General features: G+C 40.7%; 55 protein-coding genes and 3 riboswitches (2 of these 58 cut by a window edge). Of the genes, 18 read left to right on the top strand and 37 right to left on the bottom strand.

Annotated features, from left to right (window positions below; all coding sequences use genetic code 11):
* Positions 1-232 carry the 3' portion of a catalase gene (locus FILTAD_RS08810; protein ID WP_124070206.1) on the top strand. It extends 1,247 nt beyond the left edge of the window, so only the last 232 of its 1,479 coding nucleotides appear in the window; its start codon lies off the left edge, out of view; its stop codon occupies positions 230-232.
* A gap of 53 nt (positions 233-285) precedes the next feature.
* Here FILTAD_RS08810 and FILTAD_RS16200 read toward each other — a convergent pair whose 3' ends face one another.
* From FILTAD_RS16200 to FILTAD_RS08825, 4 genes are all read right to left on the bottom strand, one after another.
* Positions 286-411: a hypothetical protein gene (locus FILTAD_RS16200; protein ID WP_282432578.1), complete on the bottom strand. Its 126-nt coding sequence runs from the start codon at positions 409-411 to the stop codon at positions 286-288.
* The gene (gene mnmH, locus FILTAD_RS08815; RefSeq protein WP_124070208.1) at positions 395-1,444 is read right to left on the bottom strand and encodes a tRNA 2-selenouridine(34) synthase MnmH; all 1,050 of its coding nucleotides are present in this window, start codon (positions 1,442-1,444) and stop codon (positions 395-397) included. Before mnmH ends, FILTAD_RS16200 begins: the two co-directional genes overlap by 17 nt.
* Before the next feature lie 30 nt (positions 1,445-1,474).
* Positions 1,475-2,524: a selenide, water dikinase SelD gene (gene selD / locus FILTAD_RS08820; RefSeq protein WP_124070210.1), complete on the bottom strand. Its 1,050-nt coding sequence runs from the start codon at positions 2,522-2,524 to the stop codon at positions 1,475-1,477.
* A 299-nt stretch (positions 2,525-2,823) separates the two neighbouring features.
* Complete coding sequence (locus FILTAD_RS08825; RefSeq protein WP_124070212.1) at positions 2,824-3,312, bottom strand: DinB family protein; 489 nt, start codon at positions 3,310-3,312, stop codon at positions 2,824-2,826.
* Positions 3,313-3,973: 661 nt separating this feature from the next.
* On the opposite strand from FILTAD_RS08825, the gene FILTAD_RS08830 reads away from it, so the two are divergent.
* Positions 3,974-5,140, top strand: coding sequence for a TraB/GumN family protein (locus FILTAD_RS08830; protein WP_124070214.1), 1,167 nt, complete (start codon positions 3,974-3,976; stop codon positions 5,138-5,140).
* A 188-nt stretch (positions 5,141-5,328) separates the two neighbouring features.
* Here FILTAD_RS08830 and FILTAD_RS15815 read toward each other — a convergent pair whose 3' ends face one another.
* Together FILTAD_RS15815 and FILTAD_RS08835 are read right to left on the bottom strand one after the other, a co-directional pair.
* The gene (locus tag FILTAD_RS15815; protein WP_160117590.1) at positions 5,329-5,466 is read right to left on the bottom strand and encodes a hypothetical protein; all 138 of its coding nucleotides are present in this window, start codon (positions 5,464-5,466) and stop codon (positions 5,329-5,331) included.
* A gap of 183 nt (positions 5,467-5,649) precedes the next feature.
* Complete coding sequence (locus tag FILTAD_RS08835; RefSeq protein ID WP_124070216.1) at positions 5,650-5,991, bottom strand: zinc ribbon domain-containing protein YjdM; 342 nt, start codon at positions 5,989-5,991, stop codon at positions 5,650-5,652.
* Between the two features lie 417 nt (positions 5,992-6,408).
* On the opposite strand from FILTAD_RS08835, the gene hutP reads away from it, so the two are divergent.
* Complete coding sequence (hutP, locus tag FILTAD_RS08840) at positions 6,409-6,846, top strand: histidine utilization transcription antiterminator HutP (RefSeq protein WP_124070218.1); 438 nt, start codon at positions 6,409-6,411, stop codon at positions 6,844-6,846.
* Positions 6,847-7,055: 209 nt separating this feature from the next.
* Positions 7,056-8,537, top strand: coding sequence for a histidine ammonia-lyase (gene hutH / locus FILTAD_RS08845; RefSeq protein WP_124070220.1), 1,482 nt, complete (start codon positions 7,056-7,058; stop codon positions 8,535-8,537).
* A 212-nt stretch (positions 8,538-8,749) separates the two neighbouring features.
* On the opposite strand, the gene FILTAD_RS08850 is transcribed toward hutH, so the two are convergent.
* The 4 genes from FILTAD_RS08850 to FILTAD_RS08870 form a co-directional block, all read right to left on the bottom strand.
* The gene (locus tag FILTAD_RS08850; protein WP_124070222.1) at positions 8,750-9,862 is read right to left on the bottom strand and encodes a GerAB/ArcD/ProY family transporter; all 1,113 of its coding nucleotides are present in this window, start codon (positions 9,860-9,862) and stop codon (positions 8,750-8,752) included.
* A gap of 268 nt (positions 9,863-10,130) precedes the next feature.
* Positions 10,131-11,318, bottom strand: a complete 1,188-nt coding sequence (locus FILTAD_RS08860; RefSeq protein ID WP_124070223.1) for a Ger(x)C family spore germination protein — start codon at positions 11,316-11,318, stop codon at positions 10,131-10,133.
* A gap of 3 nt (positions 11,319-11,321) precedes the next feature.
* On the bottom strand, positions 11,322-12,941 hold the full coding sequence (locus FILTAD_RS08865) for a spore germination protein (protein WP_124070225.1): 1,620 nt from the start codon (positions 12,939-12,941) through the stop codon (positions 11,322-11,324).
* 257 nt (positions 12,942-13,198) lie between these two features.
* Positions 13,199-13,474, bottom strand: a complete 276-nt coding sequence (locus FILTAD_RS08870) for a YqhV family protein (protein ID WP_238988199.1) — start codon at positions 13,472-13,474, stop codon at positions 13,199-13,201.
* Positions 13,475-13,688: 214 nt separating this feature from the next.
* On the opposite strand from FILTAD_RS08870, the gene FILTAD_RS08875 reads away from it, so the two are divergent.
* Positions 13,689-14,315 carry a LysE family transporter gene (locus FILTAD_RS08875; RefSeq protein ID WP_124070229.1) on the top strand — a complete coding sequence of 209 codons (627 nt, stop codon included), beginning with the start codon at positions 13,689-13,691 and terminating at the stop codon, positions 14,313-14,315.
* On the opposite strand, the gene FILTAD_RS08880 is transcribed toward FILTAD_RS08875, so the two are convergent.
* Entirely contained in the window at positions 14,300-15,655 is a 1,356-nt protein-coding gene (locus FILTAD_RS08880) for an amino acid permease (protein ID WP_124070231.1), read from the bottom strand. The two genes, FILTAD_RS08875 and FILTAD_RS08880, sit on opposite strands and share 16 nt — an antisense overlap.
* A gap of 273 nt (positions 15,656-15,928) precedes the next feature.
* On the opposite strand from FILTAD_RS08880, the gene FILTAD_RS08885 reads away from it, so the two are divergent.
* The 3 genes from FILTAD_RS08885 to guaC all read left to right on the top strand — a co-directional run bounded on the left by FILTAD_RS08885 (position 15,929) and on the right by guaC (position 18,147).
* Positions 15,929-16,069 carry a YjcZ family sporulation protein gene (locus FILTAD_RS08885; RefSeq protein WP_124070233.1) on the top strand — a complete coding sequence of 47 codons (141 nt, stop codon included), beginning with the start codon at positions 15,929-15,931 and terminating at the stop codon, positions 16,067-16,069.
* A gap of 280 nt (positions 16,070-16,349) precedes the next feature.
* Positions 16,350-17,006 (top strand): ribonuclease H family protein, encoded by a 657-nt coding sequence (locus FILTAD_RS08890; RefSeq protein WP_124070235.1) that lies wholly within the window; start codon positions 16,350-16,352, stop codon positions 17,004-17,006.
* 157 nt (positions 17,007-17,163) lie between these two features.
* A complete protein-coding gene (guaC, locus tag FILTAD_RS08895) occupies positions 17,164-18,147 on the top strand; it encodes a GMP reductase (RefSeq protein ID WP_124070237.1) in 984 nt (327 codons plus the stop codon).
* 124 nt (positions 18,148-18,271) lie between these two features.
* On the opposite strand, the gene FILTAD_RS08900 is transcribed toward guaC, so the two are convergent.
* Entirely contained in the window at positions 18,272-18,778 is a 507-nt protein-coding gene (locus FILTAD_RS08900; RefSeq protein WP_238988200.1) for a GNAT family N-acetyltransferase, read from the bottom strand.
* Between the two features lie 298 nt (positions 18,779-19,076).
* On the opposite strand from FILTAD_RS08900, the gene FILTAD_RS08905 reads away from it, so the two are divergent.
* Positions 19,077-20,246: a lactate 2-monooxygenase gene (locus FILTAD_RS08905; protein ID WP_124070238.1), complete on the top strand. Its 1,170-nt coding sequence runs from the start codon at positions 19,077-19,079 to the stop codon at positions 20,244-20,246.
* A 223-nt stretch (positions 20,247-20,469) separates the two neighbouring features.
* Here FILTAD_RS08905 and FILTAD_RS08910 read toward each other — a convergent pair whose 3' ends face one another.
* The 4 genes from FILTAD_RS08910 to FILTAD_RS16290 all read right to left on the bottom strand — a co-directional run bounded on the left by FILTAD_RS08910 (position 20,470) and on the right by FILTAD_RS16290 (position 22,036).
* Positions 20,470-20,985, bottom strand: coding sequence for a hypothetical protein (locus FILTAD_RS08910; RefSeq protein ID WP_124070240.1), 516 nt, complete (start codon positions 20,983-20,985; stop codon positions 20,470-20,472).
* Between the two features lie 285 nt (positions 20,986-21,270).
* The gene (locus FILTAD_RS16230; protein WP_345788892.1) at positions 21,271-21,363 is read right to left on the bottom strand and encodes a putative holin-like toxin; all 93 of its coding nucleotides are present in this window, start codon (positions 21,361-21,363) and stop codon (positions 21,271-21,273) included.
* A gap of 164 nt (positions 21,364-21,527) precedes the next feature.
* On the bottom strand, positions 21,528-21,821 hold the full coding sequence (locus FILTAD_RS08915) for a nucleotidyltransferase family protein (protein ID WP_238988201.1): 294 nt from the start codon (positions 21,819-21,821) through the stop codon (positions 21,528-21,530).
* Entirely contained in the window at positions 21,809-22,036 is a 228-nt protein-coding gene (locus tag FILTAD_RS16290) for a nucleotidyltransferase substrate binding protein (protein WP_415579303.1), read from the bottom strand. The genes FILTAD_RS08915 and FILTAD_RS16290 overlap by 13 nt, the downstream gene beginning before the upstream one ends.
* A gap of 355 nt (positions 22,037-22,391) precedes the next feature.
* On the opposite strand from FILTAD_RS16290, the gene FILTAD_RS08925 reads away from it, so the two are divergent.
* The gene (locus FILTAD_RS08925) at positions 22,392-23,213 is read left to right on the top strand and encodes an EcsC family protein (protein ID WP_124070245.1); all 822 of its coding nucleotides are present in this window, start codon (positions 22,392-22,394) and stop codon (positions 23,211-23,213) included.
* Between the two features lie 186 nt (positions 23,214-23,399).
* Here FILTAD_RS08925 and FILTAD_RS08930 read toward each other — a convergent pair whose 3' ends face one another.
* Positions 23,400-23,777 carry a PH domain-containing protein gene (locus FILTAD_RS08930; RefSeq protein WP_124070247.1) on the bottom strand — a complete coding sequence of 126 codons (378 nt, stop codon included), beginning with the start codon at positions 23,775-23,777 and terminating at the stop codon, positions 23,400-23,402.
* Positions 23,778-23,900: 123 nt separating this feature from the next.
* Complete coding sequence (locus tag FILTAD_RS08935; RefSeq protein WP_124070250.1) at positions 23,901-24,446, bottom strand: DUF6155 family protein; 546 nt, start codon at positions 24,444-24,446, stop codon at positions 23,901-23,903.
* Positions 24,447-24,864: 418 nt separating this feature from the next.
* Here FILTAD_RS08935 and FILTAD_RS08940 point away from each other — a divergent pair, with 418 nt between their 5' ends.
* The 3 genes from FILTAD_RS08940 (at position 24,865) to FILTAD_RS08950 (ending at position 28,426) form a co-directional block, all read left to right on the top strand.
* Positions 24,865-26,235 carry an amino acid permease gene (locus FILTAD_RS08940; protein ID WP_124070382.1) on the top strand — a complete coding sequence of 457 codons (1,371 nt, stop codon included), beginning with the start codon at positions 24,865-24,867 and terminating at the stop codon, positions 26,233-26,235.
* 316 nt (positions 26,236-26,551) lie between these two features.
* Complete coding sequence (locus tag FILTAD_RS08945; protein WP_124070252.1) at positions 26,552-26,863, top strand: DUF485 domain-containing protein; 312 nt, start codon at positions 26,552-26,554, stop codon at positions 26,861-26,863.
* A gap of 15 nt (positions 26,864-26,878) precedes the next feature.
* Complete coding sequence (locus tag FILTAD_RS08950) at positions 26,879-28,426, top strand: solute symporter family protein (RefSeq protein WP_124070253.1); 1,548 nt, start codon at positions 26,879-26,881, stop codon at positions 28,424-28,426.
* Positions 28,427-28,601: 175 nt separating this feature from the next.
* On the opposite strand, the gene FILTAD_RS08955 is transcribed toward FILTAD_RS08950, so the two are convergent.
* The 8 genes from FILTAD_RS08955 to FILTAD_RS08990 form a co-directional block, all read right to left on the bottom strand.
* Positions 28,602-30,056: an aldehyde dehydrogenase family protein gene (locus tag FILTAD_RS08955; protein ID WP_124070255.1), complete on the bottom strand. Its 1,455-nt coding sequence runs from the start codon at positions 30,054-30,056 to the stop codon at positions 28,602-28,604.
* Positions 30,057-30,209: 153 nt separating this feature from the next.
* Complete coding sequence (locus tag FILTAD_RS08960; RefSeq protein WP_124070256.1) at positions 30,210-30,992, bottom strand: YqhG family protein; 783 nt, start codon at positions 30,990-30,992, stop codon at positions 30,210-30,212.
* Positions 30,993-31,018: 26 nt separating this feature from the next.
* Positions 31,019-32,551, bottom strand: coding sequence for a DEAD/DEAH box helicase (locus FILTAD_RS08965; protein WP_124070257.1), 1,533 nt, complete (start codon positions 32,549-32,551; stop codon positions 31,019-31,021).
* Between the two features lie 142 nt (positions 32,552-32,693).
* The gene (locus FILTAD_RS08970; protein ID WP_124070258.1) at positions 32,694-34,250 is read right to left on the bottom strand and encodes an ABC-F family ATP-binding cassette domain-containing protein; all 1,557 of its coding nucleotides are present in this window, start codon (positions 34,248-34,250) and stop codon (positions 32,694-32,696) included.
* A gap of 361 nt (positions 34,251-34,611) precedes the next feature.
* A complete protein-coding gene (locus FILTAD_RS08975; RefSeq protein WP_345788893.1) occupies positions 34,612-35,130 on the bottom strand; it encodes a class I SAM-dependent methyltransferase in 519 nt (172 codons plus the stop codon).
* Positions 35,131-35,355: 225 nt separating this feature from the next.
* On the bottom strand, positions 35,356-35,889 hold the full coding sequence (locus tag FILTAD_RS08980; RefSeq protein WP_124070260.1) for a hypothetical protein: 534 nt from the start codon (positions 35,887-35,889) through the stop codon (positions 35,356-35,358).
* A gap of 9 nt (positions 35,890-35,898) precedes the next feature.
* Positions 35,899-36,354 carry a tetratricopeptide repeat protein gene (locus FILTAD_RS08985; protein ID WP_124070262.1) on the bottom strand — a complete coding sequence of 152 codons (456 nt, stop codon included), beginning with the start codon at positions 36,352-36,354 and terminating at the stop codon, positions 35,899-35,901.
* A gap of 155 nt (positions 36,355-36,509) precedes the next feature.
* Positions 36,510-37,148 (bottom strand): 2OG-Fe(II) oxygenase, encoded by a 639-nt coding sequence (locus FILTAD_RS08990; protein ID WP_124070264.1) that lies wholly within the window; start codon positions 37,146-37,148, stop codon positions 36,510-36,512.
* Positions 37,149-37,620: 472 nt separating this feature from the next.
* A riboswitch (purine riboswitch) is annotated at positions 37,621-37,720 on the top strand.
* Between the two features lie 98 nt (positions 37,721-37,818).
* Here FILTAD_RS08990 and FILTAD_RS08995 point away from each other — a divergent pair.
* The 3 genes from FILTAD_RS08995 to FILTAD_RS09005 all read left to right on the top strand — a co-directional run bounded on the left by FILTAD_RS08995 (position 37,819) and on the right by FILTAD_RS09005 (position 41,675).
* Positions 37,819-39,003: an MFS transporter gene (locus tag FILTAD_RS08995; RefSeq protein ID WP_124070266.1), complete on the top strand. Its 1,185-nt coding sequence runs from the start codon at positions 37,819-37,821 to the stop codon at positions 39,001-39,003.
* A 209-nt stretch (positions 39,004-39,212) separates the two neighbouring features.
* Positions 39,213-39,319, top strand: a riboswitch (SAM riboswitch).
* Positions 39,320-39,396: 77 nt separating this feature from the next.
* Positions 39,397-40,524: a methionine biosynthesis PLP-dependent protein gene (locus FILTAD_RS09000; RefSeq protein ID WP_124070268.1), complete on the top strand. Its 1,128-nt coding sequence runs from the start codon at positions 39,397-39,399 to the stop codon at positions 40,522-40,524.
* A 32-nt stretch (positions 40,525-40,556) separates the two neighbouring features.
* Complete coding sequence (locus FILTAD_RS09005; protein ID WP_124070270.1) at positions 40,557-41,675, top strand: 5-methyltetrahydropteroyltriglutamate--homocysteine S-methyltransferase; 1,119 nt, start codon at positions 40,557-40,559, stop codon at positions 41,673-41,675.
* Between the two features lie 64 nt (positions 41,676-41,739).
* On the opposite strand, the gene metE is transcribed toward FILTAD_RS09005, so the two are convergent.
* The 3 genes from metE to FILTAD_RS09020 form a co-directional block, all read right to left on the bottom strand.
* Positions 41,740-44,034 carry a 5-methyltetrahydropteroyltriglutamate--homocysteine S-methyltransferase gene (metE, locus tag FILTAD_RS09010; RefSeq protein WP_124070272.1) on the bottom strand — a complete coding sequence of 765 codons (2,295 nt, stop codon included), beginning with the start codon at positions 44,032-44,034 and terminating at the stop codon, positions 41,740-41,742.
* Between the two features lie 54 nt (positions 44,035-44,088).
* Positions 44,089-45,945 (bottom strand): bifunctional homocysteine S-methyltransferase/methylenetetrahydrofolate reductase, encoded by a 1,857-nt coding sequence (locus tag FILTAD_RS09015; protein ID WP_124070384.1) that lies wholly within the window; start codon positions 45,943-45,945, stop codon positions 44,089-44,091.
* 166 nt (positions 45,946-46,111) lie between these two features.
* Positions 46,112-46,219: riboswitch (SAM riboswitch) on the bottom strand.
* A gap of 232 nt (positions 46,220-46,451) precedes the next feature.
* The gene (locus FILTAD_RS09020; RefSeq protein WP_124070274.1) at positions 46,452-47,768 is read right to left on the bottom strand and encodes a PQQ-dependent sugar dehydrogenase; all 1,317 of its coding nucleotides are present in this window, start codon (positions 47,766-47,768) and stop codon (positions 46,452-46,454) included.
* A 146-nt stretch (positions 47,769-47,914) separates the two neighbouring features.
* Here FILTAD_RS09020 and FILTAD_RS09025 point away from each other — a divergent pair, with 146 nt between their 5' ends.
* Complete coding sequence (locus FILTAD_RS09025; protein ID WP_124070275.1) at positions 47,915-48,481, top strand: YybS family protein; 567 nt, start codon at positions 47,915-47,917, stop codon at positions 48,479-48,481.
* Between the two features lie 60 nt (positions 48,482-48,541).
* On the opposite strand, the gene gnd is transcribed toward FILTAD_RS09025, so the two are convergent.
* The 8 genes from gnd to FILTAD_RS09065 all read right to left on the bottom strand — a co-directional run bounded on the left by gnd (position 48,542) and on the right by FILTAD_RS09065 (position 57,243).
* Positions 48,542-49,945, bottom strand: a complete 1,404-nt coding sequence (gene gnd / locus FILTAD_RS09030; RefSeq protein ID WP_124070277.1) for a decarboxylating NADP(+)-dependent phosphogluconate dehydrogenase — start codon at positions 49,943-49,945, stop codon at positions 48,542-48,544.
* Positions 49,946-49,963: 18 nt separating this feature from the next.
* Positions 49,964-51,310, bottom strand: a complete 1,347-nt coding sequence (locus FILTAD_RS09035) for a GntP family permease (protein ID WP_124070279.1) — start codon at positions 51,308-51,310, stop codon at positions 49,964-49,966.
* 22 nt (positions 51,311-51,332) lie between these two features.
* A complete protein-coding gene (gene gntK / locus FILTAD_RS09040) occupies positions 51,333-52,880 on the bottom strand; it encodes a gluconokinase (protein ID WP_124070281.1) in 1,548 nt (515 codons plus the stop codon).
* 2 nt (positions 52,881-52,882) lie between these two features.
* On the bottom strand, positions 52,883-53,605 hold the full coding sequence (locus FILTAD_RS09045; protein ID WP_124070283.1) for a GntR family transcriptional regulator: 723 nt from the start codon (positions 53,603-53,605) through the stop codon (positions 52,883-52,885).
* A 197-nt stretch (positions 53,606-53,802) separates the two neighbouring features.
* Positions 53,803-54,651, bottom strand: a complete 849-nt coding sequence (locus tag FILTAD_RS09050) for an aminopeptidase (protein WP_415579292.1) — start codon at positions 54,649-54,651, stop codon at positions 53,803-53,805.
* 336 nt (positions 54,652-54,987) lie between these two features.
* Positions 54,988-55,401, bottom strand: a complete 414-nt coding sequence (locus tag FILTAD_RS09055) for a VOC family protein (protein WP_124070287.1) — start codon at positions 55,399-55,401, stop codon at positions 54,988-54,990.
* Between the two features lie 86 nt (positions 55,402-55,487).
* Positions 55,488-56,465: a 2-hydroxyacid dehydrogenase gene (locus tag FILTAD_RS09060; RefSeq protein ID WP_238988202.1), complete on the bottom strand. Its 978-nt coding sequence runs from the start codon at positions 56,463-56,465 to the stop codon at positions 55,488-55,490.
* Between the two features lie 70 nt (positions 56,466-56,535).
* Complete coding sequence (locus FILTAD_RS09065; protein WP_124070388.1) at positions 56,536-57,243, bottom strand: DNA alkylation repair protein; 708 nt, start codon at positions 57,241-57,243, stop codon at positions 56,536-56,538.
* Between the two features lie 296 nt (positions 57,244-57,539).
* On the opposite strand from FILTAD_RS09065, the gene FILTAD_RS09070 reads away from it, so the two are divergent.
* Positions 57,540-57,671, top strand: partial view of a hexameric tyrosine-coordinated heme protein gene (locus tag FILTAD_RS09070; RefSeq protein ID WP_124070289.1) — the 5' portion only. Its footprint extends 93 nt past the window's final position; 132 of the gene's 225 nt are visible here — the first part of the coding sequence; its start codon is at positions 57,540-57,542; the stop codon falls past the right edge of the window.

Raw genomic sequence — 57,671 nt, forward strand, 5'->3', positions numbered from 1 at the left:
GAGTTTCCGTGACGACGATGATGATTACTTCACACAGCCTGGTAAACTCTTTAACTTAATGGATGACTGCCAGAAGAAAGCATTATTCGAAAATACCGGACGTGCAATGGAAGGCGTACCAGATCCAATCAAAATCAAACATATCGTTCACTGCTACAAAGCAGATCCCGCTTATGGTGAAGGTGTAGCTAAAGCTACTGGCATTTCAATGAGCGATGTGTTTGTCAACTAAATTTCTCCACACAAAAAAGCGATAACCCAATCGGGCTATCGCTTTTTGTATGATTATTTTACTCTAATGCGGTTGCTGCGTTTCCCATCGATTTCCGTGGAGTTAATATACTTCCCCATTTCCAGCATCACTTTAACCGCTCCAGATGCTAGCTCATCATACTTAATTTGCTGTTCCATCATTGAAGCCCCCAATTAGTTGGCGTACTTGTTGAAATGCATCCTCATTATCAATTGCATTGATATCGATTTTCTGGTCTTCATTGTACTGATTGCTTGAATGTTCATATTTCGGATCGTAGTAGTATTCAAGTAAAAGTTTTGTGACAGAAAGGAAATCACCACTTTCAAAACCATTTTCAATTTGCCTACTTATTGGTGTATGGATATGTTTCTTGATGAGCTGAAAAGCTTCTTTAAAACGTTCGGGGTAGTTCGATGGCTGGTAATCATCCAGAATGTTTTGGGCTCTTGCTTCAAGAGGTAGGTGAATAAACAACTGCAATCCTTGTTCTTTTTTATCATTTAGAAATTGCGGCATGCTGACTTTACCAATCCGTCTACTTTCCCCTTCCATAACAACAAAGGGTTCTGCTTGAAACCTTGACAGTTCATGGATCAGTATTGAATCGAACTTCTTCTGATTGCTTGGTTCAAGTCCAATCTGTCCGAAGATGGACCCCCGATGCCCCGCCATCCCTTCAAGATCAAGAATCGGGTAACCTCCTTGCGCCAATCTTTTCAAAATAAGCGTTTTGCCGGATCCCGTATAGCCATTTAGTACATAGAGTTTCGGTTTGAATTCTTCTTTTTCAAGTTCATGTACGACCCATTGGCGATAAGATCTGACGCCGCCTGTAAGACGTTTTGCATGAATGCCCATCAAGTCGAGAACCGTTGCCGCTGTTTTACTGCGCATGCCGCCGCGCCAACAAAAAACAGTTATCGGTGTTTCGATTTGTTTAAAGGCTGCTATGAAGGCCGGTAACTTTTCTGAGAATATTTCCAAGCCTCTTTCTTTCGCCTCTTCTGCACCGACTTGTTTATAAATCGTTCCCACTTCGGCTCGTTCTTCGTCGTTGAAAACAGGTATATTGATGCTACCAGGCATTGTGGCTTCTTTAAACTCTTGAGGAGAGCGAACGTCAACCAATGTATGTGCTTTCTTTTTTTTCAATTCAACTAAATCAGCCAATGCTATATCACGAAACAAAGATTTCACCTTCTACTTTTCCAGAAATTTTCACAGTACTTGAATGCGTCCTTCATCTTCCTTCGTCACTTCGCCGATAATCCGTGCATCGACGCCTTTACTTTGCAGCTCGTCCACGAACGCTTCCGCTTCATCATCCCCAATGGAAATTAACAACCCACCTGAAGTGACCGCATCACAAAGAATCCATCGATCGATTTGGTCCAACGATTCGGGATATGTAACAATACCCGCGATATGTGCAAAGTTGTTTTTCGTTCCACCCGGCACGGATCCCGCTTCAGCCAGCTCTTTGACACGCGGTAGAATTGGCACTTGGTTGTAATGTATGCGAAGACCTACGCCACTTCCCTTCGCCATTTCTGAAGCATGGCCGAGAAGTCCAAAGCCCGTTACATCCGTTGCGGAGTGAACGGCGTAATTCCCCATTACTTCAGCGGCTGTCTTATTAAGTGTCGTCATCACTTTTGTAACAGCTGAGATTTCTTCTTCAGAAAGTAAACCGTTTTTAAGTGATGTCGTGCATATTCCTACACCAATCGGCTTGGTCAATACCAATTTATCACCCGGTTTCGCACCCGAATTTGTTCTGATTTTATCTGGATGAATAACACCTGTTACCGCCAGACCGAATTTCGGCTCCTTATCATCTATTGAATGGCCACCGACTAACGTAACGCCCGCTTCATTTAACTTATCCCCAGCACCGCGTAAAATGGCTGCCAAAATCTCTTTATCTAAAGTTGCGATTGGAAACGCTACGATATTAAGTGCAGTAATCGGCGTTCCACCCATTGCATATACATCGCTGATCGCATTCGTTGCCGCAATTTGCCCGAAATCGTATGGATCATCGACAATCGGTGTAAAGAAATCAACGGTTTGAACGATGGCTGTCGTATCATTTATACGGAAGACCCCCGCATCATCGCTTGTATCGAGTCCCACGAGCAAGTTCGGGTTAGAAGCGGCAGGAGGAAGCGTTCGTAATACCACCTCAAGATCTGCAGGACCTATTTTACAACCACATCCTCCTTTTGAGGAAAGAGATGTGAGTTTTATGGAATTGGAATTAGTCAAATTAAATCATCCTTTCTTTTACATATCTACAGTTTATTTTAACACAGAAAGTTCTACAGCCTGCTATAAGCGATACCGCTAAGTACCTAAGCATTGCCTGATTGGATCCAGATTGTTATCCAATCCGACAAATGGAAGGGGATGATGGGGATTTCTCCTTGTAAAAATTGCTTTATAAAAGCACAAAAGCACCTCATCATCAAACAGCGATGCGAGCTGTTGATGATGAGGTGCTTTTTTATAGTACGAAATGAAAATCCTACATACGTATGAAGATTCCACGTATAAAATACAGAATTTCAATCCATTTCTATTGTGTTTTTCAATTGTTTTATATGACGTTTTTCATGAAGACCGACAAATGGAAACCATTGCGTTAGTGGAATCTGACCAAAAAGTGGATGCTTGGATGATTTTTCTCGGAATTGTTCTTTGGTGCCTGACTCATAGACATCCATTAAAAATAGGCGTGATTCGTGCAACGCTTCTTTCATCATCTCTACCGTTTTAAAATCATCAGTTGGTAAAGTATGACTCGGGGCTTCCACTTTAATAACACGATTCGTAGAGATGACAATCGGCTTTTTCATCACTTTAAGGCTTTCAGAACTTTTCAATTCCCTTGCAATGCTTTTTGCAATGACTGTTTCCATGAGCACGAGATGTTCTAAAATTTGTTTGGGAGACCATCCGCCATTTGAAGGTTTCTTATTAAATTTCTCATCTGTTAATCCTTCGATTGCTTTATATAGCTCTTTGCGGATTTTTGTATTTTCTTTTAAAAACATCTTAATCTCTCCTTTGTATAGCTCGTGACTTGGAGTCTATGTCCCGCAAGTTGGTCGTATGACCTTAACCTGCTGTCAATTTGCGTACGCTTATGATTTTTCCTACCACATTGTATCACGATTGTCGCATTAACTATATGCTTCCCGTTAATATGTAAAAGTAACTTTCTTTGAAATAGTGACATAGTTTGCACTTGGATGGATGGGGGTGATTATTTAGTGGCCGCGGGCGCTCATTCTCACGCGACAAGCGCTCATTCGAACGGCTTTCGCGATCATTCCTGCGCGGCTGGCGCTCATTCGAACGGCTTTCGCGATCATTCCCACGCGGCTGGCGCTCATTCGAACGGCTTTCGCGATCATTCCCACGCGACAGGCGCTCATTCGGACGGCTTTTGCGATCATTCGCCCTCGAAAATCCTATTTAGTATGGTCAATTCTCTTTTTACTCCCGCCTAATCCCTTCATTCATAGAGCTCTAGTTTAATTTTTTACTGATGTCTAGATTAATTCATGGTAGTATTAAAGATGGAGTATTTAGACATTAGGACCCACCCGGTTTCCAAGACTCCTATTCAATCGTTCTAATTGAAATTCCGCTCATAATAGCTCATTATTAGCACTAGTGAAATGAAACTACATTAGTTGAAGGAAGTCGTTTATGTCTGAGGAAAATGTTACGAAACTCATTGTTGGCGATAAGGAAATCATCTTAATCGGCACAGCGCATGTGTCAAAACAAAGTGCAGAACAAGTAAAAGCTGTCATTGAAGCAGAACGACCTGATTCCGTATGTATCGAGCTTGACGAACAAAGATATCAATCAATTATGGACGGCAGCAAATGGAAAGAAACAGATATATTCGTCGTTATAAAGGAGAAAAAAGCCTCCTTATTATTAATGAATCTAGCCATTTCTTCTTTCCAAAACCGCTTGGCAAAACAATTCGATATCAAACCTGGACAAGAGATGATTCAGGGTATTGAATCCGCAAAAGATGCGGGTGCAGAATTGATACTAGCAGATCGTAATATTCAAACTACGTTTTCCCGGATTTGGCATAATCTTGGTTTCGTGGGGAAATCACAAATACTCATGTCCGTCATCTTCAGCATCTTCGATAAAGAAGAAGTAACAGAAGAAGATTTGGAAAAAATGAAATCAAAAGACATGCTGAATTCAGTTCTCGCTGATTTCACAGAGTCATTTCCAAAACTAAAAACACCATTGATCGATGAACGGGATCAGTACCTTGCTCAGAAAATTAAAGATGCACCTGGGAAAAAAGTAGTCGCCGTTTTAGGCGCTGCACATGTGCCTGGTATATCAAAAGAAATCCATAACGAGCATGATTTAGAAAAGCTATCCGAAAAGCCACCTAAATCAAAATGGCCCACTATAATCGGTTGGATGATTCCATTATTAATTGTCGGGCTAATCGTATTTACATTCTTTATGAATCCGTCTGCCGGTCTAGATCAGACCATTAGCTGGTTTTTATGGACAGGATCGTTGGGTGCTATTGGAACAATCTTCGCTTTAGGTCATCCACTTGCAGTCCTTACGTCATTTGTTGCCGCACCTTTTACGGCTTTGCATCCATTACTTGCAGTCGGCTGGTTTTCGGGAATTGTTCAGGCGTATTTCCGCAGACCGCACGTAAGTGATTTCGAAAAATTATCTGAAGATGTTTTTTCCATAAAAGGATTTTGGAACAATAAGGTTACACGTGTCTTGCTAGTCGTCGTATTGGCCAACTTGGGTGCTTCAATAGGTACTTTCATCGGCGGTGCAGACGTCATTCGTATCTTCTTTAAAAATCTATAAGAAAAGCGTCAGGTGCACATCACCCGAAAGTTAAGGGTGTATGCGTGACTTGGCGCTTTTTTATGACCTAGTCTCCCTTTTTCAAATAAGATAAGTACTATTTCACATATTGAAAGAAAGCGTTTTGGATAGTCAATCCGGAAAGGATATATATGGGCCTAAGCACAAAAAACAATAAAAAACGACTATCAGGCTTTTTGCCCGTTTAGTCGCTTTTCTTCTCTTTGCAGAGAAACCACTCGTTTCTCTCCGCTTGCCACTCTTTTCGGCTTCGTTTTCCTTTGATGATCATCTAACAACGCTTGTAAATTCACAATATCAATCATTTATTTCCCCTCCGTTTCATCCACACTCACGTAGTATATGGAATGAAAAGGGAAAGGATACACTAACTCAATATGTTATATTCTTCTGAAAACACAAACAAGGATAACCATATGATTAACGACTATGCTGGTATTCGCGAGGTTCTCGTACTCTTACTTCTAAATGACATCAAGTTGAATAGTTCAAGCCTTTTTGACAAATTCAGATTTTAGTTTCATAGCCCCGAAGCCATCAATTTTACAATCAATATCATGATCGCCGTCGACCAAACGTATACTTTTTACTTTTGTACCCACCTTCACGACAGACGAACTTCCTTTTACTTTAAGGTCTTTGATGACTGTTACAGCATCACCATCATTCAAAATATTTCCATTCGCGTCTTTAACGACCTTTTTCTCTTCACTAGTTTCAGCTGCCGATTCCAAAGACCACTCATGCGCACATTCAGGGCAAATCAAAAGATCCCCATCTTCGTATGTGTATTCGGAATTACATTTCGGGCAATTAGGCAAATCAATCATCTTTCATTTCCTCCATTCAGTGAATCTGGTACACAATCCATTCAGTATAAGCGAACATAAGTGATTGGACAACTTTCTCTAAACCTATTTAAGTTGAACAATTAAGTATCTATACAAACTAAGTGTAGGCGCCTTAAAAGGGGTAGCCGAAGCCGCAAGACTGTCAGCGAAGCTGTCTGGCTTGTGGCGGGAGGCATCCCCTAGCGCCGTAGCGGCTTCAATGGAATTCTATAATTCAACCTATATATGGAGGGATTTTTGTAGAATAAAAAAGATTTACGTTTGAAAGGAATACAAGCCGACAGTTCAGTATATTAATACAAATTTGATAACAATGTTGACAATGCCACTTTAAAGCGCTTACAATAGTAGATAGCTAGTAGTAAATAGGCATTATGAAAAAGAAGGTATTCAACCATGAGTCAAGAAATTCTTATCGGAAAGGTTGCTATACTGCTAGCAACCTTGGAAGAAAGTGAAACCGCCCCTTTTCAGCCTTTACTAAAAGGCGTTCATTACTGCCGGGGTAAGGTCGGCGCGATGAATATGGAAAAGGTGATTGCGGCCGTTGAAACCGCAGCTACACGTGAAAACTTAATCACTGAAAATCTGTATAGGGAAAATCACGCACTCTACCATGCAATCTTAGAAGCACTAGAAGGTGTGACTAGGGGGCAGTTTGCAATCGGGGATATGAAACGTACAGTTGGACTTCGTTTTGCAGTTGTAAGAGGCAGACCATATACGGATAAAAGAGAAGGCGAATGGATAGCCGTTGCCTTCTACGGTACGATTGGTGCCCCAGTAAAAGGACTAGAGCATGAAGCAATGGGACTCGGTGTTAATCATATTTAATCCAATATGATTGAATGACAATTAAATACAAGTATCATTGCCTATAGTGACTAGTTATCAGGAGGCGATGATGGCATTTTCGTATGCCATCATCGCCTCTTTCTGTTCGAAAAGAAGGTTTTTCAATTTGGGTTGTTGCTTTACTAAAGCATCTAGCACTTTAAGTGGAGTAGAATATCTTTTACACAACAAAACAGGAGGTCTTTATAATGATTGAGTTAACAGGAAGTACACTAACATTGGAACAAATTCGCCGGGTATGCTATGAAATGGAAACGATTCAAATCGCCCGCTCAAGTATGGAAAAGGTTCGTTCAAGCAGAGCTGCCGTTGAAAGAATTGTAAAAGAAAAAAAAGAAGTATATGGAATTAATACCGGCTTCGGTAAATTTAGCGATGTAACAATTGCCGAGGAAGACGTTGCCCCTTTACAACTTAATCTTATTCGTTCACATGCGTGCGGTGTAGGAGAACCATTCCCTGAAATTGTGTCCCGTGCAATGATTTTATTACGATTAAATGCATTATTAAAAGGTTTTTCTGGTGTGCGACCAATTGTAGTAGAGACACTTGCGGAACTAGTAAATAAGCAGGTACATCCGGTTATTCCCCAACAAGGCTCGCTTGGTGCTTCAGGAGATTTAGCGCCTTTATCGCATTTGGCACTCGTCTTGGTTGGTGAAGGTGAAGTATTTGATAAGGGTCAAATCTGTGCAGCAGGCGAAGTGTTAACTAGAGAGGAAATAGAGCCGATTGTGTTACAAGCTAAAGAAGGTCTTGCTTTGATCAACGGAACGCAAGCAATGACCGCAATGGGCGTTATCAATTACTTAGAAGCCGAAAAAATCGCTTATCAAAGCGAATGGATTTCCGCAATGACGCTTGAGGGGCTTGAAGGAATAATTGACGCATTTCATCCTGCTATTCAGGAAGTTCGCGGTTATCCACAGCAGATTGAAGTTGCTGCACGTATGCGCGGTCTTCTTCAGGATAGTCAACTTACTACTCGTCAAGGTGAGAAAAGAGTGCAGGATGCTTATTCGCTTCGCTGTATTCCGCAAGTACATGGTGCAACATGGCAGGCACTTGATTATGTAAAAGAAAAATTAGAGATTGAGGCAAATGCGGCAACGGATAATCCGTTAATCTTTGATGATGGTGAAACTGTCATTTCCGGCGGTAACTTCCATGGTCAACCAATTGCTTTTGCGATGGATTTCATGAAAATAGCGGTAGCGGAGCTAGCAAATATTTCTGAACGACGAATTGAACGATTGGTAAATCCTCAATTAAGCGATTTACCGCCATTTTTAAGCCCAGAGCCTGGTCTCCAATCAGGAGCAATGATCATGCAATATGCGGCAGCATCGCTTGTCTCTGAAAACAAGACATTGGCACATCCGGCAAGTGTCGACTCGATTCCCTCGTCCGCAAATCAGGAAGATCACGTTAGCATGGGGACAATCGGCTCCCGTCATGCGTCGATGATTATTCAAAACGTACGGAATGTCTTAGCTATCGAATGCATCTGTGCACTTCAGGCTGTCGAATTCCGTGGCATTGACAAAATGGCTTCACGTACACGGGAAAAATGTGTACAATTACGATCGTTCGTACCATCAATTACAGAAGATCGGATCTTCTCGCAGGATATCAAACAAATTTCAGAATGGCTGAAAGTTAATTCTTAACTACTGACTCTTGCATGGTATTACTCGGGGTTATTGCAGCAATGGTATTGTGAGACAAGTGTGTGGTATGCACCAGCGAAGGCGCCTTAAAAGGGGTAGCCGAAGCAATAAGCCGGGCAGGCGAACTTCTGCCCGGCTTATTGCGGGAGGCATCCCCGAAGCGCCGAAGCGGTAGACAACGGAAGTCTTTATTTCATGAACCCTGTTGTTCATCAAGAACTACCCGAATCCTTCTTCAAAGACTTTTTCCTTACCCCATATACAACAGCAAGCAATAGAGGAAGAACAACACCAACAAACAGCGAAAAGTAAGTACCTGTCGTCTCATCCCAATTTACTTGATACGAAATAGAAGGATAGATAATAATAGAAAGAAATACCGCAATCATTCCTAAAGGCAATGTCAACGGGCGGTAGTCTTTAATATTTAAAAGTTGTGCAATCCCCAAAACAGAAGCATAAAAATAAAGAACCGCTTTAAAATAAACGGAAATAATCCAAAGAGTAGACGATACTGCCTCAATCCGCTGTATGAAGTCTCCAACATTTATCCTTTTGGTCAGTTCATAGCTCGCATAGATTTCCCTTGCCGTTTTCTCCGGACCAAGAACAGAAATACATAGAAATGTAACGATGATGATGACAATCCCGCCTATTAAATTCCCAATAATAAATGACTTTTTCGCATGCTTTACCTTGTTAATAAACGCAGGGAAAACCATTAATAATACAACAGCGTTGGAAGATGCTACCGCTACGTAAAATATGGACGATTTAATAATTTTTTTTGCTTCCGCTTCAAATACCGGTTGAATATTTTCAATTTGGATTCCAGGCGCTATTAAAACGACTAACGACAAAAATAGAATAAGAAAAACAAAAAATAAGATTTCCGCAGATCGTGCAATCGTTTCCAATCCAAGCCGGACGCCCATCACTATAATTCCCATCATAAGAATATTAAGAGCAACAAGGGGCGTATTAGGCATTACATGTATGTTCAAGAATGTACCAGAATAATATAAAAGACTTGCTGTATAAAGGAATGCCATGATTATAACTAAAAGAGAAAGGACCTTGCCCACCCATTTCCCAAAAACCTTTTCATTCAACTGAACATAAGTGAGGCTTGGAAACCAAAGAGCTATCGTTGTATATAGCCAAATGACTAATAATCCAATTCCTGTACCAATAATAACGGTAATCCAAGCATCCTGATCCGTATCGGCAGCCAAAGCCGATGGAATCGTTAAAATACTCGTACCAACCGTAAATAGTATTACTAAAATTAAAAATTGACTGGAATTAATTTTAACATTTTGCATCTTTGATTTTCACACCCCACTTATCCTGTTAGTTCAACAATCGACTCATTGTATCTACTATTGGTTTGAAAATGAATGAAAGTAGCTCCAGTGGATTCGGAATCGTTTTCCCTAATCCTAGAGCAATACCCAATACAACCCCAATTAAAAGAAAAGTTGCAAATGCTACTAACTCTTTTTTTCGCTTTTTTTCTAAGAGAGGGGGAACTTCAATCTTGGCAATGATAGCTGCGATTAAGAGGATTCCTGCACCTTTTAGTATGATTATTCATTCCTTTACTCTTTTTAAGAATGAATTGCTTAACGTACCGGTATTATGAAGTTTCATATTCACCTCAATATTCACGGTTAGCTCGGAAAACTCCTCATTCCACTGTTCCTTAATCTTTTTCCACTCTTTAGGATTTGATCGATGAATCGCTTTACCAAATCCGAAAATATCTGATTCATATTTGTTTTGTAACGTATCAATGGTCTCATTAATAATTCCTTTCAATTCTTTTTCATAAATTTTTTCTAGTGTATCAATTGTTTCTGTTTCTTTAAGATCAATTTTACATTCCACTGCCCCTACATTTCCTTCCGCCTCAATGGTGAGATCCACTTCGGGACTTCCGTTTTTAAACTTGCCTTTCATATCTGTATTGAAGTCAATTACTTCAATACTGGCTTCCCCCTCACCAGGACAAGATATAGGCATTACGGTAGACTTTACCGAATTGGTAATATCGTTATACCCTCTGCTTTCACGTTCAGTCAGCCATCCAATTAGTTTATTTCCTTTAAAAACCGCCAAATAATCATAGGTAATTGTGGCGGAAGGAGTTATTGTTTCTACATTTTGTTTGCTTGGTCCTACTTCTTGATCTCCTTTTACCTCAATTCCCGTTAACACGGCGTTCTTTCCTTCACTTGTAAGATCTGCTATCAACTCATCCAATGTAATGCCCTTTGTCGAGGCTAAGCTGGATTCAGACGTTTTAAGTGTGTTGAACATTTTATTGGCAGGTATGTTTTCAATCGTTGTTGAAACATTTAATATTTCTGTAGCTGTTTTATCTTTCGCGATAACAACATAGAAATCAGATCGAAGCTCCCAATCCCTTGCCAGTAAATCAAGGGATTCACTAATCCCTTCTTTGGCTAATTCTTCACCAAGTACAAGCATCCGAAGATGTCCAGGATATATTTTTCTAGGTGATTCATTCGTCATTTTTCGAAGTGCTTCATACACCGTTTCGCCTTTCGCGCGAAAGAGCGTTACCGGTGAGCTTCCCGTACTAGATTTCGGGGAGACTTCCGAGGGTACGACTACTTGTGCAGATACTTCGTATTCGCCTTCAATTTTATCAATTCCTAACGCCAATGTAATGGCTAGCTCATTTAATTCCCTTCTGTCCCAACACCCCGTAAGAAATAAACTGAAAATCAAAAGGACAAACACATATCTTTTCATCAATTAATCTCCTTCTAACTCATTTCTGTTTGTTGGGTCTGGTTTTGCATCAGCTGGACTTTGTTGTCTAACCACATCTTTTTGATTGATCAGACGAGGACGTGTGAACATTTTCCATCTTGGCAAACGAATCAATGTATCTTTTTGATTGGACATATTGAATGGAGCTAATGGAGACATATAAGGAACGCCAAAAGAACGTAAGCTGCATAAATGCAGAATTAGTGCGATAAAACCAACCGTAATGCCAAACAAGCCAAATGAGGCAGCTGCAATCATAAATGCAAACCGTAAAAGCCTAACAGCAATCGCTATGTCATAAGTAGGCGAAACAAAACTCGCAATAGCGGTCAATGAAACAACGATTACCATTGCGGCGGAGATTATTCCTGCCTCTACCGCTGCCGTACCAACTACAAATGCTCCCACAATAGACATGGCCGACCCGATAGACCTTGGCATTCTAACCCCAGCTTCACGTAAAAGTTCAAAGGTCAATTCCATAAGCATCGCCTCTACAAATGCTGGAAATGGAACCCCTTCTCGTTGGGCGGTGAGACTCATAAGAAGGGCCGGCGGTAGCATTGCCTGATGAAAAGTTGTAATGGCGATAAAAAGTGAAGGTGCAAACAAAGCAATTGATAATGCAAAAAAACGAAGAAGGCGAATGAAACTCGCAATATCAGCACGTTGGTAATAGTCTTCTGAGGCTTGAAAAAATTGAACGAATAATGCAGGGACGATTAGCACAAATGGGGTCCCGTCAACCAAAATAGCAACGCGTCCTTCCAAAAGTGCAGCAGCTACGATATCGGGACGTTCCGTATTGTAAATGGTGGGAAATGGCGAATACGGTGAGTCCTCAATTAGTTCCTCAATATAACCACTCTCGAGAATGCCATCAATGTCAATCTGATCTAAACGTAAACGTACCTCTTCGACTACCTTGTCATTTGCAACGCCATTTAAATACATCATGGCAATGCTTGTTTTCGTTTTCCTCCCAATCACTTTTGACTCGGTCCATAGATTCGGATCTTTCAACCTTCGGCGTACTAAGGCAGTATTTATACGAATATTTTCAGAAAACCCTTCGCGTGGCCCCCTCACAACGGTCTGGGCTGACGGTTCCGTTACTCCCCGCTCGGCCCATTGCTTATTGGAAATGATCAACCCTTGAGCATATCCATCGATTAAAATAATTGTATCTCCTGATAAAAGACCGGTATAAAGTACATCGAAACTTGTGAGATCTTCTATTTCTCCGACTGTCATAGCGTAGTCTTTTAACACATTAATAAGATCTTTTCCTGCGGACATCTTTTTTTGTAATTCGTTTCCTTTGTTATCTATCATAAGCGTTTCTAAAATAAAGTTTTGTAAGGAAGGGGTGTCAGTTAATCCATCTGTAAAAATAATGCCTGCCTTGATTGTTCCTTCTTTCCCAATTCGAATTTCTCGAAAGATAATATCTGAGCTTTCGCCAAGTGAATCTTTTAAAATTTTTATATTTGCTTGAAGATCAGTTTTTAAAGCATTCTTTTGATCGGGATTTTGCTTTTGACTCGGTAAAGGAGTAGAGGATTTTAACCCATCACTATTTTTCTTTCTAAAAAAACGCATAATCTCCCTCTTTTACTGGCACAATTTTGTGTGGCTTTTCTACTTTCCATATTTTTCAGCATGAGCGATTTCTTTTGTTTTTATACGTTTGGATGGCCATCTGTTCTGACTATTTTATAAGGTAGCATTTGAGGTACCTAAGCTTTCATCTATCTTGAAAATTTCGTGCATGGGTATCCGTTATTATCACTTCGAATTTTTTCAAAGAAAAAAACACCCATTCAATATGGATGTTCATCTATACTTTGCTTACATACTCATTCGGATTTCAAACTAAAAAGTATAAGAAAAATTCCAGCAAACAGACAAACCATTCTTGTTAATGAAATCTTATCAGCCAGACCGAGTAATGCTATCCCCGTTGTAACAATTAAAATAACGGGGCCCACTAAGGCAAGTAGCGTATTAATATAAAAGGCTTTTTCTAAATCATTGAATTTATACATTAAAGCCGCAGCTGTTATTTCTATACTGCCTGAAATAAGTCTTAACATGATGATGAATAGAAGCGCCCTTTCAATAACAGTAACCACATCCCCCGAATTAATTCATACCTTTTATATATGCTATTAATTCGAGGATTATCTAAAGTATTGAAAAGTTCATTTTTCGGAAAAATCCCCTTTAGCTTCGGATAGGATTTTGGATACATACCAATACTCCCACTAGAATTTCTCCTTTATATAGTTGTACAAGTCACGCTCTTTGAATAGGATGCATAGACACCATTTTAGGGAGGACTATTTCATGAACTCAATAATTGCCTATATCTTTTTAGGTGTATCTTTGGCAGCTCCAGTGGGTCCCGTTAACGCTGCCCAGTTAAATACGGGGATTAAGAATGGATTTTTTCATGCGTGGATTTTCGGTATTGGTGCGTTAACAGCTGACGTCTTATATATGCTTATGGTCTATTTCGGCGTTGGACAAATAATTGAGTTCCCACTTGTTAAAATAATTCTTTGGTCGTTTGGTTGTTTTGTACTTACCTATACAGGTGTGGAAAGTTTACTTTCGCTACATAAAATCGAGTTGGATATGAGGTCTGGTAAAAAAATTCGTTTTAGGCGTTCGATATTCTCAGGTTTTTTCATGTCACTGTTGAATCCGCTTACGGTTCTCTTTTGGCTGGGGATCTATGGTTCAGTTTTGGCACAAGCAGCCGAAACCTTTAATGGACAACAACTAATTATTAGTAGCCTGGCCATCATAGTAGGTATCATTTTGTGGGATACAATAATGGCTACGATATCAAGTGGAGCCCGCAGATTTTTATCCACAAAGTTCTTAAAGATTATATCCATTTTCTCTTCCCTGTCCATGATTGGATTCGGTATCTACTTTGGTATTCAGGCTTATCACGCATTATTTTGAGTCTCCTCTCTCTCCCACTTTTTACGCAGTAATAAGATAACAATCCCGATAACTGCGAGGAATACCAAACTGATAAAAAATCCAGGCCTGGTTGTTTTGTGTAAGAGTGTCCCACTAACAGCTGCAACGATAAGAATCATTCCAATCACTCTTTTCACTTTATCGCCAGTAGTCGGCTCGATTAGCCTGTGATACATAATTAAGATGAAGAGCCAATTATAAAGAAGCATTAATGCGGCGGCAGTCGTTATATATTCATATACTTCTCCTGGCAATAATAAAGAGGTAACAATGGAAAGAACAAGACCTGTTGAGGTTAAAGCAATAGCAGGTAATGGCATTTTGAATTTCTTTTTCGTTTCTTTACTGAATAGTTTAGGGGCATCGCCCTCTTCGGATATCGTCAGCAGAATGGTGGTAACTGAAAAGAGAGACGCAGACATCGTTGAAAACCCGGCAATAATAATTGCAGCGGTAAACACGTGCGGGAAAAAATCGATATTTGAAAAAACTGATAAAGCTTCAACAAACGGGCTTTTATCATCCTTAAACTTGTCATAGGGAATCAGTAATAGCGCTAAAGAAATAGCAGTGACGTATATTATTCCAAGTAACCCCAACATAACTTTTCCAGACTTTGGGGCGTCTTCTTTATTTTTTAGATGGATGGCCATTACACCCATTACTTCAATTCCACCATGCGCAAAAAAAGCAAATAAGAGAGCGCTCCAAAACCCGATTATGCCGTTCGGGAAAAATCCAGTTGCAGTTTGAGGAATTCCTCCCTTTGGATTCCCTTCAATTGTCCCTGTCAGTGCTAAAATGGCAATTACAATAAACATAAAAATAGCGGCAATTTTCATGACGGCAAAAATACTCTCTATTTTCCCGAACGCTTTTGCTCCGATAAATAAAACTAGAAGACCACAGAAGGCATATATCGATGCAAATATCCACAATTTAACGTTAGGAAACCAAAATCTAGACAAAAGTGAAATAGCCGTTAGCTGGCTACCAATGATTAATATTTCCGAACACCAGTAAACCCAACCACTGCTGAAACCAGCCCAACGACCATATGCTTTTTTGGCATAGGTACGAAATGACCCTTTCTGTGGATCCTTTGCAGACATTTTCGCCAATGCCTCAAACACGATATACGTTGCACTTGCTGCCATTATAAACGCCAGAATGACAGAAGGACCTGTCATTTTAATCGCGATACTCGACGCCAAGAAAAACCCTGTACCAATAATGCACCCTACTCCAATAAGGGATAATTGCCACCAAGTAAGATTCACTGCTTCATCCTTGCCGCCACCAGGCGTTTTTTTCGCCATTTACACACCTCCACCTTAAGAGAGTCTTCCACAAAAAAGCGGATTTATGTGTTGATGAAAAGACGAAAAAACTAAAGTAAGTATCGATATAGGAACAAAAACTTGAAGAATTTTCATCTCAAAAAGAAGGTAGACGAGTTCCCGTTGAAACGGAAAGATCAAACAGCCTATTGCCGACATGATAAAAAGTTTCTCAACTTTTTACCTAAAAGCCCTGCTAATCTCTTCATTCATTAATACTCTACTAATAGTACTAAGAAAGGGGGAAATAATATGTCTGGAAATGTTGGTGGTGTTGGCGGGGCCGGTGGATCAGGTGCGGGCTTTGCATTAATTATTGTTCTGTTCATCTTGCTTATTATTATTGGCGCTGCTTTTGTTGGGAATGAAGGCTATGGCGGTGGCTACTGTTAATATTCAATACACGTCTTGGCGTGCTTAACAAAGTAGAAGGGAAATTCCCCTTCTACCTTTTTTGTTGTTAATAATACAGCTTTTTTGTATTACCGTTCACGATTGAAGAAATGCTTGTCATCCTTCTCTAATTCCCGTCTGCGGTTTGATTAACGGCGGCCAATTATCGAAAAGGCTACATAGATAAGGTCCCAATTGGGTAAACTTACAGTGGATAAACAAAGAGTTGAAGAGACTAATGAGGTCGCTACATAGATTTACTGAAGTAGGAGGATTGGCGATGAACATTCTAATCGAATGGATTTACAAAACACCTAAAGGGACGGAAACCATCTTCCGCTCCGAAGAGATGCCTGCAGCACAAGCGCTACTATTTGCGGAAGATATGGAAAGGACTGGGCGCACTAAAAGCATAGCATTCATTGACCGGTTCGACAGCTCGTGGACAGTCAAAGAGTTGAAGAGCTACCTGAAAGGTATCGAAACTGAACCGCATAACATCACGGTCTATTTTGACGGCGGCTTCGACCACGCGACAAGCCGGTCTGGATTGGGTTGTGTCATTTATTATGAGCAAAGCGGGAAATCATATAGGCTGAGGCGCAATGCATCTTCTGCCGAACTCACATCGAATAACGAGTCTGAATATGCTGCGCTATACCTGTGCCTGCAGGAGCTTGAACTTTTGAATGTCCATCATCTACCAGTCCGGTTCATAGGGGATTCCCAGGTGGTCATCAAGCAGATGACTGGCGAATGGCCGACGCTAGAGAAAGTTTTGTTAGGCTGGGCAGATCGTATTGACAAAAAAATGAAAGACCATGGTATCCAGCCAGAATACGAACTTGTGCAACGAAAATCAAATTCGGAAGCAGATCGACTAGCGACACAGTCATTGAATGGAATTTCGATAACAGCTACGAGTGAAATGCCATAGGATAATCGTTATATTAACAACTGGAAGCAGTTAACACTCGCTTTTTTAACTAATATGCGAAAAACTTTTGACAACGTAGAGAAAGTACGGTAAATTACAATAGTACGAACGTTATCGAAGTTACTCATCACAATATTCGCTTTTGGGAGTGTTAATTATGGAAAACGTGTTTGATTATGAAGATATTCAATTGGTTCCAGCAAAATGTATCGTAAATAGCCGTTCAGAGTGTGATACATCTGTCTCTCTCGGTAAACATAAATTCAAATTGCCAGTCGTGCCAGCTAACATGCAGACGATCATTGATGAAAATGTTGCTATTAACCTAGCCGAAAATGGTTACTTCTATATTATGCATCGGTTTAATCCCGAAAAACGGGTAGACTTTGTGAAAGATATGCATGCACGTGGTTTAATCGCTTCTATCAGTGTTGGCGTTAAAGATGAAGAGTATGGTTTCGTTGAACAACTAGCTGCTGACAAGCTAGTACCCGACTTCATCACAATCGATATTGCACACGGGCATTCTGTCGCGGTTATCAATATGATTCAGCATATTAAGAAACATCTGCCTGATTGCTTTGTTATTGCAGGTAATGTCGGCACCCCTGAAGCCGTGCGTGAATTGGAAAATGCAGGTGCAGATGCTACAAAAGTCGGCATTGGACCAGGTAAAGTATGCATCACAAAAATCAAAACTGGCTTTGGAACAGGCGGATGGCAACTGGCTGCACTTCGTTGGTGCGCAAAAGCCGCCACTAAACCGATTATCGCGGACGGCGGCATACGGACACATGGCGACATTGCCAAATCAGTTCGTTTTGGCGCCTCGATGGTTATGATTGGTTCCCTCTTTGCGGGACATGAGGAATCACCAGGCCAAACAATTGAAATAGACGGTAAACTTTTCAAAGAATACTTCGGCTCAGCCTCTGAATTCCAAAAAGGCGAAAAGAAAAACGTCGAAGGTAAAAAAATGCACGTCGAATACAAAGGCCCTTTAAAGGACACTTTGACCGAAATGCAGCAGGACTTACAGTCTTCTATTTCTTACTCCGGCGGTAATAAACTGGAAGCAATTCGGACAGTGGACTATGTCATCGTGAAAAACTCTATTTTTAATGGCGATAAAGCGTACTAAGATTGACCGCACTATTTTTATACACAAAAACCGGCTAAGGGGATTCTTTTCCCTTGCCGGTTTTCTGCTTTACTTTTGGGGTATCAAAACATAATAATAGTTTTTGAAAAAGTGCTAACGACTTTCACCTCTCAATCCAAAAACGCCGAACGATAGTCCCGTCTTCTTCGATGAAGCTTTCGTCTTCAATGCCGCCATTCTTCACGATTGTTTTAGCGGATCCTATATTATCCTCATTACAAGTTACTAGAACCCGACGTATTCCCAATTCATCACATTTCTTCAATGCCTCTGCAAGAATCCATGTTGCATACCCTTTTTTACGTTCCGCAGGTCTTACCCCATATCCGATATGCCCGCCGACATTTTCTAGGTACTCAGTCAAATCATGCCGTATATCAACCATTGCGAGTACTCTATCCTTTTCATCCACCATGAAATAATTCGTGCTCGGTACCCACTTTTCTTCCCCCGCTTCTCGAAATTTCAGGGCATCCAAATAAGTTTCATAGTTGTCATACCCAGCAAGATTAAAACTACTGGGGGTCACCCGTGGTTCATCCCATTCTTTCACACAATCTTCATGTTCGTTTTTCCATTTGATGGATGGTCTGACTAGTCGCATATTCATTCCCCTTTTCCCTTTTTATGTTGTGCTATTACTTTACAAAAGATATTTCCATTATAATCGGTTCGTCAAACGAAATGTTAGTAAAAAATGTTCATCGCAATTAATTGCATAATGTGTAGCTTGTGTACTATTTGAACTTTTCGTATGCAATAGTTATTCCATATTATCCATAAGTATCGAACTCTCATAATAAGATGCGCCTGTAATGCCATTATGATATTATTAGTTGATAGAATATTCTTTCATACTATGAAATTTGTCAGCAGTAACGAGAGCCGTGAAACGAGGGGGAATATAAATGACCAATATCGGTAATCAAATTCAATTTGGTGTGTATCAAACAATGCCCAATCCTGATCCAAATCGACTTCCAATTGCTTTTGAGGAATGGGAAGAACGAGCACGCGAAGTCTTGGAAGATGGCCCCTATTATTATGTTGCGGGTGGTGCAGGTGGCGAAAATACAATGAAAGCGAACCTTCACGCATTCAACCGTTGGAAAATTGTGCCGAGGATGCTGCGGAATGTGGAAAATCGTGACACTAGCGTGGAGTTGTTCGGAAAGAACTATAACTTTCCACTAATGCATGCGCCGATTGGTGTACAATCGATTATCCACGAAGAAGGAGATTTAGGTTCGGCACGCGCATGCGCAGAACTAGGCGTTCCCTTTATCGCAAGCTCCGCTTCTACTGTGCCAATGGAGAAAATTGCGGAAGTGATGGGGGATGCCCCTCGATGGTTCCAGTTGTATTGGAGTAAAGACCCTGATATAGCGGCAAGTTTTCTAAGAAGAGCCGAAGCTTCCGGTTATTCGGCAATCATCGTAACCTTGGACACGCCCATGATGGCATGGCGTGAACATGATTTGAGAAACGTTTATTTACCATTTTTAATCGGGGAAGGCGTTGGAAATTATTTAACGGATCCCGCTTTTTGTTCAAAACTTGAAAAGTCTCCACAGGAAGATCCAAACGCAGCAATTATGTATTGGACACAAGTGTTTGGAAATGCAAGCCTGACCTGGGATGATCTAGCCTTCTTAAGAAAACATACGAAATTACCAATCGTATTAAAAGGAATTCTTCATCCTGATGATGCAAAACTTGCAATAGAACATGGGGTTGATGGCATCATCGTATCTAATCATGGCGGACGCCAAGTAGACGGTGCAATAGGCGCACTTGACGCACTTCCGTTGGTGTGCGATGCGGTGCAAGGACAAATCCCCGTGCTTATGGATAGTGGCATTAGAAGAGGTTCTGATGTGATTAAAGCGTTGGCACTTGGGGCAAAAGCCGTCCTTGTTGGAAGACCATGCATGTATGGATTGGCAGTAGCAGGAGAAAAAGGTGTCAAAGCGGTTCTGCAAAACATGATTGCTGATATGGATATTACAATGGCGTTGGCGGGTGAAAGATCCGTTAACGAGCTAGGAAAATCAATTCTTGTGAATGAAAAGTTTTAACTTCATCCCGGCAATTAAGTTTTGAAAATGGGTTATTATGTGGTATTAAAAGTTATAAACCGTAAAAAAAGGAGCTATCCCGCTTTTAGGGATAGCTCCTTTTTTCGTGACAATTTCGCTTTTATAAAATTTGCATCGAGATAACGTGGGTTCGGATAGTTGCAAAAAACCGCGCCCCCGCCTCGTCCTGTCCTGCCTTGATTGAATAAATTCGACTTCAGCCTCATAAACGATGCAGCACTTCCAACGTTTCTAACACATGATAAAGGAAATCTGCAATCTCCCCCATGTTTTCTTCATTTATTTTAGCCTTGAATTTCACCTCTATTTTGTCTGTATAACTTGATTCCTCTTGGTCAAACACGAAGCACAATGTTTGCGTCAGTTGGATTTCATTTTCCCAAATGGTGTTTAATGCCTGTTCAACCTGCTTGCACTGGACAGCTGCATTTTGAACCCGCTTATTAAATAGTATGGACAAAGAACAACCTAGATTATCTCTGGGTAGCTTCATTATCTCCCCCGCTAGATCCTTTACGGATGCTTTTAAAATAATCTCCGCCGTGACATCCGGTTTCCCAACTAACATAAACTCAATCGCAAAGTTCCTGTTAAGAATAGCAAAATCCATTCGATCAACCCGGTTAGTGATTGCTATTTTCCGCTCTATATTATCTAAATCATACACATGATTTTCAAATGCCACTTTTAAGTTCTCAAAAATAGTTGGATCATACAAATTGACTCCTCCAAACTGTGTTTTCAGGTAGATTTTAGGTATCTGTATTTCAGACAATTACGAGAGTTTAAACATTCGTGTTACTTTCTTACTCAGCGTATCCTATCGCTTAATCTAGACGGCTATCTTTTGATTTGGTATACTTAGGCTAGCAACAGGATATAGTAAAAAAGACCGCTTGACGTTGGTGCGTCAAACGGCTTCGTGATAGGTAGTTCCCTCAATGGGGATTAGCCTGATAGTTGGAAAAATAACCTACCTAGGGCTGTCAAACTCAAAGGTAGGTTATTTTTTATGGTCTGTATTATTAAATGTCAATATCGCTACAACTAATAAGGCAAACGTAAACGTTACCATCATTGTTTCGAATATTATCACTTACACCACCCCCTTTCCCACGGGGATGGCTAACCACCTTTGAGTTTCCTATTCTATTACTTTCCCATTATACCACATGTACGTTCGATTTATGGTACCCCGTACTAACACAATCTGGAATTATTTCAGGCTAAGATACCTTAAATCCTTTATATATATATCCATTAAACGATTACTTGATAGCAGGCTTGTGTTTCATTCCTTAACCTGGAAGATGCAGACTCCAAGCGTTTCAAATCAATCTTTAACAATGTATCCATCTCATTTTCAACTTGCCCTGAAAAAGCTAACCTGTCATTATCAGTAATGCCTGGCGTCTTTACAGCCAAATCAATATCCGAATTCCTCCCATAATCACCATGTGCTCTTGAACCAAATAATAAGACTGTTTCAATGGCGGGAAACCTGTTCGCGACAATCTGCAACTGATTCACAAGCTTATCATTCATCCTAGCCATTTCTCATCATTCCGATCCTTCAATTTCAAAAAAGTAGCCTTCGTCCCGAAGAAGTATCGTTGAATATTGCCTACTATACGTAATGCCATCTCTTCATCATAAACGTGAAAGGTTTCATTGCGATTTTTTAGAATCTGTAATCGGGCACCCCCATTAACTAACCATCCTGCCTGAAAAGCATCTTTAAGGGTTTCCATTGGCGTTTTTGATTCTATACTTAAAGTGCCACAAACCTTACGGTTTTATGTAGCACTCCGTATCCAACCTCACTATCATCCCGCCCCTAAAGGGGTGGACTTTCCCGTTCGGATAAGTCTGTAAAATTGCATCCGAGATGTGAGTTTCAAAGTTCTTCAAATTCTTCGCTATCACCAGCACTTATCCATTTTGCTAAAAGTTTTCTAATTGGTGATTATGTCTAGTCGCTTTCCTTTAGTATAGATGTATTCCGTTTGAATCTATAACGGAAAATATCCAGGCACAACCAATAATAAGCAGAAAAGATAGAAACGGAACTTTTCACATGGACAAACGTATAATTAGTACTCAAAGAAAGAGGCGAGACTATAAATGACAGATTCCAAAGAGTGGTTAACAGAAGAATTAAGAAAAGTTGAGATTTGGGAAAAAGATCAAAGTGATTTATGGTTTTGGGAAAAGCTTGGTCGTTTGCCATTTAAAATTATCGATAAATTTACCCCCGCCTTCATTCAAAACAAAATTGGCGTACTCTTGGATGAACTTGGTCAATACGTACAAACCGGCGGTAGCTATTTGAGTTCAGCCTCTAAAATACCCGCTTATTATCCTGATTTGACTATCAATACATTGGAAGACGTGGAAAAACTCGCAATTACAACTATGGATAATGCCGTAGAAAAAATTACTGGCAACAGAAAAAAGATTGCGACGTTTCAAGGTGCAGGTACTGGTATTGGCGGTATTTTCACCTTAACGATCGACATTCCTCTACTTCTTAGTTTACAGCTAAAAACATTACAGGACATTGCGATTTGTTATGGCTATGATCCAAAAGTAAAAGAGGAACGCCTGTTTATCGTAAAATGCATGCAATTTGTATCTGCTGACATTGTAGGAAAACAGGCTATCCTTACACAATTGTCTCAATTTGATAGTCCCGATGACTCTACGAAACGCGAAGTTCTCTCTGAACTGCAGGGCTGGCGCGAGGTTATTTTTTCCTTTCGAGATCAATTTGGTTGGAAAAAGCTTTTTCAAATGGTACCTATTGCGGGGCTCGTGTTCGGTGCGTTCATCAACCGGTCTGCTGTGAACGATATCGCCGAAGCCGGAAAAATGCTTTATCGAAAAAGAAGAATTATCGAAAGGCTTGGTAGTATAGAAAGCAATGAAATACAAACAACCAAATGAGGACTAGTATCAGACCTTTATATTAAAAAACGTCCTCCAACAGCGATGGAGGACGTTTTTTCCTTTCAACCATTATCCGGTCCGTTACCACACCGCCCTTGACCATAATTTCGGCATTCGCTACCTTCGACAACAAGTGCAATTACTCCTTTTTACGTTCATCCACCAAGCTACTAATTCCATGTTTCATTTCAAAACGTATTCTGCTAGCACGCTTTGTACCTTATAAATATTTAAGGACTTATTGAATTTCTTTTGAATTGGAACAGAACTTCCGGATAGCCAGATTTTCAGTTCAGCATCAAGGTCAAAAGTTCCCGCGGTTTCAATCGAGAAATGTACGACACTTTTATACGGAATAGATTGATATTCTACTTTCTTTCCTGTGACGCCCTGTTTGTCCACCAGTATGAGACGCTTATTCGTGAATATCAACAGATCCCTAATCAGCTTATAAGCATGTTCCACTTTCTCGGTAGGTGAGAGTAAATCCTTCATTTCTTTCTCTACTTTGCCCACTTCAATCTCAGATGCATTTCCCATCATTCCGTCAAAAATACTCATTATTATTCCTCCAATTTATCTTTTTTTGGTGACAGACACTAAAACAACCATGTTGGTTCAAATATACATAGTTGTTTGAACTTCCTCAACTAAACGAGTGCCTGTCACCGTTGATTTCAAACATTATTCGTCTTCCTCCAACCAACTCAGTGAATAATAAAGATTCTCTAAAGCATCATGATACCCCCAGCCTATACCGTCCGAATCTTCCACAATTGCATATAAACGATCTTGAAATAGATCAAACAATTCCTTTGATTTTTCACATTCCATAATAATATTGTCATACATCGATTCCATACTGTTATAGAATCTCAAATCAATATCCCCATATGTCCGCGTAAATTTAGTACCATTCTCCACATAAATAAGCATCAACTCAATCGTTTTCAAATGATCTTTCGAGAGTTTTTTAAACCGACTAATGGCCTGCTTCGCAACCGCTAGGCGTAGCTTACCGTGTCCTTTCGCCGGGAAAAATTCATCCTTCACCTCTTTTTCTGCTCTCTCAAACAATTCATCAACAGCATCTCCACCGACAAACTTTACAGATAAGTATTCCTGCACAGTCTTATCTAATTTGTATAGCTCTAAAATGATACTAATTAGCTCTTTTTCTTCGTAATTCTTCAATTGCTTCTTTAAATCTGTAACTTTTAGTTTGGTCATTAGTTCTTAGCCTCCGTGGAATGAAAATCAGTGCTCTATACACATTTAAATAAAGAACAAAATTAATCACTTCTTAGTTCCACAACCCATATATAAACCCTTTTCGGAAAATTGATGAGCTACCCCATCCCCTTATTATTTTACCATATTGGATTGGAAGTTTTCCCGGCAGCTAAACTTGTGGTGCCAGTATATTCATCAGCAGAAACCGACACAAAATGTTAAAAAGGCCGATTAAACGAGTGCTTTCCCTATCATTTTCAGAAATATTGTTTCGTTCTCAACTTTTTTTGTAGAATTGGCCCATAGTATGATAAACTTTTAGTAGGATATTATTTTGCAATTGCATGATAGTTAAAACACTCAAAACGAACACAAAATGCAAATATCCTAGAAAAATAGAAAGTTGGAAATACATATGGAAGAACAACAATTAGCAAGAGGACTTAAAAACAGACATGTACAACTGATTGCCATTGGCGGCGCAATCGGAACTGGATTATTCCTTGGAGCAGGAAAATCCATCCATTTAGCAGGACCGTCAATTTTGTTTGCTTATTTGATCATGGGTGTGATTGGATTTTTAATCATGCGTGCACTTGGAGAATTACTGTTATCCAATTTAAACTACAGTTCCTTTGTTGACTTTGTTCAAGACTATTTGGGCAATATGGCGGCGTTTATCACGGGCTGGACTTACTGGTTCTGCTGGATTTCAATCGCGATGGCCGATTTAACTGCTGTTGGTCTCTATACGCAGTTTTGGTTCCCGGGTGTACCACAGTGGGTGCCAGGTTTAATCGCTCTTGTCGTTTTGTTATTTATGAACCTTGCAACCGTAAAACTTTTCGGTGAAATGGAATTCTGGTTCGCATTAATTAAAATTATTGCAATCATAGGGTTAATTGTCGTCGGTATTTACATGATTATAATGGGCTTTTCCACCGATGCAGGGCCATCCAGCTTTTCGAATCTATGGAGTCATGGCGGCTTTTTCCCTAATGGCATCAATGGCTTTATCCTTTCGTTCCAAATGGTGGTATTTGCATTTGCAGGCATTGAACTGGTCGGACTGACTGCAGGGGAAACAGAGAATCCCGAGAAGGTTATTCCAAGGGCTATCAATAATATCCCCATTCGGATTTTGATATTCTATATCGGCGCACTAATTGTCATTATGAGTATTTATCCGTGGAACGCCATCAACCCCGCTGAAAGCCCGTTTGTTCAGGTCTTTGTTGCAGTCGGTATCGCTGCCGCTGCGGGTATCATCAATTTTGTCGTTCTGACATCCGCAGCTTCGGCATGTAACAGTGCCGTTTTCAGTACAAGTCGGATGATCTACTCGCTTGCCAAGGATGAGAATGCACCTGCATCCTTTACAAAACTAACGTCCAATAAAGTACCTTCGAATGCATTGTTCTTTTCAACTATCGTCATTCTTATCTCCGTTGTTTTGAACTATTTAATGCCGGAAGGTGTCTTTACATTAATCACAAGTATTGCAACATCCTGTTTCATCTTCATTTGGGGAATCACTGTCATCTGTCACCTGAAATATCGTAAAACAAGACCGGAACTTGCGAAAGCGAGCAAATTTAAAATGCCGCTTCATCCATTTACCGATTACTTGATCCTTATCTTTCTAGCGTTCGTTGTTGTCGTGCTAGGACTTGTTGAAGATACACGTATTGCTTTGTTCGTAGCTCCCGTTTGGTTCATTTTACTGATTGTGATTTACCAGATACGAAAAACGAAGCACCAACGACAAAACACACAAGGCCTTTGATCCTTTATATTGAAATGGAAAATGCGCTGTCTCTCGTTTCGAGGCAGCGCATTTTCTTGTTTCAATGAATGGCAGTTTTCCAGCAAGCATCTAATGTTTTTAAACTATTCCGAAAATAAATTGCGTATTGATAGAAAATGGAGTAGTGTAAAGTAAATACTTTTATTCTACTTCCGTTTTAGTAGTTTAGAAGCCATCTTTATAGCATATGAAAGCGGTTTCACTCGTAAGAAAGGAGAAGCAAACAAGAAAAGGCTAAACACTTCTAATATTCAATAGAAAAGAGGATGATGGCGTGAGTGGGAGTCCGAAAAAAATGCAAAAGACGGCAAATTTGGATTACGAAAAAATTATCAATAGCTCGGAATTCAAAAACTTAGTCAAACAGAAAAGAAGGTTTGCTACACCGTATATGATTATCTTTTTTATTGCCCTTTTTACATTGCCTATTCTAACAGGCTATACAAACATACTTGAGAATCGTGCATTTGGTTGGTTAACTTGGACATGGGTGTACTCATTAAGCATGTTCGCAATGGTGTGGGTATTTACATCCATTTATATGAAAAAGTCAAAGGACTTCGATAAAGATATCGAAGAAATTCTAAAGAAAAATATTGCGAAATAAAGGGGGGATTAACAAGTGGATATCATATCAATCGTTATATTCATTGCAGTAATTGGCCTTACGCTCGGTATTACATACTGGGCTGCTAAACAGACCACAACAGCAAGTGAGTTTTACACCGCCGGGGGATCATTAACCGGTTGGCAAAACGGGATGGCTATTGCCGGAGACTATTTGTCTGCCGCCTCATTCCTTGGCATCGCCGGAGCCATTTCTTTAAGTGGTTTTGATGGTTTTTATTATAGTATCGGCTTTTTGACAGCCTATCTTGTGGTATTATTTCTAATCGCCGAGCCACTTCGGAACCTAGGGAAATTTACAATGGCCGATATGATAGGCGCACGTTTCGGGGCAAAAAAAGTCCGAGGAGCCGCAGCGTTAAATACAATCACGATTGTTTTATTTTATATGCTTGCTCAACTTGTCGGTGCAGGTGCACTCATTAAATTACTTTTAGGTATCGATTATTGGATTGCTGTTCTGATTGTTGGCGTCATGATGACAATCTATGTATTATTCGGTGGTATGACCGCTACAAGTTGGGTTCAAATTGTTAAAGCGATTTTACTGATGATAGGAACCATTATCATTTCATTCCTCGTTCTTTTAAAATTCGATTTCAATTTCATCGGTATGTTCGATGCCATGAGGACCGCAACGCCTCACGGGGAAGCTTTCTTGCATTCCGGATTAATCTACAAAGATCCTATCGGCTTGATATCCGTTCTAATTGCACTCGTTTTAGGAACGGCTGGCTTACCCCATATCCTAATGCGTTTCTTTACGGTAAAGGATGCGAAAACAGCCCGGTCTTCTGTTATTTATGCGGTTTGGATTATAGGTATATTCTACGTTCTAACTATTTTCCTTGGTTTCGGCGCTGCTAAGTTTGTTGGTGTGGATGCAATCGTTGCTGAAAATGCGGCTGGGAATATGGCAGCACCCATGTTGGCAGGTGTATTAGGTGGTTCAGCATTGGAGTCATTTGTTGCCGCGGTCGCATTTGCAACCATTCTTGCAGTCGTTGCCGGGCTGGTATTATCAGGTGCATCCGCAATTGCACATGATATTTATGGACAAATTATAAAAAAAGGAATCATTACAGAGAAACAGCAAGTAAGAGCTGCAAGATATGCTGCAATTGGCGTTGCCATATTCTCTATCATTTTAGCGCTAGGAGCGGAAAAATTGAATGTCGCGTTTCTGGTTTCTTTAGCATTCTGTATCGCCGCCTCCGCGAACGTTCCGACAATCCTTTTCACTATTTACTGGAAAAAGTTTAATACGACGGGTGCGGTTGCTTCAATGTTAACCGGTTTAATCGTCGCGCTTGTTCTCGTTGCATTAAGTCCTAGTGTTATTAATCCGGTTGAAGGAGCGGCGTTCTTCGTAGGTGACCCAATCTTCCCGTATGCGAACCCCGCCATTATTTCAGTTCCAGCAGGATTCATAGCAGCAATAATTGGGACACTTGTTTCATCAAAGAGGCACGAAGCTGACGAAGTTTCGTATGCCGAAGTGAGGTTTAAGGCGGAAACGGGTTATAGAGAACCTGAGCAATGAAAACTTTAAGACGATGTGATTTAGGTTAAGATGAGTTAAAATAAAGTACTTTTGTAACAAACAATCATATTAGTTTCGCGCATGGTTACTTCAATACAAAACACGCTCATTATTGATTTCATCCATCGATAATGGGCGTGTTTTTTACAGATTTTTGATGGTCGATTCAATTAATTTAGAATGGATATTGACGTTTTTCTTCCTGGACAGAAATCCACTTGAAAGTTGTGAATTCGTCCAGTGACCAATCTCCACCAAAACGACCGACGCCGGAACCTTTTACTCCTCCGAATGCTACAAGTGGCTCATCATTGACGCTTTGGTCATTGATGTGCACCATACCCGTCTCCATTTTTTGTGCGAAAGCCATCGCTTTTTCAACTGTTCCTGCATGAACAGATCCGCTAAGACCGTATTCAGTATCATTGGCTATGCGAAGCGCTTCTTCTTCACTAGCGGCAGGAATAATTGTCACGACAGGCCCGAACATTTCGTTTTTAGCGGTGGACATTTCATTCGTACCTTTTAAAATATAAGGAGACATGACGTTGCCGTCGACCGATCCTTCGAGCAAAACCACTGCTCCTTCTTCTTTCGCTTTTTCAACTTCACCAAGAATTCGCCCAACCGCTTTATGATTGATGAGGGGTCCAATTAATGTATCTTCATTGGAAGGATTTCCAACCTTAATCTTTTTCGTGAATTCCACATATTTATTCGAAAACTCTTCGTAGATGTCCTGGTGAACGATAATCCGGTTAACAGCCATGCAAATTTGCCCGCTATGCATATATTTGCCAAAAGCAGCTCCTTCGACCGCCCGTTCAATATCCGCATCTTTAAGAACAACAAACGGGTTGTTGCCTCCAAGCTCAAGGACTACTTTCTTGATCATACGACCGCAGATCTCACCGATATGGCGTCCGACACCAGTTGAACCGGTGAAAGAAATCATGCGGGGAATCGGATGTTCGACGAAAGCATCACCAATTTCACCAATATCGGGTACTACGACATTCAATACACCAGCAGGAACGCCGGCTTCTTCAAAAATTTTACCAAGCACTGTTCCGCCCGACAACGCCGTCTGTGAATCCGGTTTTAAAACAACGCCGTTCCCCACTGCAAGCGCCGGTGCAACTGAGCGCATTGCAAGATACATCGGGAAGTTAAATGGCCCAATAACTCCGACCACTCCTAACGGCATGCGGAAAACCTTATTTTTCTTTCCCGGTACGATCGACGGCGGTGATGTCGCTTCTACATGAAATGGAAACGAAGCCGCGTGACGCGTAATGGCGATGCAGAAATCGACTTCCACATTTGCTTTGATGAACGTTGATCCGCCATCTTCAATTAGTAGCTCCACCAATTCCTTCCGACGTACTTCCATAATTCGTGCCGCCTCATTTATAATACGAGAACGCTCAAATGCGTTTACCCCGGCCCATTTTTCTTGAGTAGAATTCGCTGCTTGATATGCTTCATCAACATCATTTACACTCGCCGACTGGAACGATGCGATTTTCTCTTGTGTGTAGGGATTCGTCAAATCGATCGTACTCGATCCCGTTCCCTTTTTCCATTGCCCACCGATAAATTGTGAATCTAATCCTGAATAGTTAACCATAAATAAAACTCCTTCCTGTCTCTCTTGTTCCACTTCTAGTTGTTTTCCCTTCAGACAGAAGGGCAAACATTCATTATCTTAAGCAGTCGAGCGAGATAAACAGTCCTTGTTGTTTGAAATTTCATGAAGGCTTCTTGCACCAGTATTTCAAATTCATATGAGATAAAACAATCCACCATTTATAATTTCAATTTTAATCCTTGCCTCGTATTGTTGGTCCATTGCTTCTTTCTCTATCTCGTAACATTCAGGTCTGTCTTCTACCCCTTCATAGAAATACTCCAATACATTCCTATCCTTTTGCCATCTCATTTTCGCTTCTTCAGCCCATTTGTGATCCTCTTGTTGTATGCTATTTTCAATAACTCCATCCAATCGCTCCAGTGCTCGAATAGGTTTTATCGTATACGGCAGATTAAATGTATTCTCTGGCCTAGTTACACCCAAATCCATTTCACTTAACGATTCCTGAAACCCTTCCAAAAGAGTACCTGTCATTAAATTCATGCCTAATGAATAAAGAACTTCTTTTGTTTGATCACTGAAATACGTTATTTTATAGTTAACACCTAACCACGGTGTCAATATGGTCTTCGTCCCAAGATTATCTGCTACCTGCTCATACATCTGTACAAATGAGCCCATCTCATTAGTTGCTTGGAACAGTTGACTAAGTCGGGGAGAACCGAAGTGGATAACTTCCCCTTTAATGTCATCATCAAGCTTATTTGTATCGGTGATAAACGTTAGTTGTGCTGGGTTTGGCTCGGCCCCTGTGCTTTCCTGATACTTCCAATAAAATGGTCGATTCATAATTCTTTTATCCATTTCAATCGTTAGTTGTACGTTGATGAAGTGGTCATTTTCATTTAATATTTGGCAATTGTTCTCTTTGAAAAATTGTTGTAAATAACTGTGAATTTGTTGTGGATACATATACACCCTTCCTCTCCACCTTTATCTCAAATGGTCTTTTTGAAAGCGGATAGAATATCGTCTAACTCACCCACTACTTTTTCAAAAACTCCGATTTTAACATAAAGCAAGTCCAATATATGGTCCTCAATTGTATTTTGAATGGCCAGATTGTAAATATGGACGTCATTTTCCTGCCCTAACCGATGGACACGTCCGATTCGCTGCTCTAACTTCATGGGGTTCCAAGGTAAATCATAATTAATGACATGGTAGCAAAATTGTAGGTTTATACCTTCACTACCGGACTCCGTGGCAATTAGTACTTGCGCTTTTTCCTTAAACAGTTGTTTCATCCATTCTCGTTTGTTTTTGTTCAGTTTTCCGTTGAAAAGTACACTTGTGATTCCTTTAGAATGTAAATACCACTGCAAATAGGTTTGGCTAGCACGATATTCGGTAAAGATAATAACCTTACCGTTTGCCCGAGAAACAATTTCATACGCCTTTTCCGCTTTCGAATTTATTTCCAGTGCCATTGCCTTATGAATGATCTCATCTATATAAGAACTATCTTCTGGTTTAATGCATTTTTCTCGCATATTAGTTAAGGTCAAACATGTAGCTTCCTTACTACTGCACATTTCCCTTTGTAGCGTAATCATAGAGAAGGCATCCGAAAAAACAGGAGAAACAGTTGGTAGTTCTGAAATCATATCGTAGACTTCTTTTTCTTCTTTTGTAAAATCGATGGGTATTATTTCTACATGACGGTTTGTCCACTCGATTCCTGTATCCTGTCTTCTATTTCTTACCATCACCTGATTAACCAATTCCTTCAAGTACTCTTCCTGTTCTACGTCGTGCTTACTCGCGGAAAATGATGCTTGAAAAGACTCGTAATTACCGAGGTGACCAGGTTTCAGTAATGATATGAGGTAAAACAATTCAAACACATTATTTTGAATCGGCGTGGCAGTTAACAACAAACAAAACTTTTTCTTTAAGTTTTGTACAAACTCATAATTCTTTGTTTTGTGGTTCTTCAATTTGTGTGCTTCATCAATGATGATCAAATCATAATCCTGTTCATAGATCTTTTCTTTATGTGGGCTTCTTTTCGCCATATCTATACTCATGACGACAATCGTACAATGGTTTAAATCGTAATTTTTTCTATACTGCATGGCCGGAATATGAAATTTTTGATTGAGCTCTTCAATCCATTGATTGGTAAGAGAAGCCGGAACCAAAATGAGCGCCTTTTTCACAAGACCTCTTATTAAGTATTCTTTTAAAATCAAACCAGCCTCAATGGTTTTACCAAGTCCAACTTCATCTGCAAGAATCGCTTTTCCATTCATCCTTTCAATAACCGTTTCCGCCACTTCCAATTGATGGGCAAGCGGCGTAAGGGTGGGTAAATATTTAGGAGATTGAAGACCTTGGAAATCTGTAATCAAGTTCATTTTTACTACGTCGTAGCTCATTGTATATAATGTCCAATTATCCCATGCTTCACGATTTTCCAATCGTTCTATAAAGCCTTCTTTCCACTCAGTCGACCTTTCAATTATCATTTACTTCACCTCATCCAGCTTTTCCTTTTTTATTAGATTGTCCCAAAAAGGAGTTCCTATGTTAAACTGATTGATTTTACACTTCATTACTTTGCGCCAACAAAAAAAGACCGAGGATTTCCCCGGTCTTTTAAATATGAGGTTAAAACATTTTAGTCGTCCAATTTTCACCGTTCCAAACAGCAGTTACAAGACCTTCATAAAAGTCAGGTTCATGCGAAATCAGCAATACGCTTCCTTTATATTCCTTTAAAGCTCGTTGTAATTCCTCTTTCGCATCCTTATCAAGGTGATTCGTCGGTTCATCGAGGACGAGTAAATTCGTTTCAGAATTGATTAATTTACAAAGACGTACTTTCGCCCTTTCACCGCCGCTTAACACTTTCACTTTGCTTTCAATATGCTTGGTTGTTAAGCCACACCGAGCTAAAGCAGAACGTACTTCATACTGCGTGAAATGTGGAAACGTCTCCCATACTTCTTCTAGGCATGTATTATTGTTTTCCGACTTCGTTTCTTGCTCAAAGTAACCGATTTCCAAATGGTCCCCACGCTCGACTGAACCTGAAAGCGCCGGGATTTCTCCAAGAATACTTCTTAAAAGCGTCGTTTTCCCGATACCATTTGCGCCTGACAATGCAATTTTTTGCCCGCGTTCCATCGTTAGATCCAACGGCTTGGATAATGGCTCATCATAGCCGATAACAAGTGCTTTCGTTTCGAATAGGAATCTGCTAGGAGTCCGTGCTTGTTTGAAGTTGAATTGTGGTTTCGGCTTTTCAGCATCCAATTCGATAACATCCATCTTGTCTAGTTTTTTCTGGCGGGACATTGCCATTTTACTCGTCGCTGCATTCGCTTTGTTGCGCGCTACGAAGTCTTTTAGATGGCTAATTTCTTTTTGCTGCTTCTTGAAAGCGGCCTCTACTTGTTGCTTCTTCATTTCATGCACTCTTAAAAACTCATCATAGCCGCCGGAATACCGAGTGATTTCTTGATTTTCCATATGATAAATCAGCTGAACAACGCTAGTTAAGAACGGGATATCATGCGATATTAAGATGAACGCATTATCATAGTTTTGCAAGTAATTTCGAAGCCAGTCGATATGCTCAACATCCAAATAGTTCGTCGGCTCATCAAGGAGGAGGATATCCGGTTTTTCCAGCAATAACTTGCCAAGTAGCACTTTTGTCCGTTGCCCGCCACTTAAATCATGGACATCCTGATCCAAACCGAATTCTGTCAATCCGAGCCCATTCGCCACTTCTTCCACTTTGGAATCCACGATATAAAAGTCATTATTCGTAAGCTCTTCTTGCATCTGCCCCGTATCCTCAAGAAGTTTCTCGAGCTCGTCCACATCCACTTCAGCCATTTTAGCAAAGAGCGCATTCATTTCCGTTTCCTGATCATATAAATACTGAAAAGCGGTCCGCAATACATCCCGAATGCTCATCCCTTGTTTCAACACGACATGCTGATCCAAATACCCGACCCGTACTCGTTTCGCCCAACTAACCGTGCCGGCATCAGGCTCAAGCTTTCGGGTAATAATGTTCATGAACGTCGATTTCCCTTCACCATTCGCACCAATTAGCCCGATATGCTCACCTTGTAATAACCGGAAAGAAACATCCTCGAAAATCGCACGATCCCCAAAACCGTGACTTAAATTCGTTACAGTCAATAAACTCATTTATTTTACACCTATTCCTTTTGTAAAGATTATTCGACTTCGCCGACAAAACGTACGAAAAATATACCGAATCCATTTAATTATATAGTGTTCACATTGATGATGATAGGGTTTACATTGAAATCCGGGTTAGAAATCCCCACAAATCAACATAAAATCATTAATCTTCGTAGTCCGATCATTCAACGCGAATTGCAATCAATAAACCTCGTGTTCCGATCATTAATCCCCGTAGTCCGCTCATTCAACGCAAATTGCAATAATTTTTCATCAAAAAAAGCACCTCGTACTAACACAATTCAAAATTGCATCAAAACTAGGCACCATGCATCAATTGAATATGCGATTGAGGTCACTATCATTATTCCTCATTCAAACATTCGATATACAAAAAAAGATCCTTATAATAAGAATCGACTTTCGTAATTGTAAAACCAGATTGTTTTAGCAAGTCAAGCGTATTCCGGTTTAACTGACACCCATCAGCAACTCTCGCCCATAATGGATTCAATAAATCTTGAGCCTTCCCCAATAGTTTTTGATCCATTCGAACATGTTCAAACAACAAGAGTTTAGCCCCTTTTTTACTAACTCTCCTGATTTCCTGTAATGCCTTGGCCGGTTCTGGAATCGTACAAAAAACAAGCGTCGCCACGACAGAGTCAAATGTGTTATCAGCAAAAGGAAGTTCTTCAGCTGAAACTGTATGCAATTCAATGGGTATACATGCATTTTGGATGGCGACTAATGATTGATTGCTCATCAAGGGATTAGGTTCAATTGCGTCTACTTGTATTGCGTGTTCGTAGAATGGAAAGTTTACACCCGTCCCCGAATCGATTTCCAGCACTCTTCCAACTGCTTCGTTTATAAGTCCCATTCTAACTTTTTTTAAACGTGTTTTTCTAGCGGTTTCATAGCCGTGTCATATAGTCGCGGAAACCATTTCCCCATTCCATTTACCTCCCCCGAATTTCTGCACTTAAATAAGTGGCAGACGTTGACCATTTTTTCATACTTGCTTTACCATTCGGCGGTATCATAACGACCTTGGTTACGAAACATTGGATGAATATATTCGTTCCTAAAAGCGAGATGCTTTTCATCAATTCTTTTCTCCGGGAAAATCCGATATAAAGAATGGTTCGATGCCACTTTCTATAAAGAAACTCTTCATGGAAGGTCGTTCAATTGCCGCATTCGGTTGTAAAACTTCTTGCCGAAGACGTGTACACCATTCAGTGTCCAGTTCCGGAAAACTTTCTTCATACGTCAACGTTCTTTCATCTTCAATGTGAATGAAAAACCATACAATGAACGCATACATTACTGGAAAATCACGCTGAATAGCTTGCTGATGTGTCACAAATGCCTTCATATAGTGATGAAGCTCATGCCGCCGCCATTCGCCAAAGCCACCATCGAACTTTCTTAAATGCTGTGGGGTAAATGAAAAACTACTCCCCGAATGCCATGTACCAAGCATCATTGTGAAAGCCATCAATGCATTCCTACGCACTTCCTTATCTTTATCATCCATATACAAATCGTAACGGGCATACTCTCCACATATGCCTGTATCAAAATAACCAATACCGGCACCCGTTATAATGTCTTTTACTTTTTCTTTAATCGACATTCTGCACCCCTATCTCTGCACATAATGCATGAGCTCCGTCTTGTATTTCGCGATTTCTTTACTCGGCTTCGGATCCAATAACAACTGCATAAGATCGACAATCGCATGCTTTGGTTTACCCAACTTATAGTCTGCAATTGTTGCCATCGCGCGAAAGGCTTCCGAATCGCCAAATTCGCAAATCCCTTTATCCAATATACGTTCAGCTTGCTTATACTGGTGCAGTTCAAAATAATTACAGGCGAGATCCATATAGGCTTTTTTCAATAAATCTTTTGGTAACCCTTGTTCGATTGCTTGTTTATAATTATCGATTGCCTGCCGTGCATTTGCTAGAATGCTGTAATTCCACGCACATTCAAAATAGATGCGCCCATCCTTTTCTTCAATACTTTCCAATAATGCAGTGGACTCTGCGATATCACCTTCACGACGCATATCAATCGCTTGTTGCAGTCTTTTCAATGCTAGCCCCCCTTTTGGATGAACTGAATATTAATGACACATTCAACCTAAACGTCAACATACTATCGTCTGAATATCTATATCATAAAAGGTACCAGATTATAAAACAACTTAGAGTTGTTCTATAATCTGGTACCTAAAATTTAAAAACCTTATTACCTAATTCTTTGTTTTCTCATCCATTGCGTTGCGACCCACTTTTCACCTGTTATAACAGGTGCTCCGCCATGTAGCGTTAAATTATTCAAGTTTTCGTCATTATAGAAATATTCAAAGTAAACCGCCATGCCTTTTTGCGGTGTTACTGTTAGATTCAGTTTTGGAAAAAACGTTTCTCCACCTTGTTCTACATCATTTAAATACATAATGAGCGTACTAATTCTATTATTGTTTGCTACCTTACTTGTTGATGAAAAGAAATCATAATGGGCTTTATATTCTTGACCAGGCGTATATTTAAGGATTTGAATGCCTTCTCCGTGTTCAATGGGGATATTCATAATAGATGAAATTCTATTCTCAACTCTAGTAACAGTTTCGTTTTCACTTTCTTGAAAAAACATACCACTACTTGTTCGCAGTTCATTTACTTCTCGTGTCTTCCCAATTTTTGAACGTTGCATTTTGTCCTTTGACAATCTGATTAGTTCATCGCATTCTTCATTACTTAAAACATTATCCAAAACCACAATCAATGGCTCTTCTAATCGAGTGATTATGTCTATCTCTCTGTCTGTTTTTATTTTATTTCCAACGTGATCAAATATCGTTTGTTCTTTATTCTCCGTTATCATCTTCTATAGACTCCTTATACTATTTAATTTTCAGAACGAACACGTTTTTTTGAAATGGTTATACTTGTTAAAACTATTCCTTTAATTCAAACAATTAAGTGCAAGGGTTTGCGCTTATACTTTCTTCTTTGAATGATTTTATTTTATCACGTCTTTTTCTCATATCGCAAATTTAGAAAACACTTTAATTTAAGGTAGTTTTCGTAGATGCGTTTGGAAATAGTATCAATCACTGAACACACTTTATGTGCTTTTCAGTTATCCCACGCCATTTTGTGCACACATCTCCCCGGCATAATACGAAAATTCAATCGCTTATCCTTTTAAATCCATTGTACTGTATTATCGTTTCCGAACTAAAGAGTATAGGACAGTTAACGAAAAAGAAACATCATACTCCTAGTGCAAAATGCAAAGCCGATTAACAAAGAACTTGATAAACCTGCACTAGCATGGTAAATTGGAAAAAGAAAATTTCATACTGAAAACAATATGTATAACCTCAATAATATGGTTTGAGGGTCTCTACCAGGAACCGTTAAATCCTGATTACAAAAGTGCTGTTCACTTTGTAATCGGGATTTTTTTGTTTTCTTAAAATCAATTATTCGATACATTTATAAGTATTTTCCTAAAGGGAAAAATAGAGAAGTGAATAGGAGAGAATATAATGGATTTTAGAGTTTTTATACTGGCGGCATCTACGATTACAGTAGGGCTGGTTGAATTGATTGTGGGTGGTATATTACCAGTTATCGCAGACGACTTGGGCGTTACAATTGGAACGGCGGGACAACTTATTACGGTTTTTGCGCTTGTTTATGCAATTGCCGGTCCTGTTCTATTATCACTTACCGCAAAAGTTGAACGGAAAAAATTGTATCTGATTACGTTAGCGGTATTTTTCATCGGAAATATTATGACCTATTTCAGTCCTACATTTTCCCTGCTGATGATTGCAAGGATCATCACGTCAATGAGCGCGGCTTTGGTGATTGTCCTTTCCTTGACCATAACAGCGAGGATTGTAGCCCCTACACTACGGGCGAAAGCATTGGGATACATTTACATGGGCATCAGTTCGTCCCTCGTATTGGGAGTTCCCCTTGGAATCATCATTACGGATTCATTTGGATGGCGTACTGTCTTTTTAGGGATTGCCATTCTCTCAATCGGTTCCTTCATTCTAATAGCTGTATTCCTTGAAAAGATTCCTACTGGAGAAGTACAGCCGCTTTCCGCACAAATTAAAGCGCTTGGCAATAAAAAAATTGTTTTCGCCCATTTGGCTACAATGTTCATGTTAGCCGGACACTACACTGTATACGCATATTTCACACCGTTTTTAGAAACAAATTTACAGCTGAATCAATATTGGATTAGTATTTTTTATTTCCTTTTTGGTATTGCTGCTGTCAGTGGCGGGGCATTCGGAGGGGAACTTGCGAATCGGATCGGCTCTGCGAAAAGTATTTTAATCATCCTGGGTGCATTCGCCCTTGTCTTATTTGCACTTCCTTATTCGACATTTTCGGTTCCACTCTTTATAGTTGTGATGATGGTGTGGGGAGCATTAAGTTGGAGTCTTGCACCTCCACAACAAGATTATATTATTCAAACAGACCCGGTTTCTTCTGATATACATCAGAGTTTCAATAATTCCGCTTTACAGATTGGCATTGCGCTGGGCTCTGGTATCGGCGGTGTCGTGTTGGAGCACACTGAATCAGTTACCAGCACAGCAACAATCGGATCCGCGGTTGTAGTCATCGCCTTTGTGTGCGCCGTCATTTCACTATCCATGTTTCCACGTACGGCACTGAACCCCAAAACAAACGAAACTGATTGCGATTGAACTACCCCCACTTTGTTCAATCAACGCATGCAATAACTCAGGGAAATGTATTGCAATAGCCCTTGTTTTATCATTCACGCTATGATAAAGTTATCTAAATAGTTTATACTAAATATATTGAACTAATGATTCCATATAATTTCCAGCGAGTGCCGAGCGTTGTTGAGAGGATTCTTTATAGCAATATATACTACTAACTTCATATTTTATTCTTATCAAGAGAGACCGAGGGATTGGCCCGGAGACGTCTCAGCAACCAGCCTGTTTAGGCACGGTGCTAACTCCAATAGGTATTCAGTTACCTAGAAGATAAGAAGATTGACTTCGTAAATTCGGGGACCCTCTTCTTATAGAGGGTCTCCTTTTTAATTTCAAAAGAAAAGAGTGAATCTAATGACAAAACGAAGTTTAGAAACCACCCTCGTGCAATTAGGAAATAACAGTGATCCGAAGACCGGCGCCGTCAACCCGCCCATTTATTTATCAACGGCCTACAAACACGAAGGACTTGGCAAGTCGACCGGTTACGATTACACACGGACGAAAAATCCGACCCGTTCCATTTTGGAAGAAGGAATTGCACAATTAGAAGGCGGCGATGCGGGTTTTGCATGCAGTTCGGGTATGGCCGCAATTCAGTTGGTCCTATCGCTTTTCCGCCCGGAGGATGAATTGATTGTTCCGGAAGATATTTATGGCGGTACCTATCGCCTGCTCAAACAGTATTCTGACGTCTACTCAATCGGTACGACGTATACGGATTTTTCCGATGTTAATGAGACCGAGAAGTTGATCACTGTTAAAACGAAGGCACTATTTATCGAAACACCGACGAACCCTTTAATGCAAGAATTCGATATCCGGCAGTATGCGGAACTTGCCCGGAAATATGATTTACTGCTGATTGTTGACAATACGTTTTTAACACCTTATTTCCAACGACCGATTGAACTTGGCGCCGATATTGTCGTGCATAGTGCGACGAAGTATATCGGAGGTCATAACGATGTTCTTTCCGGACTTGTCGTTGCGAAAGGTGACAAGCTATGTAAAGATTTGGCTTCCAACCATAACGCTATCGGTGCAGTCCTCTCCCCTACCGATTCTTGGTTAATCATCAGAGGGCTGAAAACACTGCATTTACGGATGAAACAGCATGATGCAAACGCGAAAATAATTGCGAACTATTTAAAAAGTGAACCACTTGTAGTAGATGTTCTCTATCCCGGGGAAGGTGGCATGCTATCATTCCGTCTACAAGAAAGTGAGTTGGTCGAACCGTTTCTTGAAAATCTCCAACTCATCACTTTTGCAGAAAGCCTTGGCGGAGTGGAAAGTTTCATCACCTATCCAGCAACACAAACCCACGCCGACATCCCCCGCGAAGAACGGATACGACGGGGCGTCGACGACCGACTCTTACGTTTTTCTGTCGGAGTGGAAGAAGCCGATGATTTGATAGCGGATTTAAGACAAGTTTTTGCGTCAATGAAAAGTAAGATGCTCCAACCAGGACTTTGAATAAAAAACCAACTAGAAAGAAGGAAACCAATATGACGAATTCAGCAACAGCTAACACAGTCAAGAAAGCACCATTTAAAGCAGATCACGTCGGTAGCTTCTTACGACCGGAACGTCTTAAACAAGCCCGCCTTCAAAAAGAAAACCTTGAAATCACTGCAGAAGAATTACGGAAAATCGAAGACGAAGAAATTATAAAGCTCGTTGAAAAGCAAAAAGAGGCTGGATTGCAATCCGTGACAGACGGAGAATTCCGCCGTAAATGGTGGCACTTTGATTTTCTTGCCGGCTTTGACGGCGTCGAACTATACCAAACCGAAGAAGGCGTCGAATTCAAAGGCGTCTCGCGCAAAGCGGATGGCATTAAAGTAACGGATAAAGTTAGGTTCAGCGATCATTACATGATTGAACACTTCAAGTTCCTGAAAAGTATTGCAGGCAATACGGTGGCAAAGTTTACGATTCCTAGTCCGAACATGCTACTTCACAGGGCGACATTCGAAGAAGGAATCTATACGAGTAACGAAGAATTAGTTAATGATTTGGTTACCGCTTATCAGGGCGTAATTCAAGCACTATATGATGAAGGCTGCCGTTACCTGCAACTAGATGATACGTCCTGGGCTTCATTTCTTTCTGAAGAAGGAAGAGAAGCGATGAAAGCAAAAGGCCTGAATCCAGACCAGGTTGTACAGCAGTCTGCACAGGCAATCAATGAATCGATTGCGAAAAGGCCGGCTGACTTGCTCGTGACGATGCATATATGCCGCGGCAACTTCAAATCAACCTACTTTTCTAGTGGCGGCTACGACGAAGTATCTGCGACTATTTTCGGCGGATTACATGTTGACGGTCTTTTCCTTGAATTTGATGACGAACGTTCCGGAAGCTTTGAACCGTTAGCTCACGTGAACCGACCTGATCTTTCCATCGTATTGGGACTGATCACGTCTAAATTCGGCGAACTGGAAAACCCTGAAAAAGTGAAAGCAAGAATAGCGGAAGCTGCAAAATATGTTCCGTTGAATCAACTCTGCCTAAGTCCGCAATGTGGGTTCGCCTCGACGGAAGAAGGAAATCTGTTGACGGAAGAACAGCAGTGGGAAAAAGTACGTCATGTTGTCGCTATTGCGCAAGACGTCTGGTATTAATTCATAACAAAAAGGCATCTTCCTAGTTCAAGTGAACCGGAAGATGCCTTCTTATATTCAAAACTCAGCTCTTAACGACAGCCAGCTGATCCTTTCTAACTTCTTTCGCCGCCTCCACCATGATCTTCAACGCATCAATCGTCTCTTCTTCTTTTCTTGTTTTCAAACCGCAATCAGGATTAATCCAAAATTGGTTCGGATTAATGGTTTTGAGTGCGCGATTAATATTTTGTTTCATTTCATCCTTGCTTGGAACACGTGGACTGTGGATGTCATAGACGCCTAGACCGATTTCTTTATCATACGTATTATTCTCAAATGCAGCGATGATTTCACCATGGCTTCTTGACGTTTCAATCGAAATAACATCCGCATCCAGTGCACTAATCGATTTAATAATGCCGCTGAATTCCGAATAGCACATATGTGTATGAATTTGCGTAGCATTTTCAACAGAAGAAGTCGCCAATTTGAACGCATGGACAGCAGCTTCTAAATAGCTTTCCCTTTTTTCTAAATCAAGCGGTAAACCTTCGCGAAGTGCTGGTTCATCTACCTGAATCATGCGAATGCCGTTCTTTTCAAGCGCTTCAATTTCTAGACGAAGTGCAAATGCAATTTGGTTTAATACATCGTAACGTGGAATATCATCTCGCACGAATGACCAATTCAAAATTGTCACGGGGCCTGTCAGCATGCCTTTTACAGATTTTGTCGTTAACGATTGTGCATAGACACTCTCTTTCACAGTAATCGGCTCACTAAACGCAACATCCCCTAAAATGAGTGGTGGCTTGACGCAACGTGAACCGTAAGATTGAACCCAGCCGAACTGTGACACTGCAAAACCTTCGAACTTTTCGCCAAAGTATTCGACCATATCCGTTCTTTCAAATTCACCATGAACTAAAACGTCAATTCCAATGTCTTCTTGAATTTCAATCCATTTGTCTATCTGATTTTTGATAAATTGCTCATAAGCTTGATCTGTAATTTCACCTTTACGCCATTTGGATCTTGTCTGTCTCACTTCTGGCGTCTGCGGTAAACTCCCGATTGTCGTTGTCGGCAGTAGTGGTAAATTAAAACGTCGTTGCTGCTCTTTAATCCGCTCTGCAAACGGCAATGAGCGATTCACATCTTGTTCAGTCAGCTTTCCAATCGTTTCTTTCACCTCGACGTTTTGCCGATATTTGGAGTTATTTAGGCGAGAAAGTGCGTTTCGACTCTCCTTAAGTTCAACCGCAATTGTTTCTGTTCCATCGTTAACCCCTTTACTAAGGAGGACAATTTCAGCAAGCTTCTCGTCAGCAAATGCCAGACCCTCTTGAATGATGGGGTCCAATTTTTCTTCCAATTGCGTACTGACAGGGACGTGTAGCAGTGAAGAAGAAGGTTGAACAATGAGACGATCCTTTTCAACATAGGTCTGAATTTCCTCTAACAGCGTTAATTTACCATCCAAATCTGCTCGCCACACATTTCGTCCGTCAATGACACCCGCCGCGAGTACTTTGTCTTTTGGGAAGCCATATTTACGTAGCAATCCAAGCGAATCACCATGAACAAAATCAAGGCCCAATCCTTGCACAGGTAGCGCAGCAACTGCTTCGTAATTTGCAACTTTTTCAAAGTAGGTTTGCAGGATAATTTTTACTTGCGGCACCGCTTCGTGAATTTCTGCGTACGCTTGTTGCACATGTTGGAAATCCTTTTCCGATAACTTACTTGTAAAAATTGGCTCGTCAATCTGAACCCACTCCGCGCCGGCATCTGCGAGCTCTTTCAATACTTCTATATACAGCGGCGTAAATTGTTTCAGTAAAACAGGGAAATTTTCATCACCGAAGGATTTTGCCAGTTTACAATATGTAACTGGGCCCAAGAGTACGGGCTTACCATCAATACCTAGTTTTTCTTTCGCTTCTTTATAAAATGCAAGCGGACGGTTTTCCACTAGTTTCGGTGTTACACCTTCTAGTTCTGGAACGATATAATGGTAATTTGTATTGAACCATTTTGTCATTTCAGAGGCAACCGCATCCTTAGTTCCACGGGCAATTGCAAAATACGTTTCCAAAGGCACTTGACCGCCTGAATACGCAAAACGTTTAGGCACCACACCAAACATAATCGATGTATCTAGCACATGGTCATATAGCGAAAAATCGCCGACTGGGATAAGATCAATACCGAATTCCTTTTGTTTTTGAAGATTATCCAATCGAAGTGCTTCAGTTGTTTTCAAAAGTTCATCTTCCGAAATCGATCCGTTCCAAAAGCTTTCCAATGCCCTTTTCCATTCACGTTTTCCACCAATTCTTGGGTACCCACTGTTTGAACTTTGTACGTTTGTCATTGTATGTTATCTCCTTTAATTTTTATTTTTGTATTCGTTTTAATACGTGTTACGCTAGGCTCGAACCACCTCCCTTGCTACAATGGCATCCACTTTACTGTGTATATACTTCGTCAAATCCACAGTCATGTCGTAACGCATGAAGGGAGTTATTAAATAAATGCCATGGAAATGCTCAAGCGCCACATCGATCAATTCCTTCGAAACCTGTAAACCTTCTTTCGTAGATTGTTCACGATTCCCATTGGATAGGGCCATTCTTGCACGTACTTGGTCTGTCAACTTAATGCCTGGTACTTCGTTGTGAAGAAATTCAGCGTTTTGCGATGAAGTCAGCGGCATATTTCCAATGTAAATCGGTGCTTTAATATGTTTTGTTGCCTCGTATAGTTCAATAATCCTTTCCGGGCTATAGATTGGCTGGGTGATAAAATAATCGGCCCCGGCTTCTATTTTTTTCTCCAATCTTTCTACGGCGCGATCCAAGTGGCGAACATTTGGATTAAAAGCCGCAGCTACGGTAAATGACGTTTTCTGCTGCAATGATTTTCCTGACTTCGAAACTCCTTCATTAAATTGCTTAATCAGTTTGATTAATTCAAATGATGTCACATCGAAAACAGATGTTGCTCCAGGAAAATCACCTATTTTCGTAGGGTCTCCCGTAATTGCCAATAATTCAGTGATACCTAATGTGTGTAATCCCATAAGATGCGACTGCAAGCCGATTAAATTGCGGTCCCGGCATGTCACATGAACTAGAGGTGTGGCTCCAATCGTTTGTTTAACAAGTGACGCCATTGAAGCATTGCAAATTCTTGGTGTTGCCAATGAATTATCCGCCAATGTAATGGCATCCACACCCGCATCCTTTAATGCCTGTGCACCTTCAAAAAATTTAGTTGTATTTAAATGTTTAGGCGCATCAAGTTCAACAATTATCGAATGCCTTTTTTTCACCGTTTCAAGTAATGTCGGTGATTGCGACTCTTTCAACTTAGACTCTGAAGCCGCAACTTTTGCCACTTTCTTTTTAACAAGCTTTTCCTGAATCGGCTCCCGGATTGTAAGTCCTTTCACTAGCGCTCGAATATGTTCGGGTGTTGTCCCACAGCACCCACCTATTAAACTGATCCCTTCCTTTCGAAAATTCAGCGCGAACTTCTCGAAGTATTCAGGTTCATTTTCGTAAAATAACTTCCCGTCTTTATAGCCCGGATAACTGGCGTTCGGGTACACCGACAACAAAGCGCGCTTCATCAACGGAACAGATTCCAAAGACTTCAACATATGGTAAGGGCCGAGGCGGCAATTGATGCCGACTATGTCTGCACCTAGATTTTCCAACTGCAACAAGGCGTCCGCAAGCTCCAGTCCATTTTGAAGTACACCCGCTTCATGCATCGATACGTTCGTAATGATCGGGATATCCGTCTCTTCGCGTGCAATTTTGAGCACAGTCGTTAATTCATCAAAATCGTAATACGTTTCTAAAAGCAGACCATCCACACCTTCAAGGAGTAAGCAATACAATTGTTCCCTGAAGCTGCGCTTGATTTCATCCTTCGTTCCTGTGGATGTTCGGGATCCATGAATCCCACCGATAGCCCCAAGGATGAACGTATCTTCACCGGCAGCTTTTTTCGCAATTTGAACCGCTGCTTTATTTATCTCTTTGACACTGTCCTCCAAACCGTGGCGTGCCAGTTTTATATAATTGGCGCCATATGTGTTCGTTTGAATGATATCGGCACCCGCTTCAATATAGGCTTGGTGAATGTGAAGCACTTGGTCGGGGTGCGTCAAGTTCAGTTCTTCAAAACAAAGATCAACCCCGTGTGAGTAAAGGAGGGTTCCCATTGCCCCATCACCGATTAAAATGCGTTCTTTCAAGGTATCTAGTAGATTCAACGACATCACACTCTCCTTTCAATTCTCAAAAAGTTATTTCAAAAACTCTCCTACTACTCCTTTTTCTTGAAAATACAAACTTTATTGGAAGTACTTTTATATACAAAAAAGAGCCTACTTCCTATGTTGAATAAAGGAAGTAGACTCTGATTTTGAATAAGTCTTCTCCTCATCTACCAAGTCTTGTTACCGACTTGCTGGAATTAGCACCGTGCCGAAATGGCTGGTTGCTGAGGTGTCATCGGGCCAGTCCCTATACCTCTCTAGATAAGAAAAACTATTAAGTTGGATTTGTTTGCTTTCGTTAATATAGACTTTACCTTATTGTCGGAGAATTAGCAACACATATTTAAAAATTAATTTTATCACACTCCTGGTGCCGGTTTCTGACACCACTTGTGCTCTTCACATTGTGGCAGTACCTGGCTCCGGCTTCAGAGGAAGAAGCTGGTAGCCGGATTCACTGGAATCATAAGTTCCCATTGAAACTGCTGTAGCCTCTAATCTTAAGTAGTCCTCGTTATTCGCCAAATCACCCCAGTTCCAGGTATTGCTGATTTTCCGGCAAACAAACCGAAGTCTGCGATGTAAAGGGCACCGTGGTGATCAAAAACGGCATCAATGGGACGTTCGAATCCACCCCCGTTTGTCGCAGATGCAGGTAGGCCGGATTGATTAATGGCAAATACATGTACCTGCCCTGTTTGCATATCTATACGAGACACACGATGTCCAACACGTGGAAGTGATTTTCCTCCCGTTGTAACGGGATCATTGGCACCGAACTCCGCAATAAATGCATCCCCTATTGTGGCAAAAGAGGGATCCTCATTGAAACTGAATCCCATTGTGGCTGAGTGTGCCGGAAAGGTAGCTACTGGACGCGGAGGTTGCATCGGATGTTCCGCCAACAAAAAGGTTGGTTGGGGCATCCCCTCCGGTTTAAATTGTGGCAAGGTGACTGGCAATCCCCCGGTGAAATCCGGAAACCCATACCAGACATCAGGTCGAATCCACTGGAATTCGTCCGGCGAGTTGGCGACTGGCCGACTACCGCGTACGTCTATCCCGTGATTGGCCGCAAACAAGCGATGATAACTGTCAAACCGCAATCTGAAAGGATTCCGCAACCCCCACGCAACCAATTCAAGCTCCGAACCATCCGGATTGGCCCTTAATATGCTTCCATTTGCACGACTAATTCCATCCACCGTTTTTCCAGGATAAGTTGCAATACCAAAAGGTACATACGCACCCGTTCTGGATAAACGCTTTGGAAAACTATCTAAAAATCCTGAACTTTGATAGTCCTGCCCATTCAAAGTAATTCTCCCGCCAGGGTAATCATGAAAGAAAGGATGCTCTTTGACCCAGCTATTGTCAGTTCCTACAACCCCACTGTTCGTCGCAGTTCCCTGACCAAAATACATTTTGCCATCCGGACCGAACACCACCCGGTTATTATGGTGGTCACCATTACTGGGCAGGCCATCTATGATGTCCTTTTTCGTCCCATCAGGTTGGATTTTTGTGACATAACGACGATGTGCAACGTAAATATCGCCATGATATTCAGTAATTCCTGTCAATGGAGGATTAAACCCATCGGCAATAACTGTAAAGCCTTCCCGCGTCAGTTTCAGCACCTTGCCATTACCATCCGTTATACCGGAATCCGCAACCAACATTTCCGCTTTACCTGTAAAAGTTATATTAATCGGCGTGGTTAAACCGGTCGCAAACACGTCGATGGTGTACCCGGCCGGTAACAAGACGTCTCCAGGATCAATCTTTCTTTGTTGGGAAACTTTCCGTTCGGACATCGTCCACTATCCCCTCTCTACGGTTTCCCTATCAATCTATTCAACAATTGGGCTTTTGGGTACTTATAACCGTCACAGGTTCCATTCCTTTCTTATACTATATAAGGACGTTGTGATAAATGGGTAAAACAAATAGGAGGGAAACCATGTATTTTACCAAAGCCATACCCTCTCATCCACATGACATACACCTTTTTTTTAACAAGTGGTCACCTACAAAAAAGATGATGTTTACAGCATTGATGGCGGCGCTTGCAACAATTCTACAATCCGCCGGGGGGTTGTTACCAAGTATTGGTTATTTCATTAGCCCATTTGCGACTGCACCGATTTTGCTGGGTGCGCTGATTTCATTCCGTTCGGGGGTTTTAGCTTACGTATTAACAATCTTCCTATTAGTCGTAATTCAACCAACTGAATTGATCATTTTCCCTTTCACCACCGGCCTACTTGGATTAGTATTAGGGTCGACATTCCGCGCTTTGAACCGTCGCTTGGGCGTTCTATTAGCAACAAGTTTACTCTTAGTCATAGGCATCTGCGTACCTTTGTATGGTCTAGGCTTTCCTGTTTTCGGCCCCACAATTTCTTCCTCGTTCAGTATGCTGTCTTTACTGATTATTTTTGGATTTTCGCTTCTATACAGTTGGTTTTGGTTGGAATTCGGTCTCTATTTTCTGCGTAAGATTAAAGCAATCCTGGGGATAAAATAAAAAAAGACCTTTCGCAAGTTCAATGTTGAACTTGCGAAAGGTCTTTACAGACTGACAAAGTCATTTCCAATTCGTATGAAAAGATCCTTCTACATCAGTGCGCTCGTACCTATGTGCACCAAAATAATCACGTTGTGCTTGTAAAAGATTTGCGCTGGAATTAGCTGTACGATAGCTATCATAATAAGAAAGGGAAGCGCTTAGGGATGGAAATGACAGCCCCGACATTACGCCTTCAGTAATAACTTTTCGCAGGCTTACCTGATACTCTTTCGTCTTTTCTACAAAATAAGGTGCAACCAATAAATTTGCTATGCCCCTTTGTGCTTCATACGCTTTACTGATTGTATTTAAAAATTCAGCTCGTATAATACAACCGCCACGGAAAATTAAAGCGATGTCTTTTAACGGCAAATTCCAATCATAAAGTCCCGAAGTCATTTTGTACTGGGTAAACCCTTGTGCATACGCACAAACTTTCCCCATATATAAGGCTTGTCTTACATATTCAACCCATACATCTTGATCTAAGTCATCATTTTGAATTTCCGGACCTGCTAATAGAGTTGATGCAGGTACGCGTTCTTCTTTTTTATGGGAAAGGTAACGAGCGAATAACGATTCCGTAATAATTGACACGGGGATACCGTTATCAATTGCTTGGATGCTCGTCCATTTCCCCGTACCATTTTGGCCGGTTTTATCGAGTATACGATCTACAAGCGGCAAACCTGTTTTGTCATCTTGCTTTCTTAATATATCGGCTGTGATTTCGATTAGGTAACTTTTCAATTCGCCTTGATTCCACGTTTCAAATATATCAGCGATTTCCGTCAATGGAATATGCAGTTTCTCTCTTAAAAAAGTATACGCCTCGGCAATTAGCTGCATATCCGCATACTCAATCCCGTTATGGACCATTTTCACAAAATGGCCAGCGCCTTTCGGACCGATGTAAACGCAGCATGGTTGCCCTTCCACTTGGGCGGCAATTTTAGTAAGGATAGGTGCCACTTTTTCATACACTTCTTCATCCCCACCAGGCATAAGGGAAGGTCCTTTTAATGCACCTTCTTCGCCGCCTGAAACGCCGACACCTAAATAATCGATTCCCGTGACCTTTAATTCGTCATACCGGCGTGCGGTGTCTTCGTAATTTGAATTGCCGCCGTCCATGATGATATCGCCTGGCTCAAGATGGGGAACGAGTGACTGAATCACCGAATCTACCACTTTTCCAGCTGTCACCATAAGAAATATTTTTCTTGGTGACTGCAGAGATTGTACAAAACCTTGTACATCATAATACGGATAAATTTCCTCGTGTCCACTTTTTTGTACGAGTTGATCAGTTAAATCAGGTGTGTAATTATAGACAGCCACCTTTTCACCCTTACTCGCCATGTTTAACGCGATACTGCTACCCATTACTCCTAGGCCCATAACGCCAATCGTATTGCCCATCTATTTTCAACCTCCAATTTAAACAACTAAACTTAATAATAAAATAAAGCCTAATCCAGCTATTGAAATAATCGATTCAAGCAATGTCCATGTTGCAAATGTCTCTTTCAATGTCAAACCAAAAAACTCTTTAAACATCCAGAAACCAGCATCATTCACATGTGAAGCGATCAAACTTCCTGCCCCAGTTGCCAATACGACCAAAGCTAAATTCACATCGGATGTGCCCAACATCGGTATAACCAATCCAGCCGTTGTTAAAGCCGCAACAGTTGCCGACCCCAAAGCAATCCTTAATATAGCCGCGATTATCCATGCAAGTAAGATAGGTGATAAGGAAGTTTCACTAAATAATTCCGCTACGTAGCCACCAACACCACCATCAATGAGCACTTGTTTAAACGCCCCACCGCCCCCGATGATTAAGAGTAGCATCCCAATATTTGCGATTGCGATCGAACAAGAATTCATCACTGTTTTCATCGGAATATTTCTAGCTAATCCCATTGTAAAGATTGCGAGCAATAAAGATAAAACCATTGCTGTAGATGCATTTCCTACGAAACGAACAATTTCGAATGCCTGATTATCCGCAATGTCAGCTGTCTTCTGGACCATTGAAATAATTGTGGCGATAGACATTAAAATAACAGGAAACATTGCCGTAAAAACACTGATTCCAAAACCGGGTGTATCTTCAATTTTAAACGTTTTTTGTTCACCCAAAGAAGCAATATCCCCTGTCCGATTGAACGAATCAGGTACAAGTCTTTTGGCAAGCTTTGTAAATAAAGGACCCGCTATAATGACGGTTGGAATTGCGATGATAAAACCATAAAGCAAAACTTCACCAATATTAGCACCATATTCTCCAGCGATTACAGTCGGTCCTGGATGCGGTGGTAAGAATCCATGAGTCACTGATAAAGCAGCAGCCATAGGAATCCCTAAATATAAAATAGAAACCTTTAATTGTTTTGAAATAGTAAATACGATTGGAATTAATAACACCAGTCCTACTTCAAAGAACAAGGCGATGCCGATAATGAATGACGCAACTACAACGGCCCATTGAATATTTCTTTCCCCGAATTTATCAATCAAGGTTATCGAAATACGTTGCGCACCTCCCGCATCCGCGATTAACCTACCCAACATTGCACCAAGACCGAAGATCAATGCCAAATGGCCAAGTGTTCCACCCAATCCGGCTTCAATTGAGGAGACAATACTATCCAGTGGCATACCCAAGGCTAAAGCGACACCGAAGGAGACAATGATTAAAGAGACAAACGTGTTTAATTTGAATCCCATGATTAAAATAAGTAATGCTACAATCCCTACTGATACAATGATTAACGGCATAATAATCTCCCTCTGTGGTTCCTTATTTAGTTGAAATTAAGCTTCTCTGATAACTTGCGATACTCGCATACTCGTTTTCCAGTACTCTGGATAAATTAATGAATATTGGTAATAGCTTTTTGTATTCATCCACATCGGCTTCAATCGGTGTATGCTTATGCGTATTACCGACCATTTCAGACACGACATCAAATGATTCGACCTTTCCCGTGGCATAGAGTCCCAAAATACAAGCACCCAAACACGAACTTTCATAGCTTTCGGGAACAATCACTTCCAGATCAAATATATCGGCCATCATTTGACGCCATACGCTTGATCTTGCAAATCCACCAGTCGCTTGAATTCGAGTAACGGGTTGATCCATAACTTCTAGTAATGCTAAAAAAACTGTGTACAGATTATAAATCACGCCTTCAAGAGCTGCGCGAATCATATGTTCCTTCTTATGCGACACTGTTAAGCCAAAGAATGAGCCCCGCACGTCAGGATTCCACAAAGGTGCACGTTCACCCGCTAGGTACGGATGGAATAACAAACCATCCGAGCCAGCTCTTACACGTTCGGCAATCTTCGTTAACACTTCATACGGATCAATACCTAACCTTTTCGCTGTCTCTACCTCTGATGATGCAAATTCATCTCTAACCCAGCGAAGTACGATACCGCCATTGTTTACAGGCCCGCCAATGACCCAATGGTTTTCGGTTAATGCATAACAGAATATCCGTCCCTTTTCGTCTGTTTGAGGACGGTCAATGACGGTCCGTATCGCACCACTAGTACCAATCGTTACCGCGACTTCACCCTTACCGATCGCATTGACACCTATATTAGAAAGCACGCCATCACTTGCGCCAATGACAAATTTAGTCCGCGGATTAATTCCAATTTTTCTTGCTAATTTTGAGTCACAATTCGTAAAAACCGTTGTTGTCGGTACAAGTTCAGACAACTGCTCTGAAGTGACACCAGCAATTTCCAACGCTTCTTCATCCCAATTCAGCTTCTCGAGATTCATCATCCCCATCGCTGAGGCCAACGAATGATCCACGACGTACCGATCAAAAAACTTTTTAAAAATATATTCTTTAATGCCTATATATTTTTTCGCTTTGGCTGCTAGCTCAGGACAATCATGCACAATCCAAGCAATTTTGCTTAATGGAGACATAGGGTGAATCGGTGTACCAGTTCGTTTATATACCTCATGACCATTTAACTCTTCTTTTATTTTACGTGTCCAAGCTTCACTTCGATTATCTGCCCACGTGATACACTGCGTTAGGGGCTGATCGTCTTCATCCATCGCAATAACACTGTGCATCGCACTGCTAAATGATATGAACAACAGACGGTCCGGAGAAATACCGGAATTCCCCATTACATTCGAAATTACTTGCATCACAGCTTGAGATATTTCTTCTGGGTTCTGTTCAGCTGTCGACATATCCGGCGTAAAAAGAGGATAACCGATATTCTCTTGCTGAATGATTTTACCTTCTTCAGTAAATAAAACAGCTTTCGTACTTGTCGTGCCTATATCTACGCCTAACATATAATTCGTCAAATTTATCGCTCCCTTCCTTCAGTGAGCATTTGCTGCGACATCCAAAGGTCTCCCACTTCACCTTGCACATTATCGAAATTCTGATGCAAAGCTTGAATCATTATTGCTCTATCTTTTGTTTTAATCGCTTTAATATAAACCTCATGATTTTTCAGTATTCGTGTGAAATCATCGTACTTTTCTTCTAAGCGCATTCTCATTGATAAAAGAATTAAACTTTCCATAACAGGTTTCGTATTATTCCAAATCAGCATGATGTAAGAATGATTGATCGAACGAATAATCGTTTCATGAAATAATACATCTTGATAGGAGAACTCATCTGCATCTTTGTATTTAATAGCAACTTCCATCATTTCAAGTATCTTACTTAACTCTCTTACTAATTCACTTGTGTCTATTTTCACGATCCGTTCATACACGAACGTTTCGATTAGCAAACGCACATCATATATTTCCTTTATATCCTGTTCAGTTAAACCGACTACAACCGCGCCCATTCTTTCTAGTCGGATAATATTTTCAGATGCCAGTATTTTCAATGCTTCACGAATAGGTGAGCGACTAACTTCAAATTCTGATGCTAATTTATTTTCCGATAAAATAGTGCCCTTTGTAATCATGCCCGAAATAATCCGCGTTCTAACCTCGCATGCTAAACGCACACCAGTAGAAGCGCCCGCACCCCATTTTGGAGGGTATATAAACTCTTTGGTTTTGCTCATAACATCCCTTCTTCCTTTGAATGTCGATATACTTGTATACAAGTATAATAGTGCAATTATCACGAAATGTAAACGCTTTTATGATGGAATAATAACGTTAACGGATGATTAGTTTTAGACCAAAAAACGACAACCCCTATTACGGAGTTGTCGCTTTTTGTTGTAGGGATAATTGTTTGCGTGCCAGTGTAGCTACTTTATTTCAACCAAGCCACTATATCTGCCTTCACATCATTGCCATTCCAAAAAGCCAGCGCCTCTGCCTCCCCTATCCTTTCAACGAGATGCCCGACGTAATCCATCCCCAGTAAATAGCCTAATCGGTTAGAACCGAAATAGCTGCCGCCGGATAAGCGGAACCACTCCTTTTCCTTGACCATGTCCCATCCCGATAACACATCTTCCAGAAAGCGTTTTTTCACTTCAAGTTTATTCTCTTCATAACACTTCACCCACAAATCCCCGTCGTCATCGTACGTGAAATACACTGACTTATTTAGACCGGGAACGATTTTTTGTGATAAATACGTCGCTGCCCCCTCCGTATAAAGTGTTGTAAGACCGTGCATCCAATCGACTGACCTCCAGTCCATCCCCTGCTTAGCAGCGAATGAAAAATGAGTGACATGGCCAATTTCATGTGCAACAATCACCTTTAAATGATTGGATACAGGAGACAATTTTTCAACCGCAAAGTAAATATCTCCCTTAATTTCCCTTGTGACAAATGCATTCGAACCAAACGTGCCAACAAGGATATTATAGTTAATAGCAAGATCATTATTGAAGACGTTCATATAGACTCCATCAATCTCTTCGATAATTTCGGGTAGCTTCCCCGACATGGTACGTATATCTTCGATTTTACTAGGGTATTTATCAATTGCTGCCTGAAGACGTTCTTCAGTTTTCGGACAGTGGTTCGGAAAATACTGGTCAAATATCTCTGGATGCCTGTTAATATAAGTCTGTAAATCGGGTAATTCAAATTCCTTCTTAGATTCGTACAGCTCCAGAAAGTCTGGAATGCAATTTTTAATCCGCAAGTGAATTCCTCCCTTTTTTCAGTCTACCACCGGCTTCGTAATAGTTGAAAATAAAAATTGAAATTTCCGTAAATACTTATCGGCATGGTAGAATAAGCCAGAAAATTGTTATACCTGGTGTTGTATCCTGTGTCACTCATACAAACATGAAAGTTTAAACAATCAAGACAGTTGAAAAAAACGCGAAAGTTTGAGTGACTGTCACCGCAGATTTGATAAATATATCGCAGAGAAGCGTCAACAATATTCGTGTTTGTGCTTTCCCTTTTATATCCTTGTTAGTATAAATGGAAACATCATAAAGCAAGTAGTAAAGTTTTGACACCTAAACCATCGTTAATCATTAGGGTAGCCACAAAGTTCTACTAAAGTTCCCGCAGTTGATGCAGGATTAATATAAATAAGCCTTCTCCCACGTGTGTTAGTACGTAGTGTGTCCTCTAGAAAACGAATCCCTTTTTCTTTCGCCTCGAGTATTGCTTTGTCCAAATCTTCAACTCGATATGCAATATGATGCACCCCTTTTCCCCGTTGCTTTATAAACCGGGCAATTGGAGAGTTCTTGTTGGTTGGTTCCAGTAATTCAATTACTTTATCATTCGTTCTGACCACAGCAACATGCACTTCAACACCAGGTGCATCACTTGTATAACGATCCTCCAACAATCCATTTAGTACATTAAGATAGAACGGAAGCACATCATCGATACTTCTAACAGCAATTCCAACATGATCTAAAACATGGTCCAATTTAGTTCCTCCGTTCGGTATCCAGCGAATTGTCACTCATACAAACATGAACGTTTGAGTGACTGTCACCATGGACTTTTCTAAATTTATTTCCCAACAGGGTCTATCGGTTCCTTCCCCGTTAAAACAGCAACTAAATTCTCGGCCGCTCGCATCGCCATTGCCGCTTCCGTTCTCGCTGTAGCGGATCCGATGTGAGGGACAGTAACGACATTCGACATTTGAAGTAATGGGTTATCTTGATCCACAGGCTCTTTTTCAAATACATCCAATCCTGCTCCGTAGATCTCCCCATTTTGTAATGCATGAATAAGCGCTTGTTCATCTACTGTCTGACCGCGAGATACATTTATGAAAATGGCTGATTTCTTCATCAATTTAAATTCTTCTTCGCCAATAATTTGGAACGTCTCAGGTGTAAGAGGGGTCATCAACACGATATAATCGGCACGTGTTAAAAGCGACGTCAAGTCGCAATACTCTGCACCATACTTGTCTTCAGCTTCCGGTTTTCTGTTCCGATTAAAATAAAGGACATCCATATTAAATCCGAATTTCGCTCTTCTTGCAATCGCTTCTCCAATCCGCCCCATACCAATGATGCCTAGCGTGGTACCATGTACATCCAATCCATAAGTCTCGTGATAATTTGTCGTTGGTTTCCAGCTTCCTTCTTTGACAAACTGATCTAATTCAGTGATGCGTCTAGCAGTGGATAAAATCAGTGCAAATGCTAAATCCGCAACCGTTTCATCCAACACATAAGGAGTATTGGTTCCAATTATATTTCGTTTATTCATAGCTTCTACATCAAAATTATTGTAACCAACAGATACGTTACTAATGACTTTTAAAAGAGGGGCGTGATTCAGCAGCTCGTCATCAATCACTCCAACCATACTGCTACCCGCCGTATATAATCCTTCAACATCGGTAATTTCCTTTAACAAAACATCTCTTGTAATCCGTCCATCGCCCTGCCATTCACGAATATCACAATAAGTTGCCATAAATTCTTTCACATGTTCAGGTACAGAATATGTTGAATACACTTTCGGTTTCACTTTTCATTCCCCCCTACTATTCAATAAAACCTGAATCCATCATTAACGGTGTCACCATGCGAAGCGAATTTTAACATCTTACATATTTGCGTTTGAAACCAAGTTTTCCTCTGTCTACTTCTTTTTGAATGCTTTCGTAAGCGTTTAGGATACTGCTTTTTTTCTTGTCTCGTTTGACTTCTACTGTACCTACTACACTTGCTGTTTTGACCGCCATTTCATGGAGCGGCAAATATGAAACGCCTACAGTGTGTAGAAAATTATTCATAGCGGATTTCGTTCGTTCTGGAGAATCGTGAATCGTGTTTTTCATGGTTTCAAGCATGCTGGTAATCTTGCTCTCGGAAAATTCAACGTCGGAGCGATTACCTAAAAGCCAACAGTAGCAACTCCAGCCCGCTGACATCCTCAGCTCTTCACCGCTTGCAATCCATTTATCAGCAACTTCTTGTGCAATATCTGACTCTGATAAAGTTACGGCCACTACATAATCGGACAGCATATAAAAATAGGCCGAATCAATCCAACGATCAAAATCCGATTCAGTCATTGCTTTTGGGTCTGCAATAATGCCCGCAAAGTACATGGCATCGTAGTTCCTTGTCGCATAAAGCTCTTCAGCTAACTGTTGATTTAATTTCAGGTTCTTTGCGATTGGTTTCATCGCACCTGTAGCCACGCCGAAAACAGGCTCATGCGCGCCATTGGATATGTATATTTTTTTAGTTCGTTCCTTGCCAAGGGCTTCAAGCTCCTGCATTACCATTTCTACATTCATCATTTAGCACTTCCTCTTTTCGGAGTATTCCTTCTACTATTTTGCCCATTGAATTCACAGTGCCACAGTCACTTATACAAACTGATGGCAATACGATACCCATTCGCAATTTCGAAACGAACATACGAGTCTGCCTATGTATACGTTCCACTTCGCTAAAAGTTCCACTCAATTGAAGGTATCGGGGAAATTAAATACGGATAGTAGAACGAAATTAATGGCTGGCGCTTTCTATTAATTGAAAAGTAGAACTTCTTGAGTTATATTTATACTACACTATCAAAGGGGATGAGCATATGGCAGATTGGCTTACTAGCTTACAAACGGACACTCCTCAACAAGGATTTGAACTTGCTTTAATGCTAGCAAGGAAAGGGGTTGCCTACACACAAACCTCTGCAGAAGTACGGGAAAAATTACGTTCTGAC

The sequence above is a fragment of the Filibacter tadaridae genome, from assembly GCF_900609045.1.
Classification (GTDB): domain Bacteria; phylum Bacillota; class Bacilli; order Bacillales_A; family Planococcaceae; genus Sporosarcina; species Sporosarcina tadaridae.

Coding starts and splice junctions, on each gene's coding strand:
- FILTAD_RS16200 (WP_282432578.1), bottom strand. CDS start 411: ATGGAACAGCAAATTAAGTATGATGAGCTAGCATCTGGAGCGGTTAAA.
- FILTAD_RS08825 (WP_124070212.1), bottom strand. CDS start 3,312: ATGTTTTTAAAAGAAAATACAAAAATCCGCAAAGAGCTATATAAAGCA.
- FILTAD_RS08830 (WP_124070214.1), top strand. CDS start 3,974: ATGTCTGAGGAAAATGTTACGAAACTCATTGTTGGCGATAAGGAAATC.
- FILTAD_RS15815 (WP_160117590.1), bottom strand. CDS start 5,466: ATGATTGATATTGTGAATTTACAAGCGTTGTTAGATGATCATCAAAGG.
- FILTAD_RS08835 (WP_124070216.1), bottom strand. CDS start 5,991: ATGATTGATTTGCCTAATTGCCCGAAATGTAATTCCGAATACACATAC.
- hutP (WP_124070218.1), top strand. CDS start 6,409: ATGAGTCAAGAAATTCTTATCGGAAAGGTTGCTATACTGCTAGCAACC.
- hutH (WP_124070220.1), top strand. CDS start 7,056: ATGATTGAGTTAACAGGAAGTACACTAACATTGGAACAAATTCGCCGG.
- FILTAD_RS08850 (WP_124070222.1), bottom strand. CDS start 9,862: ATGCAAAATGTTAAAATTAATTCCAGTCAATTTTTAATTTTAGTAATA.
- FILTAD_RS08860 (WP_124070223.1), bottom strand. CDS start 11,318: ATGAAAAGATATGTGTTTGTCCTTTTGATTTTCAGTTTATTTCTTACG.
- FILTAD_RS08865 (WP_124070225.1), bottom strand. CDS start 12,941: ATGCGTTTTTTTAGAAAGAAAAATAGTGATGGGTTAAAATCCTCTACT.
- FILTAD_RS08875 (WP_124070229.1), top strand. CDS start 13,689: ATGAACTCAATAATTGCCTATATCTTTTTAGGTGTATCTTTGGCAGCT.
- FILTAD_RS08880 (WP_124070231.1), bottom strand. CDS start 15,655: ATGGCGAAAAAAACGCCTGGTGGCGGCAAGGATGAAGCAGTGAATCTT.
- FILTAD_RS08885 (WP_124070233.1), top strand. CDS start 15,929: ATGTCTGGAAATGTTGGTGGTGTTGGCGGGGCCGGTGGATCAGGTGCG.
- FILTAD_RS08890 (WP_124070235.1), top strand. CDS start 16,350: ATGAACATTCTAATCGAATGGATTTACAAAACACCTAAAGGGACGGAA.
- guaC (WP_124070237.1), top strand. CDS start 17,164: ATGGAAAACGTGTTTGATTATGAAGATATTCAATTGGTTCCAGCAAAA.
- FILTAD_RS08900 (WP_238988200.1), bottom strand. CDS start 18,778: ATGAATATGCGACTAGTCAGACCATCCATCAAATGGAAAAACGAACAT.
- FILTAD_RS08905 (WP_124070238.1), top strand. CDS start 19,077: ATGACCAATATCGGTAATCAAATTCAATTTGGTGTGTATCAAACAATG.
- FILTAD_RS08915 (WP_238988201.1), bottom strand. CDS start 21,821: ATGGCTAGGATGAATGATAAGCTTGTGAATCAGTTGCAGATTGTCGCG.
- FILTAD_RS08925 (WP_124070245.1), top strand. CDS start 22,392: ATGACAGATTCCAAAGAGTGGTTAACAGAAGAATTAAGAAAAGTTGAG.
- FILTAD_RS08930 (WP_124070247.1), bottom strand. CDS start 23,777: ATGAGTATTTTTGACGGAATGATGGGAAATGCATCTGAGATTGAAGTG.
- FILTAD_RS08935 (WP_124070250.1), bottom strand. CDS start 24,446: ATGACCAAACTAAAAGTTACAGATTTAAAGAAGCAATTGAAGAATTAC.
- FILTAD_RS08940 (WP_124070382.1), top strand. CDS start 24,865: ATGGAAGAACAACAATTAGCAAGAGGACTTAAAAACAGACATGTACAA.
- FILTAD_RS08945 (WP_124070252.1), top strand. CDS start 26,552: ATGCAAAAGACGGCAAATTTGGATTACGAAAAAATTATCAATAGCTCG.
- FILTAD_RS08955 (WP_124070255.1), bottom strand. CDS start 30,056: ATGGTTAACTATTCAGGATTAGATTCACAATTTATCGGTGGGCAATGG.
- FILTAD_RS08960 (WP_124070256.1), bottom strand. CDS start 30,992: ATGTATCCACAACAAATTCACAGTTATTTACAACAATTTTTCAAAGAG.
- FILTAD_RS08965 (WP_124070257.1), bottom strand. CDS start 32,551: ATGATAATTGAAAGGTCGACTGAGTGGAAAGAAGGCTTTATAGAACGA.
- FILTAD_RS08970 (WP_124070258.1), bottom strand. CDS start 34,250: ATGAGTTTATTGACTGTAACGAATTTAAGTCACGGTTTTGGGGATCGT.
- FILTAD_RS08975 (WP_345788893.1), bottom strand. CDS start 35,130: ATGGGACTTATAAACGAAGCAGTTGGAAGAGTGCTGGAAATCGATTCG.
- FILTAD_RS08980 (WP_124070260.1), bottom strand. CDS start 35,889: ATGTCGATTAAAGAAAAAGTAAAAGACATTATAACGGGTGCCGGTATT.
- FILTAD_RS08990 (WP_124070264.1), bottom strand. CDS start 37,148: ATGATAACGGAGAATAAAGAACAAACGATATTTGATCACGTTGGAAAT.
- FILTAD_RS08995 (WP_124070266.1), top strand. CDS start 37,819: ATGGATTTTAGAGTTTTTATACTGGCGGCATCTACGATTACAGTAGGG.
- FILTAD_RS09000 (WP_124070268.1), top strand. CDS start 39,397: ATGACAAAACGAAGTTTAGAAACCACCCTCGTGCAATTAGGAAATAAC.
- FILTAD_RS09005 (WP_124070270.1), top strand. CDS start 40,557: ATGACGAATTCAGCAACAGCTAACACAGTCAAGAAAGCACCATTTAAA.
- metE (WP_124070272.1), bottom strand. CDS start 44,034: ATGACAAACGTACAAAGTTCAAACAGTGGGTACCCAAGAATTGGTGGA.
- FILTAD_RS09020 (WP_124070274.1), bottom strand. CDS start 47,768: ATGTCCGAACGGAAAGTTTCCCAACAAAGAAAGATTGATCCTGGAGAC.
- FILTAD_RS09025 (WP_124070275.1), top strand. CDS start 47,915: ATGTATTTTACCAAAGCCATACCCTCTCATCCACATGACATACACCTT.
- gnd (WP_124070277.1), bottom strand. CDS start 49,945: ATGGGCAATACGATTGGCGTTATGGGCCTAGGAGTAATGGGTAGCAGT.
- FILTAD_RS09035 (WP_124070279.1), bottom strand. CDS start 51,310: ATGCCGTTAATCATTGTATCAGTAGGGATTGTAGCATTACTTATTTTA.
- FILTAD_RS09045 (WP_124070283.1), bottom strand. CDS start 53,605: ATGAGCAAAACCAAAGAGTTTATATACCCTCCAAAATGGGGTGCGGGC.
- FILTAD_RS09065 (WP_124070388.1), bottom strand. CDS start 57,243: ATGAATGTAGAAATGGTAATGCAGGAGCTTGAAGCCCTTGGCAAGGAA.